Annotated in this window: 25 protein-coding genes (1 of these 25 running past the window's edge); 20 read left to right on the forward strand and 5 right to left on the reverse strand. The window is 68.2% G+C overall.

The genetic code is table 11. The features are described from left to right. The first annotated feature begins 305 nt into the window (after positions 1 to 305). Together LGY53_RS41415 and LGY53_RS41420 are read left to right on the forward strand one after the other, a co-directional pair. Positions 306 to 662, forward strand: coding sequence for a helix-turn-helix domain-containing protein (locus LGY53_RS41415; protein WP_225732151.1), 357 nt, complete (start codon positions 306 to 308; stop codon positions 660 to 662). Between the two features lie 59 nt (positions 663 to 721). Further along, positions 722 to 1,453 (forward strand): arginase family protein, encoded by a 732-nt coding sequence (locus LGY53_RS41420; protein ID WP_225732152.1) that lies wholly within the window; start codon positions 722 to 724, stop codon positions 1,451 to 1,453. 41 nt (positions 1,454 to 1,494) lie between these two features. Here the strand turns inward: LGY53_RS41420 and LGY53_RS41425 are convergent, their stop codons facing one another. Together LGY53_RS41425 and LGY53_RS41430 are read right to left on the reverse strand one after the other, a co-directional pair. Then, the gene (locus LGY53_RS41425) at positions 1,495 to 1,725 is read right to left on the reverse strand and encodes a hypothetical protein (protein WP_225732153.1); all 231 of its coding nucleotides are present in this window, start codon (positions 1,723 to 1,725) and stop codon (positions 1,495 to 1,497) included. A 123-nt stretch (positions 1,726 to 1,848) separates the two neighbouring features. Continuing rightward, the gene (locus LGY53_RS41430; RefSeq protein ID WP_225732154.1) at positions 1,849 to 2,421 is read right to left on the reverse strand and encodes a GNAT family N-acetyltransferase; all 573 of its coding nucleotides are present in this window, start codon (positions 2,419 to 2,421) and stop codon (positions 1,849 to 1,851) included. A gap of 354 nt (positions 2,422 to 2,775) precedes the next feature. Here LGY53_RS41430 and LGY53_RS41435 point away from each other — a divergent pair, with 354 nt between their 5' ends. From LGY53_RS41435 to LGY53_RS41450, 4 genes are read left to right on the forward strand one after another with little or no spacing between them, the layout of a single operon-like run. After that, the gene (locus tag LGY53_RS41435) at positions 2,776 to 24,141 is read left to right on the forward strand and encodes a type I polyketide synthase (RefSeq protein ID WP_225732155.1); all 21,366 of its coding nucleotides are present in this window, start codon (positions 2,776 to 2,778) and stop codon (positions 24,139 to 24,141) included. Beyond that, positions 24,138 to 35,807 carry a thioester reductase domain-containing protein gene (locus LGY53_RS41440; RefSeq protein WP_225732156.1) on the forward strand — a complete coding sequence of 3,890 codons (11,670 nt, stop codon included), beginning with the start codon at positions 24,138 to 24,140 and terminating at the stop codon, positions 35,805 to 35,807. Before LGY53_RS41435 ends, LGY53_RS41440 begins: the two co-directional genes overlap by 4 nt. Then, positions 35,804 to 37,495 (forward strand): alpha/beta fold hydrolase, encoded by a 1,692-nt coding sequence (locus LGY53_RS41445; RefSeq protein WP_225732157.1) that lies wholly within the window; start codon positions 35,804 to 35,806, stop codon positions 37,493 to 37,495. The genes LGY53_RS41440 and LGY53_RS41445 overlap by 4 nt, the downstream gene beginning before the upstream one ends. A 13-nt stretch (positions 37,496 to 37,508) precedes the next feature. Next, entirely contained in the window at positions 37,509 to 37,922 is a 414-nt protein-coding gene (locus LGY53_RS41450; RefSeq protein ID WP_225732158.1) for a hypothetical protein, read from the forward strand. A 45-nt stretch (positions 37,923 to 37,967) separates the two neighbouring features. Here the strand turns inward: LGY53_RS41450 and LGY53_RS41455 are convergent, their stop codons facing one another. Next, the gene (locus LGY53_RS41455; RefSeq protein ID WP_225732159.1) at positions 37,968 to 38,726 is read right to left on the reverse strand and encodes a polyprenol monophosphomannose synthase; all 759 of its coding nucleotides are present in this window, start codon (positions 38,724 to 38,726) and stop codon (positions 37,968 to 37,970) included. Positions 38,727 to 38,811: 85 nt separating this feature from the next. Between LGY53_RS41455 and gmd the strand changes: the two genes are divergently transcribed. The 9 genes from gmd to LGY53_RS41500 all read left to right on the forward strand — a co-directional run bounded on the left by gmd (position 38,812) and on the right by LGY53_RS41500 (position 49,145). Then, positions 38,812 to 39,834 (forward strand): GDP-mannose 4,6-dehydratase, encoded by a 1,023-nt coding sequence (gmd, locus tag LGY53_RS41460; protein WP_167475063.1) that lies wholly within the window; start codon positions 38,812 to 38,814, stop codon positions 39,832 to 39,834. Next, positions 39,831 to 41,099, forward strand: a complete 1,269-nt coding sequence (locus LGY53_RS41465) for a class I SAM-dependent methyltransferase (RefSeq protein WP_225732160.1) — start codon at positions 39,831 to 39,833, stop codon at positions 41,097 to 41,099. Before gmd ends, LGY53_RS41465 begins: the two co-directional genes overlap by 4 nt. 1 nt (position 41,100) lies before the next feature. Continuing rightward, entirely contained in the window at positions 41,101 to 42,048 is a 948-nt protein-coding gene (locus LGY53_RS41470; RefSeq protein ID WP_225732161.1) for a GDP-mannose 4,6-dehydratase, read from the forward strand. Continuing rightward, a complete protein-coding gene (locus LGY53_RS41475; RefSeq protein ID WP_225732162.1) occupies positions 42,049 to 43,245 on the forward strand; it encodes a class I SAM-dependent methyltransferase in 1,197 nt (398 codons plus the stop codon). It begins immediately after the preceding gene. Further along, positions 43,242 to 44,396 carry a nucleotide disphospho-sugar-binding domain-containing protein gene (locus tag LGY53_RS41480; protein WP_225732163.1) on the forward strand — a complete coding sequence of 385 codons (1,155 nt, stop codon included), beginning with the start codon at positions 43,242 to 43,244 and terminating at the stop codon, positions 44,394 to 44,396. Before LGY53_RS41475 ends, LGY53_RS41480 begins: the two co-directional genes overlap by 4 nt. Before the next feature lie 36 nt (positions 44,397 to 44,432). Beyond that, the gene (locus LGY53_RS41485; RefSeq protein WP_225732164.1) at positions 44,433 to 45,998 is read left to right on the forward strand and encodes a glycosyltransferase family 87 protein; all 1,566 of its coding nucleotides are present in this window, start codon (positions 44,433 to 44,435) and stop codon (positions 45,996 to 45,998) included. Further along, positions 45,995 to 47,272 carry an NAD(P)/FAD-dependent oxidoreductase gene (locus LGY53_RS41490; RefSeq protein WP_225732165.1) on the forward strand — a complete coding sequence of 426 codons (1,278 nt, stop codon included), beginning with the start codon at positions 45,995 to 45,997 and terminating at the stop codon, positions 47,270 to 47,272. The genes LGY53_RS41485 and LGY53_RS41490 overlap by 4 nt, the downstream gene beginning before the upstream one ends. A gap of 28 nt (positions 47,273 to 47,300) precedes the next feature. Further along, positions 47,301 to 48,632, forward strand: a complete 1,332-nt coding sequence (locus LGY53_RS41495) for a cytochrome P450 (RefSeq protein ID WP_225732166.1) — start codon at positions 47,301 to 47,303, stop codon at positions 48,630 to 48,632. A gap of 138 nt (positions 48,633 to 48,770) precedes the next feature. After that, positions 48,771 to 49,145 carry a hypothetical protein gene (locus tag LGY53_RS41500; protein ID WP_225732167.1) on the forward strand — a complete coding sequence of 125 codons (375 nt, stop codon included), beginning with the start codon at positions 48,771 to 48,773 and terminating at the stop codon, positions 49,143 to 49,145. Positions 49,146 to 49,235: 90 nt separating this feature from the next. Here the strand turns inward: LGY53_RS41500 and LGY53_RS41505 are convergent, their stop codons facing one another. Next, on the reverse strand, positions 49,236 to 51,698 hold the full coding sequence (locus tag LGY53_RS41505; RefSeq protein ID WP_225732185.1) for a beta-ketoacyl synthase N-terminal-like domain-containing protein: 2,463 nt from the start codon (positions 51,696 to 51,698) through the stop codon (positions 49,236 to 49,238). A 97-nt stretch (positions 51,699 to 51,795) separates the two neighbouring features. On the opposite strand from LGY53_RS41505, the gene LGY53_RS41510 reads away from it, so the two are divergent. The 3 genes from LGY53_RS41510 to LGY53_RS41520 all read left to right on the forward strand — a co-directional run bounded on the left by LGY53_RS41510 (position 51,796) and on the right by LGY53_RS41520 (position 54,316). Beyond that, positions 51,796 to 52,344 (forward strand): GtrA family protein, encoded by a 549-nt coding sequence (locus LGY53_RS41510; RefSeq protein WP_225732168.1) that lies wholly within the window; start codon positions 51,796 to 51,798, stop codon positions 52,342 to 52,344. A 68-nt stretch (positions 52,345 to 52,412) separates the two neighbouring features. Then, positions 52,413 to 53,768: a M20/M25/M40 family metallo-hydrolase gene (locus tag LGY53_RS41515; protein WP_225732169.1), complete on the forward strand. Its 1,356-nt coding sequence runs from the start codon at positions 52,413 to 52,415 to the stop codon at positions 53,766 to 53,768. Positions 53,769 to 53,782: 14 nt separating this feature from the next. After that, the gene (locus LGY53_RS41520) at positions 53,783 to 54,316 is read left to right on the forward strand and encodes a YbhB/YbcL family Raf kinase inhibitor-like protein (RefSeq protein ID WP_225732170.1); all 534 of its coding nucleotides are present in this window, start codon (positions 53,783 to 53,785) and stop codon (positions 54,314 to 54,316) included. Positions 54,317 to 54,366: 50 nt separating this feature from the next. Here LGY53_RS41520 and LGY53_RS41525 read toward each other — a convergent pair whose 3' ends face one another. Beyond that, complete coding sequence (locus LGY53_RS41525; protein WP_225732171.1) at positions 54,367 to 56,193, reverse strand: long-chain fatty acid--CoA ligase; 1,827 nt, start codon at positions 56,191 to 56,193, stop codon at positions 54,367 to 54,369. 457 nt (positions 56,194 to 56,650) lie between these two features. On the opposite strand from LGY53_RS41525, the gene LGY53_RS41530 reads away from it, so the two are divergent. Both LGY53_RS41530 and LGY53_RS41535 read left to right on the forward strand, forming a co-directional pair. Then, a complete protein-coding gene (locus LGY53_RS41530) occupies positions 56,651 to 57,064 on the forward strand; it encodes a hypothetical protein (protein WP_225732172.1) in 414 nt (137 codons plus the stop codon). Continuing rightward, a protein-coding gene (locus LGY53_RS41535; RefSeq protein WP_225732173.1) for a hypothetical protein crosses the window boundary here: on the forward strand, positions 57,061 to 57,671 show its 5' portion. The gene runs 241 nt beyond the window's last position; only the first 611 of its 852 coding nucleotides appear in the window; it begins with the start codon at positions 57,061 to 57,063; the stop codon falls past the right edge of the window. The genes LGY53_RS41530 and LGY53_RS41535 overlap by 4 nt, the downstream gene beginning before the upstream one ends.

Below are 57,671 nucleotides of genomic sequence, written 5' to 3' on the forward strand. Positions count from 1 at the left end.
GGCCGGGTGCGTCCCCCTTTATTCGCCCCCCGGGGGCCGCCCCCCCCCCCCGCGGGGGGGGGGGGGGGGGGGGGGGGGGGGGCGGGGGGGGGGGCGCGGCGGGGGGGGCCCCCCGCGACGGATTCGGTCAGGCGAGGGCTTCGATGGTGTGTTCGAAGGCTTTGTGGCCGTCGCCGTCGGCGATCTGACGGTCGTCGTCAGCGCGCTGGAATCCAAGGTTGGTCTTTGCCGGTCGGCCGGACAAGTACCTACTATCTGGTCTGGTACTTACCGGGTGGTTTGTGAGCAGGCAGCGAGGTCGGGCGATGGGTGCGAAGAGATCCGGGCCATATTTCTGCGGGATCGATGCGGCGATGGATGTGGTCGGCGGCAAGTGGAAGTCGCTGATTCTGTGGGAGCTGGAGCGGAACGGGGTGCGGCGCTTCGGCGAGTTGCGGCGCGGGCTGCCGGGTGTGTCGGAGAAGATGCTGATCCAGCAGCTGCGGGAGCTGGAGGAGGACGGCATCGTCGACCGCGAGGTGTATCGGGAGGTTCCGCCGCGGGTGGAGTATCGCCTCACCGAGCTCGGTGTCGCGCTGAACGCGGCGCTGGTGCCGCTGTCGGATTGGGGCAGGCGGCGAATCGAGCGGATCGGTGCGGATCGGGTTCACTTGTCCGCCTGAGCTATTCGGCGGCGAAAACCGGCTGTCCGGTAGCCGGGTGCCGAATTAGGCTGGCGCCTATGCGTTTTCTCGTGCCGTACCATCTTGACGAACCCCGGCCGGAGCTGGACGCTCCGCTCACCGCGGACGCCGTGCTGACCGTCGACCTTCCGGAGACCGAAGATCGTTGGGCCAGAATGGCGGTCGTCTACGAGTCGGTCGCAGCGCGGGTGGCGGAGTCGGCGCGTCGCGGGGAGCGCCCGGTCGTGGTGTCGGGCGATTGCACCACGTCGCTGGGCACGGTCGCCGGGTTGCAGCGCGCCGGACTCGACCCGGCGGTGGTGTGGTTCGACGCGCACGGCGACCTGCAGACGTTGGAGACGACCACATCCGGCTATCTGGGTGGGCTGCCGTTGCGGATGCTGGTCGGCTATGGGCGATCGCTGGTCGCGGACCGGATCGGGCTGCGCGATGTCCCGGAGTCGCGGGTCGTACTCACCGACGCCCGCGACCTGGACCCGGCCGAGGTCGATTACCTGAAGACGGCCGAGATCCGGCGGCGGCCGGTGACCGACCTCGGCGAGCTGCCGGACGGCCCGATCTATCTGCACATCGACTTCGACGTGATCGATCCGGAGGAACTGCCGGGGCTGATGGTGCCCGCGCCGGGAGGTCCCGGCCTGCGCTCGGTCACCGAGGCGGTCGGGCGGGTGCTGGACACCGGTCGGGTCGCGGCCGTCGGCTTGGCCTGCACATGGCACGACGGGGTCGGCGCGGCGGAGCGGGTGCGGTCGGCGGTGGAGCTGCTCTGATCGGTGGTCGCGCTGATCCGGCGGTACGGGGTACCGGCGGATCAGCGAATCGGCGTCGGGCACAGCCGATGCCGGTCGGCCTGCCGCACCTCGCACGCGCCGAGCGATACGCGTCGTCCGGCCGAAACGGCGATTTCCCAGCTGGACAATGGAATTCCGCTGTGGTCCACGGCGATCGCCGGGCTGTCGGTGCCGCGATCATCCGTATAAGTGCCGGGACGGCATGTGCGGCAGCATGACTCGTATTCGGCCTCGGGCCGGGAGCGGATCACCGCGTGGAAAATACTGCCGACGTCTGCGACAGGCCGCTCGAAATATAGCAATATGTAATGAATTTCGAGGCCTTGCCGGTACATATGAGCCCTGCCCTTTTTGGGCAAAGTGCACAAACAGGGTCAGGGTGCGACCCTGGCGTGCAGGTGCATATCGTGCCAGCCGTCGGCGTGCATGGCGGCCGCGCGCTTGACGCCCTCGAGTGCGAAACCGGTCTTCTCGGCGACGCGGCAGGAGGCCGGATTGTGTACCGAATGATTGAGTTCGATTCGGTGGAAACCGATTTCGCCGAAGGCCCAGTCGGTGACGGCGTCGACGGCCCGGGGCACTACGCCGCGCCCGCGGGCAGTCGGCATTGCCCAGTAGCCGATTTCGGCCGATGCGTCGCGAATATTGAAGCGGCGCAGGCCGATCCGTGCGGCGAAGGTGTCGCCATCGATGACCGCCCACAACGCGTCGGTACCCGCGGTCCAGCCGTGTAGCCACTCTTCGATGAGCTTGCGGGCGTCGTGCTCGGTATCGACCACGCGGTTGTGCCACTGTCGCGTCACCGGATCGGTGTAGGCGATGAGGACATCCGGCGCGTCATCGGCGTGGAACGGCCGCAGGAGGAGGCCGTCTTTCGTGCTGAGCGTGGGTTGTGCTGTGCGACTGAGCTTTTCGAAATCGACGAGGCCAGGCGCACGGACGGTCATGTTTCAGATTCTGCCCGCTCCGCGGACCGCTTGTCGATAGGTTCGCGGAATGTATTGGGACACAGCCATATACGTGACACGACCGGATGATCCCATGGTTTGCTTTTGAATAGCTGGACCGACTTCGACGGTTGATGCTCCGAACATCTTGGGCCACAATGGATATCTGTAACCCGAAGTCCGTTGCGAATCATGCAAGGACGAATCTTCCATTCCGGCAACATCATTTGATCTTGATCAAACTACCTGTAGGTAACTTTGGTTACTTTTGTGCACACGGCCTGCAATTGACGACGTCATCGCGGCGTCGTACTGTTCGCTGTCACAAAGTTGCAGATGTGATGGGCAGCACAGATGTCAGATGATGGGGTCGAGCTACGGGGGATGTTGACGCGGGCGCTGCGTCGGATTCAGGTATTGGAATCCGAGCGGCGCGCGTCGCACGAGCCGGTTGCTGTGATCGGAATCGGGTGCCGGTTACCGGGCGGCATCGATGGGCCGCGCGGATACTGGGAGCTGTTGTCTTCGGGCCGCGACGTCATCGTCGACGTACCCGAAACGCGTTGGCCTAGAACAGGTTCCGGGGACGATCGGGCGATCCGCCGGGCCGCGCTGCTGAGCGCGCCGCTGGACGAGATGGATGTCGAGTTCGCGGGCATCGCCCCGCGCGAGGCGGCGGTGATGGATCCGCAGCAACGCCTGGTGCTCGAAGTTGCCTGGGAGGCGCTGGAAGACGCGGCGCTGCCGCCCGCGCGCGCGGTGCGAACCGGTGTCTTCCTCGGGGTGAGCTGGCAGGAATACCAGCGCACCATCACCCCTGACGGCGCGCGTTCGGTGGATGCGCACACGCTGACCGGAACGATGCCGAGCATCCTCGCCGGGCGGGTCGCGCACCAGCTCGGCCTGCGCGGACCGGCCGTCGCGCTGGATACCGCGTGTTCCTCGTCGCTGGTCGCGGTGCATCAGGCGATCAACAGCCTGCGGGCGGGGGAGTGCGAGACGGCGCTGGCGGGCGGGGTGAACCTGCTGCAATCAGAGCTGACCTCGGCGGCGCTGGCCAGGATGGGCGCGCTCTCACCGGACGGCCACTGCAGGCCCTTCGACGCGCGGGCGAACGGATACGTCCGCGGCGAGGGTGCGGGAATCATTGTGCTGAAACGACTTTCGCGCGCCATCGCGGACGGCGACGAGATCAGGGCGGTGCTGCGCGGCTCGGCGGTGAACCACGACGGTCGCTCGATGGGGCTCACCGCGCCCAATCCGGTGGCGCAGCGTGAACTGCTGCGCGCCGCGCTGACCGATTCCGGTTGCGACGCCGCGGAACTGGACTACGTGGAAACCCACGGCACCGGGACGCCGCTCGGCGATCCGATCGAGATCGAAGCGCTGGCAGAGGTATTCGGCGCGGTCCGGGCCGACGGGACGCGCTGCCTGCTCGGTTCGGTGAAATCGCGGATCGGCCACCTCGAGGCGGCGGCGGGTATCGCGGGCCTGATCAAGGTGGTGTTGCAACTGCAGTACGGACGCATCCCGCGCCAGTACGGTTTCGAAACGCTGAATCCGAAGATCGCACTGGACGGTACGGCGCTGCGGGTGCCGACCGAGGACGTCGAATGGGCGTCGTCGCAGCGCCCGCGGGTGGCCGGGGTGAGCTCGTTCGGGTTCGCCGGAACCAACGCACACGTGGTGGTGGCCGCGGCGCCGGACCCGCCGGTGCGGGTGGTGTCGGAGAATCCGGCGTTGCTTGTGCTCTCGGCGCGGACGTCAACCGCGCTCGACGTCCTCACCGAACGCTATGTCTCGGAGTTATCCGACAGCAATCTGCCTGTCGCCGATATCGCGGCCACCGCGGCCCTCGGTCGCACGCATTTCGGGCACCGCCGCGCCGTCGTCGCACGGACCGCCGCCGAGGCGGCACAACTGTTGCGCGCGTCGCGGGCTGGGTCGGCGGCCTCCGCGCAACCGCGGGTGGCGATGCTGTTCACCGGGCAGGGCGCGCAGTACTCGGGTATGGGTTCGGCCTGGTACCAACGGTATTCGGCGTTCCGTGCCGCGGTGGACGAATGCGATGAGCTGCTCGGTGCGCTGCCGGGCGGGTGGCGGGTGCGGTCACTGCTGTGCGAGGCCGACGATGCGGTGCTCGCCCGGACCGAATACGCCCAACCAGCGCTTTTCGCCTTCGAACTGGCCTGTGCCCGGCTGTGGGCCGCGTGCGGGATCCGGCCCGATGTGGTACTCGGGCACAGCCTCGGCGAACTCGTGGCGGCGACCGTCGCGGGCGCGCTGACGGTCGCGGAAGGTTTGCGAATAGCCGCCGTGCGCGGGCGGATGATGCAGGTCGCGCCGCGACCGGGCGCATTGGCCGCGGTCTTCGGTGATCCGGCCGAATTCGCCGATGTGCTGGACGAATTGGCGCCGACACTGGGGGTGGCGGCGGTGAACACCCCGGGACAGTTCGTGGTCTCGGGCGCCGAGGACTCGGTGCGCCGCTTCCGGGAGGTGGCGCAGCGGCGGGAGATTCGAGCGGTCGCGCTGCCGGGTGCGACGGCATTCCATTCACCGCTGCTCGACCCGGTGCTCGACGAGTTCACCGCGGCGGTCGGGGAGCTGGCGCCCGGGGCCAGGACGGCATCGATTCCGTTGATCTCCAACGTCATCGGTGCGTTCGGCGGGCCACTCGACGCCGACTACTGGCGGGCGCACGCCCGTGGTACGGTGCGATTCGCGGAGGGGCTGCGCACGCTCGCCGAATTCGGCATCGACGCCGCGATCGAGGTGGGCCCGCATCCGGTGCTGCTGGAGTTCGGGCGGCAGGCCGGAATATCGGCGCGATGGGTGCCGAGCCTGCGCCGGTCGGTGACCGACGACTCCGTGCTCTTGTCCGGGGTGGGGGAAATGTATTGTGCCGGAGCAGATATCGAATGGTCCGCGCTGATTCCGAGTGGAGCGCGGCGGCGTAACGGGCTGCCGACCTATCCGTTCGAGCGGGAGCGTTTGGCGGTCCCGGGAGCCGCGACGGTGCAACTTTTTGCCGAGGCGCCGGCGAAGAGCACCGCATATCTCGGCGAACATCGTTACCGCGGCACCCCGGTGGTGCCAGGTGCCTATCTGGCGTTGTCGGCGTTGCGGGCGGCCGGGGGATTCGCCCGCGAACTGGTCGATTTCGTTCTCACACGCCCTGTTCCGCTCGATGAGCTGCGGGAACCGATCGCCGAGAGGGTGGGCGACAGGGTCGACATCCGTCTGGTGGTCGGATCGGATACGGCCGCCGCGGTGATGGCTTCGGTGGTGCCGCAGACCGATGGTGCGGCCGGCCCGGACGATCTGACGGAGGCGCTGCGCACCCACTCCGTCTACACCGATACCGACGACTTCTACCGCCGTTGCGCCGTAGGGGGACTGACCTTCGGGCCGCGGTTCCGCTGGATCACCGAACTGCGCGCGGGCACGGATACGCTGCTGGCCAGGCTCTCCCGGCCCGGTGAGCTGTCCGGTGCCGCCGAGGCCGCGACCGTGTGCATGGTGGATGCGGCCATCCAGACCGGGTTGGCGCTCGTCACGGCTGGCGGGCCGGTGAACCGATTGCCCGCCGGTATCGGGCGATTGCGCCTGCATCGGACGGAAAGCGTTGCGGCGGCATGGGTTCTGGCCGTCCGGACCGGTGCGACGGTGCGCGTCACCATATTCGACACCGAGGATGCGCGGATCTGTGAGGTGGAAGATCTGTGGTTCGGGCGGACCGACGCCGAGGCGACCGTTCCGATACGCGTCCAGGATTGGCGGGAGGCGCCTGCGTCCACCGCGGGGCGAGGTCCGGCAGCCTGGCTGGTGATCGGCGGACTTCCGGCGGCGGACCGGCTCGCAGCGGCGCTGCGGGCGGCGGGCGACGACGCGGTCGCCGTCGAGACGAATGCGGCCGTCGCGGCGGTGCGTGGGTCGGGTACGTCGGGTGGACTCGGTGTAGCGGGTGCATTCGGTATGTCGGCAGCGTCGGGTTTATCGGGTGCATCGGCGCGCGCGGTGGTGTACCTGAGCAGCTTCGACGCGGGTGATGACGCGGGCGCGGCGGCCGTCGAAACCGAATCGGCTTTGAAAGTGGTTCGCGCGCTTGCGGAAACGGTCGATGCCGGGCCCCTCTATCTCGTTACCGGCGGTGCCGTCGGGGTGTTGGATGACGAGCGGGTCAGGCCCGCGGCGGCCGCGCTGTGCGGGCTGGCGGCGGTGGTGCGCACCGAAGTTCCAGAACTCGGTTGCCGGTTGGTCGACCTGCCCGCGCGGGCGAATGTCGCGGACCGTCGACTCGTCGGCGAACTACGCTCCGGCGCAACCGATCCCGTTGTCGCGCTGCGCGGCAAGCGGCGATACGTGCCGGAGCTGACCGCGCCGGCGACGCAGGAAACTGCCGAATTGGACGGTGCCGGTACGTATCTGGTCACCGGCGGTCTCGGCGCGCTCGGTTCGGCGGCGGCGCAGGCGACTGTCGAATTGGACGGTGCCGGTGCGTATCTGGTGACCGGCGGTCTCGGCGCGCTTGGTTCGGCGACGGCGCGGGTGCTCGCCCAGGCGGGGGCCGGGACGCTGGTGCTGGCCGGGCGGCACGAACCCGATGCGCGGGCGACGGCGGTGATCCGCGAGATCACTGCGCTCGGGACGCGGGTGGAGACGGTGCGGTTGGATGTCGCGGACCGAGTCGCGCTGTCGGCGTTATTCGCTCGCTTCGGCGCCGACCTGCCGCGGCTCGCGGGCGTCGTGCACTGCGCCGGTGTGCTCGACGACGCGCTGCTGGTGGATCAGGGCGCGGACCGGGTACGGCGGGTGTTCACCGGGAAAGCCTCCGGCGCATGGCATCTGCACGAGCTCACTGCGGACCTCGACCTGTCGGTATTCGTGCTCTTCTCATCGGCGAGCGCCCTCGTCGGTACCGCGGGACAGGCGAATTATGCTGCAGCGAACGCATATTTGGACGGGCTCGCCCGGATGCGATCGGCGAACGGTCTCGCGGCATTGAGCATTCAGTGGGGCCCGTGGTCCGGAACCGGTATGGCCGCGGGACTCGGTGATACGGCTCGGCGTGCATGGGAACGGCACGGTGTCGCGGAACTCGCAGTCGATGCGGGGTTGCGGGCACTGCGAGCGCTGCTGGGGGCGTCGGGGGTTGTCGCGGTATTCCCAACTGCTGCTGGGGGTTTGGTGGACACCGCTGCGGCCGGTCAAGGCGGTGCCGTGGTTGGCGATGGACTTCTCGGCGGTTTGGCGCTGGGCGGTTCGGCGGTTGATGGTCTGGCGGTTGACGGTTCTGTTGCTGGCGGTGTCGAAGTCGGTGGTGGGCCGTTGAACGCAGCCGCTGGGGCCGTTCGCGCTGGTGCTGGATCGCTCGGTGGTGTGGCGCTGGGCCGTGCAGAAGTCAATGGTCTAGCGGTTGATGGTTCCGTTGCTGGCGGTGTCGAAGTCGGTGGTGGGGCGATCAACGCAGCTGCGGCTGGTAGTCGCGCGGTCGGTGGTCCTACTGCGGCTGGTGGGTCGGCGGTCGGTGATGCCGCGGCGAGCGGTGCCGCGAGCGAGGGCGTCGGGATCGGGGATTCCGCAGTCGACGGTGCGGCGCTCGATGAGATTCTTCCGGTAGTGCGCGCGCTGGCGGCGAAGGCGCTCGGTCGGACGGCACCGGTCGCCGACGGCGTGCCGCTGCGTGAGCTCGGACTGGATTCGATGCTGGCGGTGGAACTTCGGAACAGCTTGGCCGCGGATCTCGGTGTGCGGCTGCCCGCGACGCTGTTGTTCGATCATCCGACGGTGGCGGGTGTCGCGGCCGCAATCGTCCGGCTCCGGCCGGGTGCGGCGGCGAAGGTCAATTCGGGTGCTGCGCCGCGAAAGGCGGTGGCACACAATGCGACTGAGCATCGATCGCAACAAGGCTCGGATGACGCGATCGCGATCATCGGCATGGGTTGCCGGTATCCGGGCGGCGTGCGCGGACCCGCGGATCTGTGGCGGCTGCTCATCGCGGAAACCGATGCGGTGACGGAGGTTCCGGCGGAACGGTGGGATGTCGACGCCTACTTCGACGCCGATCCGGACGCCGAGGGCAAGACCTATACGCGCTGGGGTGGATTCGTCGATGGCGTGCGGGATTTCGATGCGGGCTTCTTCGACATCTCGGTCGGCGAGGCCCGGATGCTCGACCCGCAGCAGCGGCTGCTACTCGAAACCTCTTGGGAGGCATTGGAACAAGCGGGGTATCCGGCGCAGCGGCTGGCGGGCAGTCGGACCGGGGTGTTCGTCGGCATCATGTCGAACGATTACGCCGAGCGAATGGCGCGGGCCGATCTGCCGCCGAATGCCTGGTTCGGCACCGGGAATCTGGCGAGCGTCGCATCGGGCAGGCTGTCGTACTTCCTCGGCCTGAACGGGCCGAGCCTCACCGTCGACACGGCGTGTTCGTCGTCGCTGGTCACCGTGCATTTGGCGGTGCAGAGCCTGCGGCGCGGTGAATGTGATCTGGCGCTGGCCGCCGGCGCCACCGTGGTGCTGACGCCGTCGCTGGATATCTATTTCGCACGGGCGCGCGGCCTGGCCGCCGACGGCCGGTGCAAGAGCTTCGATGCGCGGGCGGACGGCGTCGTCTGGAGCGATGGTGCGGGAACGCTTGTGCTGAAACGCCTTTCGGAAGCACGCCGAGATGGTGACCGGGTGCTCGGTCTGATCCGCGGCACTGCGGTGAATTCCGACGGGCGCAGCCAGGGCCTGAGCGCGCCGAGTGGTCCCGCGCAGGAACAGGTCATCCGATCCGCCCTTGTTGACGCCGGATTGCGGCCCGAGGATATCGATTACGTGGAGGCGCACGGTACCGGCACCGCGCTCGGTGATCCGATCGAGGTGAACGCGCTCGCTCGGGTGCTGGCCACTGAGCGCACCGCCGAGCGGCCGCTGTGGATCGGTTCGGTGAAGTCGAATCTCGGGCATACCCAAGCGGCGGCTGGGATCGCGAACATCATCAAGGTCGTCGAGTCCATGCGGCACGGGCGGATTCCGGCGTCGCTGCACTACCGATCGGGTAATCCGCATCTCGACTGGGATGAGATCGGCGTGCGGGTCGTCGCGGCGGAGCGCGCGTGGCCCCGCGGGGACCGCCCGCGACGTGCCGGGGTGAGCGCCTTCGGCATCAGCGGCACCAATGCCCATGTGCTGCTGGAGGAGGCGCCCGAGGCGGATGCGCCGGGGCGCGACCAGAGCGGTCCGCACCTGCTGGCATTGTCCGCGAAAAGCGCTGCCGCGCTGCGGGAGCTCGCGGCGCGATACGCGGAAAGGGTTGGGGCGCAGGATAATAGCGGTCTCCGGGATTTGTGCGCCTCGGCGAACGTCGGACGCACCCACTTCGCCGAGCGAGTGGCCATCGTCTTCGACACCGCGCCGCAGCTGAGCGTCGCGCTCGGCCGGGTGGCGGCGGGCGATGTGGAGTCCGGCGCGGTGGTGAATTCCGCAGCTGCGCCGACCTTGATCGAGACAGCCGAGCGTTACCTGGGCGGCGGCGAAATCGACTGGGCCGCTCTGTATCCCAGAGATAGCTGGCGGCCGGTCGAGTTGCCGACCTATCCGTTCCAGCGCAAGCGGCACTGGCTGGAACTCCCGGCCCGATCCGAGATCCGGCATACGCTGCCGATCGGTCCAACGATGTTCAGCGGGCACGAATTGCAGGGTATGCCAACGGTTCCCGCTGCCTGGCTGATCAGCCGTGCGGCGCGGCTGGCGGCCGAACTGCCGGGTGCGCGGAGCTGGCTGGTGGCCGGTCTTCGGCTGTTGGAGCCGATCGCGGTGCGGGCCGACGGTGCGTTGCGGGTCCGGCTGACGGTGGACGGCGATGGCTATTCGGTGGAATTCGGCGACGGCGCAACGGTTTACGCGCGGGCGGCACTGCGCGCGGCAGCTGACTCACCCGAAGTTGCCGCACCGGCCGCGACCGTCGCCGACGGGGAGTCATGGCGGGAGTACTACGACCGCCTATCCGGGCACGGACTCCGGCTCGGTGCGGACTACCGGTGTGGGGTGGCCGCGGCGCGGATCACCGCCACCGAGTCGGAAACGCTGCTGCGGACGGCTGCGGACGGGGCCGAGGCGATTCTGCTGGACGGATGCCTGCACAGCCTGGTGTTGGCGGCGGATGGGCCGAATCGATTGTATTTGCCGGTCGCTATCGATCGTGCTCAATTGTTCGGTTCGGAGATAGTCGGCGGTGCTACTGTGCGCTGCCGGGTGCGGATCACCGAGCGGTCCGATCGCGTCATCGTCGGCGATGTCACGATGATCGACGAATCCGAGCGGGTGCTCGCCGTCCTCACCGGCGTCTGTCTGGTTGCCGCGGATACCGGCCCGGGCGATGCGCCGGTATCCGGCGCGGAGTCGGACCGGCGAGTGGACCGGTTGCTCCACCACATCTCCTGGGAGCCAACGGAATTCGGCCGCGAGTACGCGGGAGTCCAGCGGTGGGTGGTCTTTGCCGACGGGCCCGTTGGCACAGCGGTGGCCGCGGGTCTGGCGGCGCGTGCGGAAGTGGTTGTCGTGCGGCCGGACGACGTGTCCGACGAATCGCCGGTCGGCGGCGATCAGCCACCGGGAATCGTCTACGCGTGGACAGACGAACCGGCGCGGGTGCGGATCGCGGGCGCGCTCCGGTTGATCCGGATGCTCGTCGAGACCGGATGGCGCGGCGCGCCCCTGTACGTGATAACTCTTGGCGCGCAGGCTGTTTCGTCCAGCGATCGGCCGGACCCGGACCAGGCGCTGCTCTGGGGTCTCGGCCGGACCCTCGCCACCGAACATCCGGAATTGGCTTCGCGGCTGGTGGATCTGGAAGCCGGGGCGCCGATCGACGGAACGTTCGTCGCGGCCGGGATATCGGGCGGATTCGGCGCACGGGAGTTGGCGGTGCGCGACGGACGTTGGCTGGCAGCGCGATTGGCCGACGGCCTGCCTGCCGATACCGCCAATTACCGATTGCTCGCCGATCGATCCGGCGCACTCGAACTCATGCGAAACGAGCCCGCCGAACGAGTCGCGCCGGGGCCCGGCGAGGTCGAAATCGCCGTCGCCGCAACCGGACTCAATCGGCGTGATATCTGGCTCGCCCTCGGCACGCACCCCGAATCGCCCGCCCCGCTCGGCGCGGAGTGCGCGGGCCGGATCAGCGCGGTCGGCCCGGATGTCACCGGTTTGGCGGTCGGCGACCGGGTGGTCGCACTCGCGGAGGGCAGTTTCGCCCGGTACGTCACCGTCGACCGGCGGCTGGTGGCACCGCTGCCCGGCCGGCTGTCCTTCGCCGAGGGCGCGACGCTGCCGGTCGCCTTCGCCAGCGCCTGGTACGGGCTGTTCGATATCGGCGGGCTGCGGTCGGGACAGCGGGTGCTTGTTCACGCGCGTGCCGACGAAATCGGCATGGCCACAGTGCAATTGGCACGACACGCGGGTGCGGTGCTATTCGCGCCTCCCGCGCTGTGCCGATGGGCGGCGACCGCGGGTATCGATGTGACGGAACTGCCGACCGCGGTGGCCGCCTGGGCGGTCGACGGAGTGCGCAGGCATACCGGCGGGGCGGGCATGGACGTGGTCGTCGACGCGCTCGCGGGCAACCTGACCGAAAACGCCCCCGGCATACTGGCCGACGGCGGGCGGTTCGTGAATCTTGCCGATCCGACGCAGATTTCCGCCGGCCACGACGCCGACCGGCCGATTGATCCGGCTTTTATCGACCGTGAACGCTTGGGCGAGATCCTGCGGACCGTGCTGACGCTGTTCGAGCGCGGCGCGCTCGCGCCGCCGCCGCACACGCCGTGGCCGGGCGCCGCCGCGGCGGCCGCGTTCGACGCCATGCGACGATACGACGTCGCGGCACGACCGGTCCTGCTGACCGAAGCGGCCCCCGCGCCGCAGTTCGACGCGGACGGGACCTATCTCGTCACCGGCGGCTTCGGCGGACTCGGCGGCGCGGCGGCGCGCTGGCTGGTCGACCGCGGGGCACGCAGCCTGGCGCTGGTCAGCCGTCGGGGGCCGGATACGGGCGGGGACCGACTAGTGGAATCGCTCCGTGCACAAGGTGTTCGGGTGTCGGAGCACCGGGCGGATGTGGCCGATCGGGCTGCGGTCGCCGCATTGCTCAGCGATATAGCCGAGTCCGGACCACTGCGCGGTGTGATCCATTGTGCGGGTGTACTGGACGACGGGGTGCTGACCGAGCAGACGCCGTCCCGGTTCGAAACCGTGCTAGGGCCGAAATATATTGCGGCACAACACCTCGACGAGCTTACCCGCGGCCTGTCGCTGGAGCTGTTCGTCGTCTACTCCTCGGTCGCCGGTGTGCTCGGCACGCCGGGGCAGGCGAATTACGCGGCGGCGAACGCGGCGCTCGACGCGCTGGTCGCGCGGCGGCGCGCGGACGGATTGCCCGGCCTGAGCATCGCCTGGGGGCCGTTCGGGGATGTCGGAATGGCCGCGGGCCGTCCGGAACTGACGGCATACCTGGATCGGCGCGGCCTGCCCGCGCTTCGGGTGACCGACGCCGTCGCGGCGCTGGACCGGTTGGTGCCGCTCGGTGTGGCGACCGCTGGCGTATTCGATTTCGCCGAGCAGCGTTGGTACCGAGCAGGTTCCGCCGAGAACACCACGAAAGACCATTCATCGGCAAGCGTTTCGCTGTCCGATACCAGAGTGACACCGGACGAACCGGTAGTGAGCGGTACGACTATGGGGAACGGCGTAGCCGGACAAGAACATTCGACGAACGATCGGGCGGTGGAGGACACCGCGCCATGGGAGGAGCTGGTCCAGCGGGTCGCCATGCGGGTGCTGGACCGGACCGCGCCGCTGGACCCGGAACAGCCGCTGCACGACAGCGGGGTCGATTCGCTGACCGGGATGGAACTGCGGACCGCGCTGATCGCCGAGTCCGGCACGCCGCTGCCGGTGAGCCTGGTGTTCGACTATCCGACGGTGCGTGACATCGCGAAGCTGTTGCGGCGCAAGGGTGTCGAGGTGACGGTGCCCGTCGCGAATTCGCCGGTGGTGCCGTCGGTTCGTCCTGAGCCGTGGGTCCGGGCCGTTACGCCGGTGCCGTCGTCGGTTTCGCGTGAGCTGCAGGGCCGGGCCGTTATGCCGGTTGCGTCGTCGGGTTCGCTTACGGCGAAGGTCCGGGCCGTTACGCCGGTGCCGCCGTCGGGTTCGGCCGAGCCGCAGAGCCGGGCGGTTACGTCGGTGGCGTCGTCGGTTTTGCCTGAGCCGGAGGGCCGGGCGGTTACGCCGGTGCAGTCGTCGGTTTCGCCTGAGCCGCAGGACCAGGCCAATACACCGGTGGCGTCCTCGGTTTTGCCGCCGCTGCGGGTTCGGGCCGAACCCGAGGATGCCGACGATCCGATCGTCATCGTCGGTATGGCGTGCCGGTTTCCCGGCGGCGTTCGCACCCCGGAGGAGTTCTGGGAGCTGCTGTGGTCGGGTCGGGACGCGATCAGCGAGGTGCCGCCACAGCGGTGGGATGTCGACGCGTTCTATGATCCGGATCCGGCCGCGCTGGGCCGCATGTACAGCCGGTGGGGCGGATTCGTCGACGGCGTGGACGAATTCGACGCGGCGTTCTTCGGTATCGGCGACGCCGAGGCCAGGGCGATGGATCCGCAGCAGCGGTTGCTGCTGGAGGCGAGCTGGGAGGCGCTGGAGCGGTCGGGGCGCGCGCCAGGCGAGCTTGCGGGCAGCCGGACCGGGGTGTACGTCGGCCTGTGCTTCAGCGAATATCCCGGAACACCCACGCTGACAACGGATCCCACCGCGATCGGGGCCTACTCGGTGCTCGGGGCCGCGCCGAGCGTCGCGGCCGGACGGGTCGCCTACGCGCTCGGACTGCAAGGGCCCGCCGTGACTCTCGATACGGCCTGCTCGTCCTCACTGGTCGCGCTGCAGTCCGCAGAAGACGGATTACGCGCCGGGCGTTGTGATCTCGCGCTGGTCGGCGGCGTCAACCTGCAACTGGCACCGGAGACGACGATCGGCTTCAGCAGGCTGTCCGCACTGTCGCCCGACGGGCGGGTCCGGGCCTTCGCCGCCGACGCGAACGGCTATGTGCGTGCCGACGGCTGCGGTGTGCTCGTGCTGGAACGACTTTCGGCGGCGCGCCGCAACGGCGATCGGGTGCTCGCCGTGGTGCGCGGTGTCGCGGTGAACCACGACGGCAGGTCGAACGGCTTGACGGCGCCGAACGGGCCCGCGCAGCAGCGGGTGATCGGCGATGCGCTGACCCGGGCCGGAATCCGGCCGACCGATGTCGACTATGTCGAAACACATGGCACTGGAACGCCTTTGGGCGACCCGATCGAGGCGGCCGCGCTGGCGGAGGTCTACTGTGCCGGACGGCAGACGCCGCTGCTGATCGGGTCGGTGAAGACGAATATCGGGCACGCCGAGGCGGCGGCCGGGGTCGCGGGTGTGATGAAGGCCGTACTCATGCTGCGGCACGGAAAGATTCCGCCGAGCCTGCACTTCGACGCGCCGAGCCCGCACATTGACTGGGCACGAACGTCGTTGGAGGTCGTGCGCACCGGGCGGACATGGCCGCAGACCGGCAGGGCGCGCGTCGTCGGCGTCAGCTCGTTCGGGATGAGCGGCACCAATGCGCACGTGATCCTGGCGCGGGGGGATGCGGAACCGGTTCGCGCGGTGCGGGAATCCGGACCGCAGGTGCTCCCGCTGTCCGCGCGCGACACCGCGGCGCTGGCAGCGGCGGCGGGCCGGTGGGCGGATGAATTGGACAGTGCGCACACCGATTTCGGAGATCTGGCCTACACGGCGGCGGCCGGGCGAAGCCATTTCGAGGAGCGAATCGCCGTGGTCGCGCCGAATGCGGGCGATGCGGCGCGGCAATTGCGCGCCATCGCGGCGGATCCGGCGGCGCGGACCCGGGTCGAGCGGTCGGCGACCCCGAAGGTCGGTCTGTTGTTCACCGGACAGGGCTCACAGTATCCGGGGATGGCGCGCGATCTGTTCGACACCGAGCCGGTATTCCGGCGGGCGCTGGCGGAATGCGATGCGCTGCTGGGCCCGATCGCGGACGGCATCGGTCTGATCGATGCGCTCTACGGGGCACGCGCTGACGCGGAACTGTTGCACCGCACCATTTTCACGCAGCCCGCACTGTTCGCGGTCGAATGGGCGCTCTGGGAACTGTGGCGGGACCGAGGCATTACGCCCGCCGCGGTCCTCGGGCACAGCGTCGGCGAGTACGTCGCGGCATGCGCGGCCGGGGCGCTTTCGATGACTGACGGTCTGCGGCTGGTCGCCGCGCGGGGCCGGATGATGCAGCGGCTGCCCGATGGCGGCGGCATGCTGGCCGTCGACGCCGGAGCCGATTCGGTCGAGCCGTTGCTCGCACGATACGTATCGGTTGTCGTCGCCGGATCGAACGGTCCGGCGCAGATCGTCGTCGCCGGACCGGACACCGAACTGGAACGGTTACGAATAGAGCTGGCGGACACCGGTATTCGAGCAGTTCCGCTCCCCGTGTCACACGCCTTCCACTCGCCGCTGATGGAGCCGATTCTCGGCGACCTGGCCGCAGCGGCCCGCGGGATCGCGTTCACGGAACCGAGGATCCCGCTCATCTCGAATCTCACCGGCGCACCGGTGGTTCCGGGCGAGCTGAGCGCGGAGTACTGGGCGCGGCACGCGCGGCAGCCGGTCAGATTCGCGGAGGGGCTGCGCGCCCTTGCCGGGCTCGGTATCGGCACCTTCCTCGAAATCGGGCCGCAGCCGGTGCTTTCCGGGCTGGGGCGGCGGACGATCGAGACCGGCGCCCGTTTCGTCGCCACACTGCGGCGCGGCCACGACGACCGCGAAACCATGGCCGGTGCGCTGGCCGAACTGTATACGGCCGGGGTGCGGGTGAATTGGGAGCGGGTGCACGGCCCGCACGGACGGCGCCGGGTGCTCGCGCCGACGTATCCGTTCCAGCGCAAACGGTTCTGGATCGAACGAGCCGAGCGGGCAACCGATTCGGACGCAGCTGTCCGGACCGACTCCGCCGCAAGGGAATTCACCGAGACCCTCGGCCCTGGCACGCCCGCCTACCTCGCGGATCATGTGGTCGGGGATGCGGTGACGGTACCGGCGGCCTGGTACGTCAGCACGATAGCCGCGATGTCCCGGCGGGTACACCCGGCTACGCATGTGACGATCGAAGATCTCGTGATCGCGACGCCGCTACTGCTGACCGGCACCCACCGCGTCGGCATTCGATTCGAGGCGCGGCCCGATGGTTTCGCGGTGACCGTGTCCGACGGCGGTGACCAGCCCAACGTGCGCGGTCGAATCAGCAAGGGCGAGAGCATCATTCGATCGGCGGATGACCTGGACCTGTCGGCGGCGCTGCGCCGATGCCACGGTTGGATCCCCGGTCCGGAGTTCTACCAGCGGCTCGCCGCTGTCGGACTGCGCTACGGACCGGCCTTCCAACGGGTGGTCGACGTCCGGACCGGCGAGCGGGAAGCCGTGGTGACGCTGTCGGATCCGGATACCGAGACCGGCGCGGAGATGCCGCATCCGGTGCTGCTGGACGCGGCGTTCCAGGCCACCATCGCCGCGATTCCGGCGGAGTCGGCGGATGCGACGTGGGTGCCGGTGGCGATCGACCGGGCGGTGGTCCCGACCGGACGGATCAGCGCGCGCTACGGCCATGTGCGGGTGGTGACGTCGACGCCGCAGGTGTTCGTCGCCGACGTTCGACTACTCGACGAGAAGGGCGATCCCGTGCTGATCGCGGCGGGATTGCGAATCATGCGGACCGCCGCCGAACGGCGAGACCGCGGCGAACCCGACGTTGGAGCGCACCAGCACCTCTATGAAATTGCGTGGCGCGCAGCCGCTCCGGCGAGACCAGGGGTCGCGGGGGGACGCTGGCTGGTGATCGGGACGGCCGGTGGCCCGGCCGACGCCATCGCCGCCCGGTTGCGAACCGCGGGCGCGGACTGTGTGCTCGCCCGGCCCGGCCGGAAATTCGGCGCTGTCGCGGACGGTTTCGAGGTGGACCTCTCCTCGCCCGCGGACACCAGGGAACTGCTCGGCACGTTAAACGGTTTGCGCGGGATCGTTTATGCGGCAGCACTTTCCGAAGACAGCGCGGCGGTTCCCGACCGATCGATCCGCGAGGTGGTCGCGGCACTGCATCTCGTGCAGTCGGCCGCGGGCGCGGACCTGTGGCTGCTCACCCGCGATGCCCAAGCGGTCTGTCCGGTGGACCGGGTCGCGCCGGATCAGGCGGCGCTCTGGGGTTTCGCCCGTGCCGCGCAGCGCGAACTGAGTGAAAACGGCTGCCGCATTATCGATTTGGATGATCAGGCGATCAGGAATCCGGACGGCCTGGTCGCCGCCATGCTCGACGGCGATACGCCCCGCCAGCTCGCGCTCCGCGCCGGAGACCGGCTGGTGCCGAGGTTGGTGGCGGCCCGGTCGCGCCGAGCCGGGCGCGATGCCGACGCGATCGCGGCGATGAAATCCGGAACGGTGCTGATCGTCGGCGGGCTGGGCGGTATCGGGCTCGCGCTGGCGCGCCGGCTCGTCGAGCGGGGCGCGCGCCGGTTGGTGCTGGCGGGCCGGTCGGCGCCGAGCAGGGCGGCGGCCGACACTATCCAGGAGCTGCGCCGCCGTGGCGTGCACGTCGAAACCGTCGCGCTGGACGTCACCGATCGCGCCGCCGTCGCCGCCACCCTGGACCGCATCGATCGCGAACTGTCGCCGCTCGCCGGGGTGGTGCACCTCGCCGGTGTGATCGACGACGGCTCGGTGCTCGAGCAGACGGCCACGCGGACCGGGGCGGTACTCGCACCGAAAGCACACGGCGCGTGGTACTTACACGAGCTGACCACGGCGCGATCCCCACGGTTCTTCGTGCTGTTCTCCTCGGCGGCGGGTGTGCTCGGCCAGCCGGGACAGTCGAATTACGCGGCCGCCAACGCCTTCCTGGACGGCTTGGCCGAATCGCGGCGCGCCGCTGGGCTTCCGGCGCTGTCAATCGCCTGGGGTCCGTGGGCGCGGACCGGGATGATGGACCGTCTGGACGAGCGGGCCGTCGGCCACCTGGCCCGCCGCGGATATGGGCTGCTCACCACTGATCAGGCCCTCGACATCCTGGATCGGACACTGGAATCCGGATTCGACGGCGCGGTCGTCGGTGTGGCGCTGAAGCTTACGAGCCTGAGCACCCCGGGCGCGGACGTGCCCGATGTCTTGCACGACATGGTGGCACCGGGTGAGCGGCAGTATATATCCGTAATAGCCTCCGGGGACGCAAATTTCGAGTCGGAGACGATCGAGCTGGTGCGCCGGTGCGTCGGTCTGGCCCCCGATGCGGACCTGGATCGCCCGCTGCACGAGCTCGGGTTGGATTCGGTGGCCGCCATCGAGATCCGCGACGAGCTGGCGCGGCGCAGCGGTCACCGGCTGCCCGCGACACTCGCCTTCGAATATCCGACCCCGCGCGCCATCGTCGGGCTGCTGACGAAGTTGGGCAGGGCTGCCGGGCAGCAGATTTCGACGCAGGACCGGCCGGTCCGCGAGCCGAACGGGCAGGTCGTGCCGGGCGCGGCGAACCACGGCGCAGGTGCGGCCGCGGCACCGCCGCGACCGGTCGCCGGTGGCGCGACCGTGGCCGCCGAACCGCCGCGATCCGCCGTCGGCGATATCGCGATCGTCGGGGTGAGCGGGCGCTATCCCGGCGCCCGCGATCTGGACGAATACTGGCGGGTGCTGATCGAGGGACGGGACTGCATCACCGAAATCCCGCGGGAGCGTTGGGATCAGTCGCGGTATTTCGATCCGGATCGCCATCACCCGTACACCGCGTACACCAAGTGGGGCGGCTTCCTCGACGACGTCGACCGTTTCGATCCGCTGTTCTTCGCCATCTCGCCGCGCGAGGCCGAAATCCTGGACCCGCAGGAACGGCTGTTCCTGCAAACCGCTTGGGCCGCTTTGGAAGACGCCGGGCACACCAGGGCCGGTCTGGCGCGCCGCGGGTTACGTCCCGAGGAGGCGGGCGTTTTCGTCGGAGTCATGTGGGGCACGTACCAGATGTTCGGCGCCGAGGAGGCGAGGCTCGGCCGGGCCACGCTGCCCGGCTCGACGTTCTGGAGCATCGCGAACCGGGTGTCGCATGTGCTGGACTTCCAGGGGCCGAGCATGGCGATCGACACCGCGTGCTCATCCTCGCTCACCGCGCTGCACCTGGCCTGCCAGAGCCTGCGGACCGGGGAATGCCGACTGGCTGTGGTCGGCGGTGTGAATCTGTCGCTGCACCCGTACAAATTCGTCGCGCTGAGCCAGGGCCAGTTCGCGTCCAGCGACGGCCGTTGCCGCTCGTTCGGGGCGGGCGGCGACGGATATGTGGCGGGCGAAGGGGTCGGCGCGCTGGTGCTGCGTCCCCTCGCCGACGCGGAGGCCGACGGCGACACCATCCACGCGGTCATCAAGGGCACCGCCGTGAACCACGGTGGCCGGGTGAACGGTTTCACGGTGCCGAATCCGAATGTGCAGGCGGCGGTGATCCGTTCGGCGCTGCGCACCGGCGGTGTCGATCCGGGGACGATCTCCTACGTCGAGGCACACGGCACCGGGACCGCACTCGGCGATCCGATCGAAATCAACGGTCTGGCCAAGGTATTCGGTGATACCGAGCTGACGGAGCTGCCGATCGGTTCGGTGAAGTCGAATGTCGGACATCTGGAGGCGGCCGCGGGTGTCGCGGCGCTCACCAAGGTGCTGCTGCAACTGCGGCACGAGACGATCGTCGCGTCGCTGCACGCCGACCCGCCGAATCCGAATATCGATTTCGGCGCGACCCCGTTCCGCATCCCGGACCGGCCGCTGCCGTGGCCGAGCGGCGGCGCAGACCGGCGGCGGCGGGCCGCCATCAGCTCGTTCGGCGCCGGCGGCTCGAACGCGAACGTGGTGGTGGAGGAGTACATCGATCGGCGGCCGGTGTCGGAATGGTCTGGCGCGCAGGTGGTTCCGGTCTCGGCGCGCGATACGCAGCGCCTCGCCGAATACGTCGGCGCACTGGATCGTCACCTCGCCGATCACGAGCCGAACCTCGCGGATCTGGCGTACACCATGCAGGTCGGACGGCAGGCGGGTGGTTCACGGACCGTCTTCGTCGCACGTGATCTGACAGAACTGCGTGCCGCGGTGCGCGCGTGGGTTCCGGAGGCCACGATCTCGGTGACGGACAGCCGGGTCGCCGATTGGCTCGGGGGTGCGGATATCGATTGGGAAGCGGTGCGCGGCAGCGGAACACGTCGCCGCATCCCGCTGCCCACCTATCCGTTCGCGCGGGAGCGGTACTGGATTCCGGACGTACCGGAACAGATCGGCTCGGACGAAAAACGTGCGGTTGTGGCGGCTCCCGCACCGGCGGAGCCGGATATCCGCGCGCTGGTGCCTGTTTGGCGTGCGGCCGCGGCACCGGCCGGCGAATTCCCGGTCCGGCGTGCGCTGTTCGTATATGACGCCGGGACACCGAAGCCGCTGGTGCATGCTCTGTTCGCGGCGGTGGGCGATCCGGGTCGGATGGTGCGGGTCACCGATGGCGACCGTCCGGATGGACTGGGCCGCACGGACTTCGGCGCGGGCGCGGAACTCGGTCGCGCCATGCTGGCCCGCTTTCCGGACACCGAGTGTGTGGTCGACGTGTGTGATCTGAAGCGGGTCGGCATGGGCGACGTCGCGGCGGCCGATCTCGGCCGAATCGGCTTCTACCAGGGCGTGATCGATGCCCGCGGGGCCGGACTCGTGCTGCTGCACGTCAGCGCCGGGCATCCGGGCAGCGACGGTCCGGAGTTCGCCCCCCTCGGCGGTCTGGCGGCGGGTCTGGCCGCCGAAATCGGTCAGGTGCGCACCCGCGGCATCGAACTCGCCGAGGAGCGGGCGGCGGTGACGGCCGAGCGGCTGCTCGCAATACTCGGTACCGAATACGCCGCAACGGATGGCGCCCCGCGGGTGCGCTACCGGGCCGGAGTGCGCGAGCGGATCGAGCTCTCCGCCACGACGCCGGCGGGCGGGTTGACCGTCGACCCCACCCGCACCTACGTGGTGACCGGCGGAACCCGCGGTCTCGGTGCGGAATTCGCGGCCGCGCTGGCCGCCCGGGGCGCGCGGCGACTGGTGATCATGGGTCGTGAGCCGCTACCGCCCGAAGAAACGTGGGACCGGCTGGCGGCGAGCGACCGCCCGGACGCCGTCAAGGTGCGCAGGCTGCTCGCGCTGCGGGCCGATGGGGTCGCGGTGCGCACATATTCCGGCGAGCTCACCGATGTCGCAGCGCTGGACCGATTCTTCACCGAGGTGCGGCGTGAGCTCGGGCCGATCGGTGGCGTATTGCACTGTGCCGGTGCGGTTTCCACCGAGAGCCCGGCCTTCGTCCGGAAGACCGGACCGGGTGTGGCCGCGGTACTCGCCCCCAAACTCGCGGGCACCGAGGCACTGGCCGCCGTGCTCGCGGCGGACCGGCCCGACTTCTTCGTGCTGTTCTCCTCGGTCTCGGCGGTGCTGCCAGGACTTTCGGTCGGGTTGTCCGACTACGCGATGGCGAACGCGCACCTCGACCGCTTCGCCGAGGCACAGCATGCGAAGGGGCGCACCTGGTTCCGCTCGGTGAACTGGCCGTCGTTCCGGGACACCGGATTCGGTGCGGCTGACACCGCCGCCTACCTGGCCACGGGGCTGCCGACGCTGACCGCGGCCGACGGCATCCGGCTGCTCGACGGCATCCTCGGCATCTCCGACGCGCCCGTGGTGCTGCCGTATCTCGGCGCGCGGCTGGAGCTTTCGACGCGGGCGTCGTTCGAGCCCACGACAGCGCGTCCCGCGCCGGTACCGGACGACCGTGTGCCGGTGTGGGCCGCCGAATCCGGGCATGGCGCGAATGTGGCCTTCCGGGAGCTGCTACAGATCTTCTCCGACGAATTGAAGCTGGCCCCGGCCAAATTCGAGGGACACCGCCGATTCGAGGAGTACGGCGCCGATTCGGTGCTGATCGCCTCGGCGGTCCGGCGCATCGAAGAGGTGGTCGGCGAACCATTCGATCCGGCGCTGGTGCTGGAATTCCCGACGCTGGACGCGCTCGCCGGACTGCTGACCGATCGGTATCCGGCCCGCTTCGGCGCGAGCTCGCCTGAGCCCGATGAGTTTTCGGGACAGAAGGCGGGGTCCGTACCCTATACCGCGCAATACTCGAGCCGGGGCCGCGGGAGTGGTTCGGGGCGGACGGCGGAGCCGATCGCCGTGGTCGGAATCGGCTGCCGCCTGCCGGGCGGTGACGGCCCGGACGCCTTCTGGCGGCTGCTCGCCGACGGCGAATCCGGTATCCGCGAGGTGGATCCGGCGCGGTGGGATCCGTCGGTCTACTACCACCCGAGCGGCGGCCCCGGCCGCACCAACAGCAAATGGGGCGGGTTCGTCGACGGTATCGACCTGTTCGATCCGGAATACTTCGGCATCGGCGAGGCGCTGGCATGGCAGCTCGACCCGCTGCAGCGGTTGCTGCTGGAGGTGTCGGCGATGGCCACCGCCGACGCGGGCTACCGGCGAGCGGATCTGGCGGGCAAGCGAATCGGCGTGTACGCGGGTAGCAGGGCGGCCAACTACGTCAACCGGATTCCGGTGGCCGACCGCAACACCATCGTCGGGATCGGGCAGAACTTCATCGCGGCCCGCATCTCCGACTATTTCGATTGGCACGCCGGGAATCTCGTACTCGACAGCGCGTGCTCATCCTCATTGGTCTCGGTGCACCTGGCCTGCCAGGCGCTGCGCGGGGGCGAACTCGACGCGGCGCTGGCGGGCGGCGTCGAGGTGCTGCTGGACGAAATGCCGTTCGTGACGCTCGCCGCCGCGGGTGTGCTTTCCCCGAACGGCCGCTGCGCCACCTTCTCCGAACACGCCGACGGTTTCGTACCCGGCGAGGGCGCGGCGCTGCTGATGCTCAAACGCCTCGACGACGCCGTCGCCGACGGCGACCGGATATACGCGGTGCTGCGCGGTTCCGCCATCGGCAACGACGGCCACACCATGGGCATCACCACCCCGAATATGCACGCGCAGATCGAGGTCATCACGGCCGCACTGGAATCGGCGGGCATGGCGCCGGACGCGCTGTCCTATGTCGAGGCGCACGGCACCGGAACGATGATCGGCGACCCGATCGAGCTCAAGGCGCTGGCCACGGTGCTCGGCGATCGCGGCGCGCTGGAGCCGTGCGCGGTAGGCAGCGTGAAAACCAATATCGGGCATCTGCTTTCGGCGGCGGGTATCGCCGGTGCCGTGAAAGCCATTCTGGCGGTGCATCACGGCGCGCTGCCGCCGTCGCTGCACTGCGCGGCTCTCAACCCGCGCTTCGCTTTCACCGGCTCGCCGCTCTACGTCAACCGCGAATTGCGGCCGTGGCGGCCCGCCGACGGCAGGCCCCGGGCGGCGGGCGTCAGCTCGTTCGGCTTCGGCGGCACCAACGCTCACCTGATCGTCGAACAGGCGCCGACGGCGCACCGCCCGGTGCGGAACCCGCTGTCGCCGCCGGCATTCCGCAAGAGGAGCTACATGCTGCCGAAAACCGTTACGCGCGAGGCGCAACCGCCGCAGCGCCTGCTCGTCCCGGCGCCCGCCGTGCCCGTTCCGTCCTTCCTGCGCGTGGAGCCCCTGGTATGAACGAGATTCGACTGGGCAGCTTCGCGACGACGGTGCGGGCCGACGATCCCGTGGTGCGCGATCACCGGGTACACGGGGTGCGGATCCTGCCGGGCGTCGTGTACCTGGACACGATTCTGCGCGCCGCCATGGCCGCCGGACACCTGCCCACCGACCTGGTGATCCGGGAGGCGCTGTTCCACCGGCCGGTGGCGCTGGATTCGGCAGGGGCCGTGCGGATCACGTTCTTGGTGACCCGCCATACCGATGGACGGCCGGAGCGGGCGGGCACGGTGCGGATCCGCATCGATGCGCAGCGTCTCGACGCGGCGGGCACCCCGGTCGGGCCTGTCGCCCAGATCGCCGAATGTGTTGTCGCGGTTGCTGATTCGCCTACCGAACCGGCCGTCGCGGATATCGGTGCGTTGCGCGCTGAGCTCGGTGACGGTCGCGCGCTCGCCGAAATGTACGGGCAGAGCGGTGCCCGCGGCATCGAACATCGCGAATTCATGCGGGCGACAGGCATTTTCGCCCGGCGGGAGAATACCGTCGTCGCGGAGCTCGGTCTCGGTGCGGAGGCCGGGCAACACCTGCCCGGTTTCCTGCTGCATCCGACCTTCCTGGACGCGTCGACGATCGTGCCGTTCGTCGATCCGGCCCGCCTGGGCGTGGACGACGAAAGCGCCTTCATACCGATCTACTTCGGCAAGGTGCGGGCATGGCGCGCAACCCCGGAGCGGGTATATGTACGGGCTACCGTGCGCGGCGGCGGTACGGATCTGCTCCAGGCGGACGTTGCCGTGTGGGGGGCGGACGGGGCGCCGATCGCCGAATACGAATTGACCTCCAAGCGAGTTCGCGGCAGCGCCGATATCGAACGACTGGTAGCGGCGGAACCGGCGCGGGTCGCCATGGCGACGGTCGCGGATACCACCGAGGTGGCGGATACGGGCGATCCGCGGTCCGCGATCACCGCGGACCTGGTCCTGCTGGTCTCCGCCGAGTTGGGTTTGCAGGCGACATCGATCGCCACCGATGTCGGCTTCTACGAGCTCGGCCTCGATTCCGGCCGCCTGCTCCGCCTGACCGCCGAGCTGGAGGCACGGGTCGGCGAACCGCTGTATCCCACACTGCTTTTCGAATACCAGACGATCGATGCCTTGGCCGGTCATCTCGCGGAGAAGGTCGGTGGACGGTACCGGCGCGCCGAGCCGGAACCGGCACCGGGGCGCGAGGCGACAACGGTATCCGCCGAGGTTCCGGCGGCAAGGGCCTCAGCGGCAGGGATGGGAGAAGCGCCTTCGCCGACACCACCACCCGCTGCATCGCCCGACCCGAGCCGTGATGCGTTGTTCGCCTTCGGTTTCGAGTGGCGATCCGATGCGGGGACGCCTTCGGCGCAGGCGCCGGACCGCCTGCTCGTATTCGACACTGCGGAACGGCCGTATCGCGGCGAGGGTGCGGCGCTCGTCCGGGTCCGCCCCGGATTCGAATTCGCCGCCGATGCGACCGATTTCGTGATCGACCCGGCGAATCCGACTCATATCCGCCAACTGCTGGTGGAATTGTCCACCCGCCCAGACGCTTTCGATGCCGCAGTGTATCTGTGGGGTGATCGGCTCGCCGACGTCGACTACGACCCGCAGCTGCTGATCGACCAGGTCTACCTGCCGTTGCGCGAATTGGTTCGGGCGATCGGCGAACTGCCGGACGCACCGGTGCGCCGCATCCTCGCCGTATTCGACGACGGCAGGGCCGGTGAATCCGGTGCGGCCATGATCGGTGGATTCGCCCGAACGCTCCGGCTCGAGCAACCGCATCCGGTACTGCGTTCGGTGTGCTGTGACAGCACGACGGACGCCGCTACGGTCGTGCGCGCCGAACTCGCTGTGGCACAGGATGATCCGGCCACCGAAATCCGCTACCGCAATGGCGGGCGCGAGACCAGACAGATACGCGAAATCGCCGCCGCGATCGGTGATCCGTCGCTGGCCGACGGCGCGGTCGCGGTGATCACCGGCGGGTTCGGTGGGATCGGCGGGCTACTGGCCCGGAGGCTGGCGGCCCGCTATCGGGCGAGGCTGGTGCTGGTGTCGCGCCGCCCGCTCGATGCCACCGGCGCGCGCCTATTGGCCGAGATCACCGAGCTCGGCGGCGAAGCGGTGCACGTGCGAGCTGATCTCGCCGTCGCCGCGGACGTCGACCGGATCGCCGCGATCACCCGCGCGACCTACGGACGCATCGGTGTCGTCTACCACGGTGCCGGCGAACTGCGCGACGGACTGGTCGCCGGTGCCGGGGCAGAGGCGGCGAAAGTCGTTCTGGCACCGAAGGTTTGCGGTGTCGAATGGTTGGCCGCCGCGATGCCGGACGCCGGGCTGCTCGTACTGTTCTCGTCGGTATCGGCGGTACTGGGCAACCCGGGGCAGGCGGACTACGCCGCGGCGAACCGGTACCTGGACGTGACCGCCGAGCGGCCCCGGGACGGCGGGCCCCGGGTGGTCGCAATCGGATGGCCGCTGTGGGCAGAGGGCGGCATGTTGCCGCCGCGCGAACATATCGATGCGCTACGTCGCGCCGGAGTCGGCCTGCTGCCCACCGAGATCGGGTTGGATCTGCTCCTCGCGGCGGGTACGGGTGAGTACGCCCATACGGCGTATGTGTGGGGCGATCCGGCCGCCATCCGGGCCCGGTTGCGGCCGGTCGTCGAACCGGCGGCAGCGGATATGCCGGCGGCGGCGAATATTTCGCGACCGGCGACCGAAAACGCGATCGCCATAGTCGGATACAGCGGCCGGTATCCGGATGCCGACGACGTGGACGAGTTCTGGCGCAATCTACGTGACGGCCACGACGCGGTCGGGCCGGTTCCGGCGCGGCGATGGTGGCTGGCGAATACCCGCGGCAAGCCGTTTGTCGGCGGATTCCTGCGCGACGTAGCGGGTTTCGATCCGATGTTCTTCCGCATACCGCCCGCGCACGCACCGCTGCTCGACCCGCAGGAGCGGCTGTTCCTGCAGCAGGCGTACGGGGCGTTGGAGCACGCCGGATACCACCACGACGAGCCCGCCGTACGAGACCGGCGGGTCGGCGTCTACGTCGGAACCACCTGGAGCGATTACCGGCTGCTCGGCGTCGAGGCCAGCCGCAGCGGGGATCCCGTTGCGGTGGCGTCGATTCCGTCGTCGATCGCGAACCGGACCTCGTACACGCTCGGCCTGCGCGGGCCGAGCCTCACCGTGGACACCGCCTGCTCGGCCTCGCTCACCGCGCTGCATCTCGCGCGGCGCGCCCTGTTGGCGGGCGAATGTGACGCCGCGCTGGTCGGCGGGGTGAATCTGCTGCTGCACGAGGATAAATTCCGGCTGCTGAGCGGTATCGGCATGCTGTCGGAAAGTGGCCGCTGCCAACCGTTCGCGGCGGGTGCGGACGGTTATGTGCCGGGCGAGGGCGTCGGCGCGCTGTATCTCAAACCGCTGCGCAGCGCGCTCGCCGACGGCGACACCATCCACGGGTTGATCCTGGGCAGCGCGGTGAACCACGGAGGGCAGACCGCGGGTTACAGTGTGCCGCATCCGGTCGCGCAGGCCGAGGTGATCGCCGAGGCCCTCGACGAGGCGGGGCTCGCGTCGTCGGATATCGACTATCTCGAGGCGCACGGCACCGGAACCGCGCTCGGCGATCCAATCGAAATCGCCGGACTGGCAATGGTATTCGGACATTCCGTGAAGGACGCCCGGCCACGTGCGCTCGGCGCGACCAAGTCGAGCATCGGCCATCTGGAGGCAGCGGCGGGCGTCGCGGGCCTGACCAGGATTCTGCTGCAATTCCGGCATGGCAGGATCGCGCCGACACTGCATGCGGCGCAGCCGAATCCGGCGATCGCGTTCCACTCGACACCGTTCCAGCTGCCGCGGGAGCTGCAAGACTGGCCACAGCGGACGTCGGCCGGGGTGGCACAGCCGCGCCGAGCCGGTATCAGCGCTTTCGGTGCGGGCGGCGCGAACGCTCATGTGGTACTTGCGGAATTCGTAGACGACCGAGTCCGGCCGGTACCGTCCGGCGCGCCGGAGATATTCGTACTGTCGGCGCGGTCGGCGGAACGATTGCGGCACTACGCCGGGATCATGGCCGAGCACTTCCGCACCCTGGATCCGGCCGATTTCACCGATGCGGTGCGGACCCTGCGGCTGGGCCGTCCCGCGTTGGCGCATCGTCTCGCGCTGGTGGCGACGACACCCGCCGCGGTGGCCGCCGCGCTGGACGGATTCCGGGCGGGCGAGCCGGGCGCGGTGTTCACGGGGGAAGCGGAATCCGGTGTGGCGCAGCAACCGTCCGGGACATCCGATACCGATCTGGCGCGGGCGTGGGTAACCGGAGCGGCGATCGATTGGGCCCGGCACGGTGCCCCGTCTCGGCGGGTGCCGCTGCCGGGATACCCCTTCGATCAACGCGATTACTGGATCCTCGATCGGCCGCGCACCGATTTCGACAGTGCCGTCGCCGAATTCGAGCGGGTGGCGCGGCGCGGTGGCGTTATGGAACCCGGACAACCGGAACTCAACCGTTACGCGGCCGTCCGGCTCTACGGCGTGCTGTTCGAGATGGGCCTGACCATCGGGGAATGGCCGGTGTGGTCGGTGCGCGAAATGTTGGGTGTGCGAACGGAGTATCAGCGCCTGCTGACCAGTTGCCTGGACATCCTGTACCGGCACGGGCTGGTCGAGCGGGCCGACGACCGGCTGCGGGTGATCGGGCCACCGCCGGGGTCGGCCTGGATGCGGGCCGATCTGTTGGCGCGCTTCCCGGGCTGCGAAGCCTATGTCGCGCTGCTGGATTCGTGTCTCGACAGCTACCAGCGGGTGCTGCGGGGCGAAATGGCCGCGACGGAGGTGCTGTTCCCGCGCGGCGAGCTGGAACTGGTTTCCGCGATCTATCGCGGCAACACCGCATACGATTTCGCGAACGGCCTGCTGGCCGATCTGATCGGCGCGGTGGCCCGCGGCCGGACCGGCGACAGGCCGCTGCGGGTGCTGGAAATCGGTGCGGGCACCGGTGGTTCGACGCACGCGGCACTGGCCGCGCTTTCCGGCTCGGGCGTCGCGTTCGAGTACCACTACACGGATATCGCGGCGAGCTTCGTCGCGCACGGCAGGCGCACCTTCGCGGACGAGCCGCGGATGCGCTTCGGTGTTCTCGATATCGAGGCGGATGCCGCCGCACAGGGATTCCCGGCGGGTTGCGCCGATCTCATCTTGTGCGCCAACGTCTTACACGCGGTCGGTGAGATCGGCCCGACCCTCGGGCGGATCCGGCGGCTGCTCGCGCCGGGCGGGGTTCTCGCGTTCACCGAGGTGACCACCGATCTCGAGGTGCTGGCACTGACCTTCGGCCTGCTCGACGGCTGGCACGGCTACCGCGATCCGGAACTGCGCATCGTGAATTCGCCGCTGCTGTCCGAGGATCAGTGGCGGTCGGCGCTGATGCGGGCCGGATTCAGCGGCATACACGCCTGGGGTCCGGGCCTGTGCGATGACGCGGAACCGAGTTTCCGGCTGCTTGCGGCATGGCACGAAATGGCTGCGGGTGAGCTGGAACTCGACGATCCCCGACCCGCTGACGCGGCGTTCCCGGCAACGAAACCTGCTGTTGTGGACGATATTCCACGCCAAGCGGTGCCGGAGGCGTTGCAGCGCACGGTGATCGGCATCGTGGCCGCCGGGCTGGGTATCGCACCGGACGAAGTCCGCCCCGAGCAGCCGCTGTCGGAATACGGCGTCGACTCCATCCTGGCGGTGAAGATCGTGGAACGGGTCAACGACCACTTCACGCTCGCGCTGCGGCCGACGGTCGTATTCGACTATCCGACGGCGCGGGCGCTGGCCCAGCGCGTCGCGCAGGTCGGGGGCGCGGAGCAGCCGCGGGAAACATCCGAATCGTCAGGTCGCACAGCGGATATCGATCCGACACCGGCCGCACCACCGAAGCGCGCCGAGCCATCGGGACGGACCGCTGAGCCGGAAATCCGGCAGGACCGAACGGAATCCGGCATGGATATCGCGATCATCGGCATGTCCGGCCGCTTCCCGGGCGCGGCGGATCTCGACGAGTTCTGGCGCAATCTCGCCTCGGGCGTCGATTCGGTGACCGAGGTGCCGCCGAGCCGCTGGCCGATCGCGGATTATTTCCGGCCCGGCCCGGCGACCCCTGGGAAGACCTATTCGAAATGGGGCGGATTCCTCGACGACGTAGGCCTTTTCGATCCCGCATTCTTCGATCTGGTGCCCACCGAGGCCGACCACATGGATCCGCAGCAGCGGTTGTTCCTCGAACACAGTTGGCTGGCGCTGGAAGACGCGGGCATCGATCCGAGGTCGCTGCGGCGCAAGCGATGCGGCGTCTTCGCGGGCGCACCGGGTTCGGATTACGCGACGCTGCTGCGCAATCGGGCGACCTTCGGTTCGCACCACATGTTCACCGGCAACAGCCCGGCCATTCTGCCCGCGAGGGTCGCGTATCACCTCGATCTGACCGGTCCGTGCATGGGACTCGACACCGCGTGTTCGTCGGCCCTCGTCGCCGTGCATCAGGCATGTCGCAGCCTGCTATCCGGTGAATCGGAGCTCGCATTGGCCGGCGGTGTCGCGGTATTCGTCACGCCGGAGTACCACCTGCTCGCATCGTCGATGGGCATGCTGTCGGCGCAGGGCCGGTGCGCCGCCTTCGGGGCGGACGCGGACGGATTCGTGATCGCCGAGGGCGTCGGTGTCGTCGTGCTGAAGCCGCTGGCCGCCGCCGAGCGGGACGGCGATCCGATCCACGGCATCATCCGTGGCACCGGGGTGAACCACGACGGCCGCACGAACGGCATCACCGCACCGAGTGCCAGATCGCAGACCGAGCTGGAACTCGAGGTCTACCGGGCGGCGGGCATCGATCCGGCGACCATCGGCTACGTCGAGACACACGGCACCGGAACGCGACTGGGCGATCCGATCGAGATCGAGGCGTTGACCGCGGCCTTCCGCCGATACACCGATTCGGTCGCGACGATTCCGGTCGGCTCGGTGAAGTCGAATATCGGTCACGCCTCGCATGCGGCCGGAATGGCGGGCCTGTTCAAGGTGCTGCTGGCGATGCGGGCCGGAAAGCTCCCGCCGACGCTGCATGCGGATATGGTGAATCCACTACTGGAACTGGATAATTCACCGTTCTTCGTGAACACCGAAACCAGAGACTGGCCAGCAGGTACGCGCCGGGCGGCGGTGAGTTCGTTCGGATTCAGCGGTACGAACGCGCATCTCGTGGTGGACGACTATCCCGCGGCGCGAATTCCCGCACCACACGGTGAGATCGGCGGCGCACAGGTGGTCGTGCTGTCGGCGCGGACCGCGACCAGCCTGGTGGCGGCGGCGCGGACGTTGCGGCGGTCGATTGCCGCACATCCGGAATGGCGGCTCGCGGATATCGCGCACACGCTCGCATTCGGCCGCTCGGCCTTCGAACACCGGCTGGCCGTTGTCGCGGAGTCCGTCGACGGACTGGCCGCGCGCCTGGCCGATTTCGCCGACGGCGACCATCCCGCAGGGGTTTTCAGCGGTGTCGTGCCCGAGGTGGCGGCGGGATCGGTGCGGACGCTCACCGACCCCGTGGCGGCGGCGCGGGCTTGGGTCGAAGGGGCGGATGTCGAATTCGCGCCGTGGTCGCACGATTCCGCGCGGCGGTTGCACCTGCCGGGATACCGGTTCGATCGCGAACACTGCTGGGTGCCGGACGTACCGGTGACCGAGACCGTGCCCGCCGAAACCGTGCCCGAAACCACTGCCGAAGCGACACCCTCCCCGGCGAAGGAGCTGTGGCGAGTCGCCGAGGACCACCTGAAAGGTCTGCTCGCCGAGTACTGCCGTCTCGACCCGGCCCGCATCCGCACCCGGATCCCGTTGCAGGACTACGGAATCGATTCGGTGCTCATCAGCAAGCTGAACGACAGGCTGGTCGCCGAATTCGGCGAGCTGCCGAGCACCCTGTTCTTCGAGTACCAGACCCTGCGCGAGCTCGCGGGCTATTTCGCCGACATGTACGCCGACCGCCTGACGGAATTGACGGGTACGCGGCCAGCGCCCGTGGCCGTCGCGGCCGAGCCGGTCCCTGCGACGACGTCGATGGAACCGGTTGCCGCCGAGGACGATATCGCGATCGTCGGCATGGCGGGCCGCTTTCCGATGGCACACGATATCGACGAGTTCTGGGCCAACCTGGTGGCGGGCCGGGACTGCATCGTCGAGGTGCCGCCGCAGCGCTGGGATCACGGCGCATACCTTTCCGACGATCCGGACGAGCCGGGGACCACCTACGCACGCTGGGGCGGATTCCTCGACGACGTAGACAAATTCGACGCCCGCTTCTTCGGTATCACGCCGAAGGATGCCGAGGAGATGGATCCGCAGCAGCGGCTGTTCCTCGAAACATCCTGGGCCGCATTGGAGGACGCGGGATATCCGCCGGATCGCCTGCGCGCCAGCGCGGCCGCCCGCGGGCTGGTGGACGCGGGCGTATTCGTCGGCGTCGGCTACGCCGAATACCAAGCTTTCGTGAACATCCCGATCTCGGGTTATTTCGCGGTGGCGAACCGGGTTTCGTATCAGTTCGGCTTCCACGGCCCCAGCCTGGCGGTGGATACGGCGTGCTCGGCCTCGCTGACGGCACTGCATCTGGCGTGCGAGAGCCTGCGGCGCGGCGAGTCGGCCTACGCGCTCGCGGGCGGGGTGAACGTCTCGATCCATCCCGGGAAGTACCTGCTGCTCGGTTACGGCCGCTGGGCGTCCAGCGACGGCCGTTGCCGCACCTTCGGCGCCGGCGGCGACGGCTACGTCCCGGGGGAGGGCGTCGTCACACTGGTGCTGAAACCGTTGCGGCACGCGCGCGCCGACGGCGACCGGATCTACGGCGTGATCCGCGGCAGCGCCATCAACCACGGCGGCCGCACGAACGGGTTCACCGTGCCGAATCCGGCGGCGCAGGCAGAGCTGATCGAGCGCGCGCTCACCGTCGCGCGGGTCGACGCGCGCGATATCGGCTATGTCGAGGCGCACGGCACCGGAACCGCGCTGGGCGACCCGATCGAAATCGCCGCGCTGACACGGGCGTACCGCCGCACGACGCCGGACCGCGGTTACTGCGGTATCGGTTCGGCGAAATCGAGCGTCGGTCATCTGGAGGCCGCGGCGGGTGCGGCGGGGGTGGTGAAAGCGCTGCTGCAACTGCGGGAGAACACCATCGCGCCGAACCTGCACAGCGATCCGCCCAACCCGGGTATCGATTTCGCGGTCACCCCGTTCCGTGTCATCGAAACGCCAACGGAATGGCCGCGTCCCAGCGACGGATCGCCCCGGCTGACCGCAGTGAGTTCATTCGGCGCCGGCGGCGGCAACGCTCACGTCATCGTGTCCGACGCCGAACCGCCCGCGCCGCGCGAGCCCGAGGACGGCGCACGGGTGGTCGTCCTGTCGGCCCGCGATGCGGAAAGGCTGGCCGAGGCCGCCACCCGGCTGGCGCAACGCCTACGGGCACAGCCGATTCCACTGGCCGATGTGGCGTGGACGCTGGCCGTCGGCCGGGCGCCCTTCGAACACCGGCTCGCCGTGGTGGCGACCAGCACGGCGGAGCTCGTCGAACTGCTCGATGCCGCGACCGGTCCGGGCGCGCGTCCCGCGGAGGGGCTCGCGGTATTCCACGGCGTGGCGCGGACCCATCGGGACGCGGACGAGCTCGCGGGCGAATCCGATGCCGACCGTGCGGAACTGGCCGGGCTGCTGCGTTCCGGCAACCTGCCGCGGCTCGCGGAGCTCTGGGCGTCCGGGTGGACGGTGGACTGGGAACGGTTGTACGGCAACGCGTTCGGACGGATCGTGAGCCTGCCCGGATATCCGTTCGCGCGGCGCAGGCACTGGATCGTGCCGCAGGATTACCGCCGCCGCGGCGAGCCGCCGCAGATCATCGCGAAAACGGTTGTCGCGCAACCGACCGAACCGGTCGATATGACAGAGCGGCGCAACGGGCACCGGACCAATGGCGTCGGGCACCGAGATGAGCCGACGGTGCCCGAGGTGGAAGCCGCCGAGCGGCAACCCGATACGGCCCCGCAACCGACCGAGGCAGAGAACATCGAACTCCGCACCACCCTGTGCGGCGAAATCCGCGACATCTTCGCCGATCTCACCAAATCCAACCCCGCCGACCTCGACCTCGACGCCGAGTTCATCGATTTCGGCTTCGACTCGGTAGCGACGGTCCGGATGCTCAACCGGCTGATGAAGCACTACGACGTCCGCATCCCGGCGGATTCGACCGAGCGGTATCCGACGATCGCATCACTGGCGGACTACCTGGTGCGGGACGGGATCGTCACGGGCACACCCACTGCCGGGAAGTCGGCTATTGAGACATCGAATGTCGTTGCGGCAGCGGATATTCCGGTACTGACCCTGGACGCGCCCATCCCGGTGGCCACGGTATTCGTCACCGGCGTCACGGGCGTGCTCGGCGGCAAACTGCTGCACGACCTGCTCGCGCACTCCGATGTTCGCATCACCTGCCTGGTCCGCGGCACGTCACAGGTCGCCGCCGAACGCCGTATCCAACACTTCCTGCGGACCTACGATCCGGACGGTGCGCTCGACGAGGCCTACCGCGCACGGGTGACTGCGGTGCTCGGCGACGTCTCGCAGGATCGCTTCGGTCTGGACGAACCGACCTGGCAGCGGATTTCGGCGGAGACCGATCTCACCGTCCACGCCGCGGGGCGCACCACGCTGGTCACCTTCTACGACGCGCTGGCCCCGATCAATGTCGAAGGCACGAGGCGGGCGGTGGAATTCGCGCTCGGCTCGCGCGGCCGGTATCTGGTCTACGTCTCGAGTTTCAGCGCGCTCGGCGACCGGTTGAACTTCAACAACCCGCCGTTCACCGAGCGCGACCTCGAATTGGGTCAGGGCTACGACCATCTGCCGTATCAGCAGACGAAATACGAGTCGGAGAAGCTGATCCGGGCGGCGAGCGAACGCGGCCTGCGCTGGGACATCGTGCGGCCGGGAAACATCATGGGCGACAGCGTCACCGGGCAGTATCCGTTCTCGGAGGTCTCGGTGAAGGGCGCCTACTACGACATCCTCAAGACGATGATCGAGACCGGCGAGACCATGCTCACACCGGTGCACTGGGATATCACCCCGGTCGACTACGTGAGCGCCGCGATCGTGCACATCGCCCTGCACCGGCCCACGTACCGGGAGACATACCACCTCACGAATCCGGATATCAAGCGGTACTACGACGTGGTGCGCTATGTCCAGAAGGCAGGCTACGACGTGACTCTGGTCCCGCTGGAGGAATTCCACCGCCGCGCCACCGAGCGGGAGATCTACCGTCTCGGAACGGGCGAGCGCTACGACAGCCAGACGCTGGAGATGTTCAAGTACGGCATCGAACTGTTCGGCACCATCCATTACGAGGAGAGCTCCTACGCCGACTGCGCGTACACCCGGCGGGTGCTCGGCGCGGCCGGAATCGATTGCCCGCCGGTGGAAGAGCTGGTGCGGGTGTACCTGAAGCACTGCACCGAGGTGGGCTATCTGCCGGAGCCCGGCGCGGCGACCGGATCCGGCCCGAGCGTGGAGGCCGCGAGATGACCCGCACCGTGGTATTTCCGGGCCAGGGTGCCCAGCGCGTCGGGATGGGCGCGGACCTGTGCGCCGAATTCCCGGTGGCCCGGAAGACTTTCGCGACCGCGAGCGAGGTGGTCGGGGCGGATCTGCTGCGGATCTGCACCGAACGGGATCCACGGCTGCACCGCACCGAGTACACCCAGCCGTGCGTGCTCACCGTGGAGATCGCGGCGTACCGGGTATTGGAGACCGAATTGGGTTGGCGGCCGGTGGCGTTCGGCGGCCACAGCCTCGGCGAGTACACGGCGCTGGTCGCGGCCGGCGTGCTGGAGTTCCCGGACGCGGTGCGGCTGGTGCGGGCCCGCGGCGCGCTTATGCAGGGGGCGCAACCCGAGGGGGACGGCGCGATGGCCGCGCTCATCCTGCCCGATATCGCCGACAGCGGCGCCGTCGAGATCGCGATGGCCGCGGGAGCCGAAGTGGCGAACGAGAACTCGCCGGAGCAGGTGGTGATCAGCGGCGGCGCCGCCGCGGTCGCGGCGGCCAGGAGCGCACTGGCGCAACGGCTTCCGGAGCTGCGGTTCGTGCCGCTGCGAGTGAGCGCGGCCTTCCACTCGACGGCGATGCGGGGCATCGAGGCCGAATTCGCCGGACAGCTGGCCGAATGCGCGCCGCGGCTGCGCGCCGCGCGGGCGGTGGCCGTGACATCGAATTACACCGGCGATTTCCACCGTCCCGAAACCCTGGTGCAGAACCTGATCCGCCAGATCGGCGCACCCGTGCGCTGGACGGCGAATATGCGCGCGCTCACCCGCGCGAAAACCGAGCTGTACGAGGTGGGCCCGTCCGCCCCGCTGTCGAAGTTCTTCGAAACCATCGGCGCGACGGTGACCCGCGTCGCATCCGTCGCCGATCTGCGGGCACTGCCCGTCGCAAAGAAAGAGACCGCGGCACAACCGGTTACGTCCGGCATCACCATCCACCGGAAACCCGCGGGCCCGCCGCGACTGCGCCTGTTCTGCTTCCCGTTCGCGGGCGGCAAGGCCACGGCGTACGCCGATTGGCGCACCCGCCTGCCCGACTGGGCGGAACTGTGCACGGTCGAATTGCCAGCCCGGCAGCGTCACCTGAACCAGACACCGATCCGCGGTTTCACCGAACTCGTCGATGCGGCACTGGCACAGGTGATTCCGCTGACGGACCTGCCTTTCGCGTTCTTCGGCCACAGCCTCGGCGCGCTGACCGCATTCGAGGTCGCGCGCCGCCTGCCCACCGGAATCGCCCCGCAGGCTCTGTTTCTGGCGGGCGCCGCCGCACCGCACCTGCCGCGCCCGGGCCGGATATCGGCACTGCCGGACCACGAATTCACCACCGCTGTAAGGTATTACGGCGGCATACCGCCGGAGGTCCTGGAGACGCCGGAGGTGCTGGCGCTGTTTCTGCCCGCGCTGCGCACGGATTTCGAGATCTACGACGATTACCGGTTCGTACCCGCCGCACCGCCGCGCTGCCCGGTGTACCTCTTCGGCGGCCGCGCGGACCATCAGGTGGCGCCGACGCAGCTGGAGGCATGGCGCGATGTGCTGCCGGGGGTGCGCTCCACCGAATTGCTGCCCGGCGGCCACTTCTTCCTCCTCGACCAGCGCGACGCACTGGTCGAGGCCATCGCCGCGCGCATGGACGCGTCGCATCCGACCGCGGTCTCCGCCTGATGAAGGGATACCTATGAAGATCGAAGTCCTCACGCCCACTTGCAATCTGGACACCGTGCGGGACGGCCGCGGCGGCATCTTCACCTGGGTGCCGCCGGAACCGCTGCTCGAGTTCAACCTGATCTACATGCATCCGGGCAAGGTCCGCGGCCTGCACTACCACCCGCATTTTGTCGAGTATCTGCTGTTCGTCGACGGCACCGGGGTGTTGGTGACCAAGGACGACTACGAGGATCCGGACTGCCCGGAGGAATTCATCCACGTCTCCAAGGGCATCTGCACCCGCACCCCGATCGGGGTGATGCACACGGTGTATTCGATCACGCCGCTGACGTTCATCGCCATGCTGACCAAGCCGTGGGACGAGTGCGATCCGCCGATCGTGCAGGTCGCGCCGCTACCGCACACGCTCGAAGGCGACGGGTGATGTCGACGGAACGTGTTGCGGTAATCGGGCGGCCGGCAGAACGGATCAATCGTGTGCGGGCGCGCTGACGCGGTGGCGGGCGGGCCGCAGATACTTCTCCGCGCACAGCGTCAAAAGGAAGCGGACGCTGGTCGCCACGTCGCGGGTGCGCATCTTCGATTCGCCGGCGGTCCGGTTCAGCACGTGAATCGGAATCTGGGCGATGCGGAAGCCGTTCGCATTGAGGATGTAGAGGCTTTCGAAGAAGAAGGAGTAACCGGTGGACCGGACCAACTCGAACGCGCCCGCCGGAACAGTGCTCAACCGGTAGTAGCGGAATGCGCCGGTGGCGTCGTACGGCATCCGCAGCAGGGTGACGGTGAGAAAATGTCCGACCCGGGTGAGCATCTTGCGGAACGGGGTCCAGTCATCGAGGCTGTCCTCCTTCAGATACCGCGATCCGACGACCACGTCGTAACCCGCCGCGGCGGCGCGCAGCGCGGGCAGATAGGACGGCGGATGCGCGAAATCGGAATCCATCGTGATCAGATTCCGGTAGCCCTCGGAATATGCCCAGTGGATTCCCGCCTGATGCGCGGAACCGACGCCTTGACGACCGGCCCTGTGCAGCACGTGAATACGCGGCGCATGCTCTTTGGCCAGGTCGTCGAGGAGTTCGCCGGTGCCGTCGGGGGAGTTGTCGTCGACGAACAGGACATCGAAATCGGTGCCCTGTTCCAGGATCTGCGCGAGCAATGGCCCCACATTGCGCCGCTCGTTGTACGTCGGAATCATGATCAAAGTTCTTTCGGAGGCCGTGCTCATGCAACGGAATTCTAATGGCTCGGGTTGCCGAAAAACAGGTATTCCCAACAAGATCGGCAAGAGTTAGTCTCTGGTTGGAGGTTTGATGCGGAAAGCTTTGATAACCGGTATCACCGGCCAGGACGGGTCATATCTGACCGAATTTCTGTTGCAGCAGGGTTACGAGGTACACGGAATAATCCGGCGCGCCTCGAATTTCAATACCGATCGCATCGATCACCTGTATTCGGACACCCATTCGCAACGCCGGTTGATGCTGCACTACGGCGATCTCATGGATTCCAGCAGCCTGAATCGGATCCTGGAAGAGGTGCGTCCGTGTGAGATCTACAACCTCGGCGCGCAATCGCATGTGCACATCTCGTTCCAGATTCCGGAATTCACCGCCGAGACGAATGCGATCGGCACGTTGCGGATACTCGACGCGATCCGCAAGACCGGAATCGCCACCAAGTTCTACCAGGCGTCCTCATCGGAGCTGTACGGCGGGCTGAAAGACGAAATCCTCAGTGAGGCAACGCCGTTCCATCCGCGCTCGCCGTACGCGGTGGCGAAACTGTACGCCTACTGGATCACCGTGAACCATCGCGAGGCGTACGGCATGTACACCGTGAACGGCACCCTGTTCAACCATGAATCACCCAGGCGTGGTGAGGTTTTCGTCACCAGGAAGGTGACCCGCGGCGCGGTCCGGATAGCCCAGGGCAAACAGGACAAGCTCTACATCGGCAACCTGGACGCCCGCCGGGACTGGGGGTACGCCAAGGAATATGTCGAGGCGATGTGGATGATGTTGCAGCAGCCCGAACCCGACGACTACGTCATCGCCACCGGTGAGACGCACAGCGTGCGCGAACTGTGCGAGGTCGCCTTCGCCGCGACGGGCGTCGAATTGATCTGGGAGGGCACCGGACTCGACGAGAAGGGGATAGACCGGCGCACCTCGCGGGTACTGATCGAGGTCGATCCGACCTACTTCCGGCCCGCCGAGGTGCATCATTTGACCGGCGACCCGACCAAGGCGAAGGAGAAGCTCGGCTGGCAGCCCCGCACCACGTTCACCGAACTGGTGCAGCTGATGGTCGCCCACGATATGGAGAACGTGTGACGGAAGCGCTGACCATCGACCGCTGCCGGGTGTGTGGCAACACCCGGCTGGAGACGGTCGTCGATCTGGGCACGATGGCGTTGACCGGGGTGTTCCCGGCCGCCGACGCGGCGGATGTGCCGCGCTACCCGCTCGAGTTGGTGCGCTGCGTGCGCCCCGAGCCGAGCGCGGCCGACCCGGACGAGTGCGGCCTGGTGCAGCTGCGCCACACCGCGAATTTCGACGAAATGTACTCCGCCGGTTACGGATACCGCTCCGGGCTGAACCGGTCGATGATCGACCACCTCGGGCACCGGGTGGCCAGGATCCGGGCCAGGATCGACCTGAGCCCCGACGATCTCGTGATCGATATCGGCAGTAACGATGCGACGCTGTTGAAGTGGTACCCGCCGGGGGCCGCATCGGTGGTCGGCATCGATCCGCTCGCGGCGAAGTTCCGCGAGTTCTACCCGCCGCACCTGCGGGTGGTGCCCGGCTTCTTCGGCACCCCGGCGGTGGCCGACGCGCTGAACGGCAAGCGCGCCAAGGTGATCACCTCGGTGGCCATGTTCTACGACGTGCCCGATCCGCTCGGGTTCATGCGGGCGGTGCGCGATGCGCTCACCGACGACGGCATCTGGGTGCTCGAGCAGAGCTACCTGCCCGCCATGCTGGCCACCACCTCCTACGACACCATCTGCCACGAACACCTGGAGTACTACACCCTCGATCAGATCGAATGGATGGCCCGCCGCAGCGGATTCACGGTATTGGAGGTGGAGCGCAACACCGTCAACGGCGGCAGCTTCGCGCTGACGCTCGCCAAGCACGGCACGCCCGCGCACGCCGACGCCGCGGCCCTGGCCGGGATGCGCGCGGAGGAGGCCGCACTCGGGCTGCACGGGCCGCAGCTGTACGCCGACTTCGCCAAACGGGTGGACCAGCACCGGGACCGGATCCGCGACTTCTTCGACCGATCGCGACAGGCGGGCCTGTGCACGCTCGGGTACGGCGCATCGACGAAAGGCAATGTGCTGCTGCAGTATTGCGGTATCGGCCCGGCGGAGCTGCCGTGCCTGGCCGAGGTGAACCCGGACAAGTTCGGCAAGTTCACCCCCGGCACCGCCATTCCGATCGTGCCGGAGGCCGAGGCGCGGGCGCAGGCGCCGGACCAGTTCTTCGTGCTGCCATGGCATTTCCGCACGATGCTGGTGGAGCGGGAGCGCGAGTTCCTGGAATCCGGTGGGCGGCTGGTGTTCCCACTGCCGGAGTTGGGTGTGGTGTGAGATGACGGTTGTCGTCACGGGTGCGGCGGGGCAGGACGGCAGGCTGCTGTCGGAGCTGCTGGCCGCCCGTGGCCGCCGGGTGCTCGGGCTGAGCCGGGGCGGGCCGGTCGATATCACCGATCCGGACGCGGTGGATCGGCTCATCGCCGAGGAGCGGCCGGAGCAGGTGTATCTGCTTGCGGCCGTGCAGCATTCGTCGGAGGACCCGCCGGCCGAGCCGCGTACGCTCGCGGCGGCGTCGCACCGGGTGAACACCATGCAGGTGCAGCATTTCGCCGAGGCGATCGAGCGGCACCGCACCGGGACCCGGCTGTTCTACGCGGCATCCGCGCACGTATTCGGCGCCGGCGACGGCACACCGTGTACCGAGGAGACCGGGCTGCGGCCGTCCTCGATCTACGGCGTGACCAAGGCGGCAGGCCTGCTGGCCTGCCGCGCCTATCGCGCACGCGGACTGTTCGCCTCGGCCGGAATTCTTTTCAACCACGAATCACCCTTGCGGGCCGAGAAATTCGTCACCCGCAAGATCGTGCGCGCCGTGGCGCGGATAGTCAGGGGCGAGGCGGACGAGCTGGTGCTCGGGCGGCTCGACGCGGGCGCCGACTGGGGTTACGCCCCGGATTACGTCGAGGCGATGACCCGGATCCTGGCCCTGGACGAACCGGACGAGTTCGTCGTCGCGACGGGGCGACGGCACACCGTCGCCGAATTCTGCGCGGCGGCCTTCGGGCTGGCCGGGCTGGACTGGAAACATTATGTGCGCGAAAGCCCTTCGGTATTGACCAGGCAGCAGCGGCCGCTCGTCGGCGATGCCGGGCGGCTGCGCGCGCGAACGGGATGGACGCCGTCGGTGGATTTCCTGGGCATGGTCCGGGCCATGCTCGCGGCCGAGGGCGTGCGCCCACAGGCGGAATCGAGGCCGGTGCGTGCCGGCGGAACGGATGGATGAGTGAACCTGAACGACGAGAATGTCCTTGCCGCCCAGCTGATCTCGATCGCGGACGGGGTCTACGAGGAATCCGCGGCCCGGCTCGGCGAGATCGGCGCGGATGCCGTCGCCGAGGCGGTGCTGATCGAGATCGCCTGGCGCGCCCGCACCGCGAACCCGCCGACCCAACCGGTCACCGCCGTCTTCGAATTGACCTACGAGGGAAAGCAATTCGACTACCTGCTCACCCTCGGCACCGAGGATCCCGCGGTCGGGCCCGGCACGCTGGCCGATCCGTGGCTGGTGGTGCGCCAGGACCTGGTGGAGCTGCTGCGCGCGGTCTACGGCCCGCCGGACGCGGTGAGCGCCACCCGCGCGATCACGCTGAAGGATGAGCCCGGCCCGGCCAGCTTCGCACCCGACGATCCGTTCCGGGTCGCCCGCGAGGCCGCGAGCGTGGCCGCCGACCAGATCGTGACCGCCTGTAGCCCTTACCATTACGACCTCAACACGCTCTCGCTGCGGTACGGCTCGGACAAATGGGGCGGGCACTGGTACACCCAGCACTACGAGCGGCATTTCGAGCCGCTGCGCAACAGCCGGGTCCGAGTGCTCGAGCTCGGCATCGGCGGTTACACGGCGCCGAATGTCGGCGGCGCCTCGCTGCGCATGTGGAAGCAGTACTTCCGGCGCGGCCTGGTGTTCGGGCTGGACTACTTCGACAAGTCCGGCATCGCCGAACCCCGCCTACAACCGCTGCGGGGTGACCAGGGCAACGCCCCGTTCCTGAACGAATTGGGCTCGGCGCTCGGGCCTTTCGACATCATCATCGACGACGGCAGCCACATCAGCGGCGATGTGATCACCTCCTTCGAGGCGCTGTTCGCCCACCTGCGGCCCGGCGGGCTGTACGTGGTGGAGGACACCCAGACCTCGTACTGGTCCGGCTGGGGTGGCAGCAGTACCCGGCTCGACGACGCGTCGACCTCCATCGGCTACCTGAAAACCCTGGTGGACGCGCTACATCGGCAGGACTTCGAACAGGACGCCGCTCGCGAGAGCCGCCCGCACGACGAATGGATCGGCGCCGCGCACTTCTACCACAACCTGGCGGTCATCGAAAAGCGCCGCAACGGGGAACAATCCGCGCCGTCATGGGTGCCGAGACACACCAACCCGATGGAGTGGATGAAGCCGAAGGAGGGGGAGCAGGCATGAAAGTTCTTGTGGTACCGACACCGTCGACCGGACATCTGCTCGCGATGGTGCCGTTCTGCTGGGCGCTGCGGCTCGCCGGCCACGATGTGCTCGTCGCCGCCCGCCGGGACGCCACCGCCACCGCGCTGCGGTCGGGCCTGCAGGCGGCCGATCTGCCCGAGCTACAGGTGCCGATGGACGAGCTGCGAAAGGCGGTGAATCCGAGCATGTTCCCGGCGCCGGTCTTCGCCGACCGGGATCAGCCGACCGGACAGGGTATGTGGCACTTCGCCGCGCAGAGCTGGTTCGGGCAGGCGGGCCAGTACCTGGACGCGTACGTGGCGGTGGCCAAGGACTGGGGCGCCGACATGGTGCTGTCGGATCCGCTGGCGACCGTGGGGCGCGCGCTCGGCGCGGCGCTGGAACTTCCGGTGCTGGTGCATCGGTGGGGTGTCGACCCGACCGGCGGACCCTTCGCCGAGCGCACCGCGGCCTTGGCGGCGGAATCCGGTACGGCCCTGGCTGATCCGGCGGCGATATTGGATATCTGCCCGGCATCGTTGCAGGCGCCCGATGCGCCCGCCGGGACGGCGCTGCGCTTCATCCCGTTCAACGGCACCGGCCTACTGCCCGAATGGCACCGGAATACCGAGGGGCGCAAGCGGATCGCGGTCTGCCTCGGCGGCAGCACGCTGAGCTTGACCGGACCGAGGCCGCTGCTCGCCATCCTCGACGCGGTGCGCCGGGTGGACGCCGAGGTGATCGTCACGCTCTCGGCGGCCGACCGGGCGTCGGTCGGCGCGCTGCCGGACGGTGTTCGGGTGGTGGAAGACGTTCCGCTGCAATTGTTCCTGCCCGACTGCGACCTGCTGATCCACCACGGCGGTTCGACCACCGGGTTCACCGCCTGCCGCTACGGCGTACCGCAGCTGGTGCTGCCGCAGATGTTCGACCAGTTCGACTACGCCCGCGGCATCACCAGGACCGGGGCCGGGCTGGCCGCGGTGGACGCCGCGGCGCAGGCGGATATCGACGCGTTGACCGACAGCATCGCGAATCTGCTGCGCGACAGCGCGTTCCGCGACGGAGCCGAGCAGGTGGGCCGCGACATCCTGGCCGCGCCCAGCCCGCATGAGGTGGTGGCGCGGATCGTCGCGCCGCGCGCCGGATAACACCCAGAAAGCGTTGGAAGACAGCAGGTTTTGCAGATGATATCCAGGACATGGACCCGGTTCCGCGGGTCACTCGACTATTACGCGGCGATGTATGCCGTCTTCATCGTCGGCATCCTCACCCCGCTGGTGATGATCCTGCTGGCCATCGCGGGATCGCCGGGCCCGCTTACCGGGGTGCTCGGACTGCTGTGTGCGGCAGTGCTTTTCCTGGTCATGGTGCCGTGGATTCCCGCGGAGTGGCGCGAGGTGGTGCGTGCGCGGCCGATCCTGGTGAAGGTGCTGTGGACGGTGGTGATCCTGATCGTGGTGGTGATGCTGGCCCGGGTCACCCAGTTCATCCTGGACGCGAACAATGTGAGCTCCTCGCTGTCGCCCAACGACGACTTCCTGGTGAAGAAGAGCCACCTGACCGGCTACATCAGCGGCGCCCTCGTGGCGGAGCACGATCCGGCGAACCTGTACAACATCCACCGCTACGATTCGGCCGCCGCGGACAGCGTGCTGCCGAGCGTGGTACCGCAGGATCGCGACGCCTACCTGTACCCGCCGCCGTTCCTGCTGCTGCCCCGCTTCCTGCTGCTGTTCAGCCATGATTTCGCGACGCTGCGCGCGCTCTACTACGCGCTCTACGTGGGGCTGGTGCTGATCGGGATGCTGGCCATCGCCCGCTGGGTCGGCGGCAAGCAGGGCGGTGTGATCGCGGCGCTCACACCGGTGGTGTGGCTGAGCCTGCCGACGCTGGCGACCCTGCAGATCGGCAATATCCACGTGCTGGTGCTGTACGTCGGCGCGGCGGCCGCGATGGCGCTGTTCCACCTGCGGCGCAACATATTCGGCGGCGCGGCATTGGCTTTCGCGATCGTCGCGAAGGTGTCGCCGGTGATCCTGCTCGCCTATCTCGTCGTGCAGCGGCGCTGGCGGCCCGCGATCTGGACCGCGGTGTGGTGCGGTATCTACTCGCTGCTCACGCTGGCCATCTTCGGCTGGGAGCCGTGGAAACTGTTCCTGTCCGACGGCACCTGGTCGAAGCTGGCCAGCGGCGAATTCCACGAATTCGTGCTGGTGCAGCGGGCCAACCAGTTGGTGAACTACTCGCCGTTCGGGCTGCCGTACAAGGCGAACATCATGGGCTGGAATATCGGTGACCCGCACGGCCCGGCCCGGCTGATCACCAACATCTACACCCTGCTGCTACTCGTGCTGATCGTGGTCACCGCGGTGCGGATCCAGCGGCGGCTGCGCGCCGGCGCGGACGGATCCCGTTTCCGCGCCGAACTTCTCGCGGTCTGGCTCGGCGTGCTGACGCTGGCCTCCTTCCGTGCCCCGTTCGGTCCTTGGGTGTATATCGCGGTGGGCGCGGTGTGGTTGTTCGCCGTGTACGCCGGGCTGATGCGGACCAGTAAGCGGAATATCGCGGTACTTTCGGTGGCCTGGTTGATCGTCGCGCTCTACACGCCGAACGTCTACTTCACGCTGATCGGCCAATTCATCATCTACATAGCGTGTTTCGCGCTTTCGCTGCGCGCGAGCAAGGGGACCGGCGCGGTCGAGGCGCCGAACACCGACGCACCGAAACCGGCTCCGGTGGGCGCCGCATGAGTAAATACTGCGTAATCGGCGCCGGCGCAGCGGGTTTGGTGACCGCGCGGGCATTCGCCGCGCGCGGCATCGACTTCGAGGTGCTGGAGGCGGCCGACGGAATCGGCGGCATCTGGGACGCGCGGCGCGCGGGCTCACCGGTCAGCCGCAACACCCACCTGATCGCTTCCAAAGGGGTGCAGGCATTTCCGGGGTTCCCGATGCCCGCGGACTACCCGGACTATCCGGGGCACGAACTGGTGCTGCGCTATCTGCACGCGTTCGCCGACGAATACGAGCTGTGGCCGCGGATCCGGCTGCACACCGAGGTGCGCCGCATCGAACCCGGCGACGACGGCTGGACGGTGACACTCGGCGACGGCACCAGCACCAGCTACGCGGGTGTGGTCATCGCCACCGGCGTCGACCACACCGCCCGCAGCATCGACATCCCCGGCAACAGCTCTGTGCCCGTACTGCATTCGAGCGAGTACCGAGGTCCGGATCAGATCCTGGGTAAGCGGGTGCTGGTGGTCGGCGCGGGCCAGTCGGCGGCCGATATCCTGTCCGACTGCGCGGTGAACGCGGCGCAGACCCTGCACAGCAGCAGGCGCGGCTTCTACTGCATGCCGAAATATCTGCTCGGCCGTCCGACCGACACCCTGCTGCAGGGGCGGATGTGGCGACCGCTGCGCAGGCGCGCGTTCCAGGCGCTGTTCGGCTATCTGCGGCGGCGGTCCATGGCGGTGGGCCTGCCGGTGCCGGATTTCACCGACGGCATCGTCATCCCGATGCTGGGCGATCAACTGCACCACTACTACTCGCACGGCGACATCACCGCGAGACCGGATATCGCCGCCCTGGAAGACGATCGGGTGACCTTCGCCGACGGCAGCGAGGAGAAGGTCGACATGGTGATCCTGGCAACGGGTTTCGTCCCGTCGTACCCGGTGGTCGACCGCGCGCACCTGCGCTGGGCGGCGGACAGTCCGCGACCGGGCTTGTACCTCAACATCTTTCCGCCGGGCACACCCGGCCTGTTCGTGGTCGGGATGGTGCGGCCGATCGGATCGCACTGGGATATCTACTCGCAGCAGGCCGATCTGGTCGCCGAGTATCTGGTGACCAAGGCGGAGAACCCCGCCCGGGCCACCCGGTTCGACCACGTGACGCACAACCCGCAGCCGAATCTCCATGCGGGACTGCGCCTCTACAACGCCGACGGCTACCCGCTGGTGGTGGAGAAGCAGGACTACACCAACCAGTTGCGCGCGCACGCGAAATTGCTGCGGTGACCGCACCTTTCAGAAAGAAGACAACTCGATGAAGGCACCTGGGCCCGGCCTGGTCGAAACCGGCCGCATGCTACCGAAACTCGGCAAGGATCCGCTGGGCACCGTCGGCGCGCTGCTCGGCGGCTACGGGGACGTGGTCCGGGTGAAGGCGGGACCCATGCTGGTCTACCTGATCGCCGATCCGGCTATGGCGGAATACGTCCTGAAGGACAACTACACCAACTATCGCAAGAGCCCGATCTACGACGAGTTCAGCATCCTGCTCGGTGACGGCCAGCTCACCACCAACAACCTGGAGTACTGGCGCAAACAGCGCAAGCTGATCCATCCGGCGTTCTCCCATTCGCATGTCAAGGGTTTCGCCGACAGCATCACCGACAGCGCGGCAGCCCTGCTGGACCGCTGGGACGGTGCGGCGGGCGAATTCCGGGACATCTACGCCGATTACGTGGAACTGCTGCTCGCCGTGACCGGGCGCATCCTGTTCAGCATCGACTTGTCCACGGACACAACGCAGGTCACCGAGGCGATGCGGGCGGCGTTCGCGTTCATCATGAAACGGGTGAACGCGCCGTTGAAGCTGCCGCAATCGTTCCCGACGCCGCAGGCCCGCCAGGTGGCGCGCAAGGTCGGCGAACTCGACGCCGTGGTGCGCCATCTCATCGACGAGCGCAGGCACGGCGGTGAAACCGCCGATGTGCTGACCGCGCTGGTGCGCGCCCGCGACGAGGACGGCAACAGCATGCGGGAGGAGGATCTGCTCAACGAGATCAAGACGCTGCTCGTGGCCGGGCACGAATCCCCGGCCAACGCGCTGTCCTGGGCCTGCTACCTGTTGGCGCTGCATCCGGAGATCCAGGAGCGCTTGGCGAGTGAGGTGCGCGATGTGCTCGATACGCGCACACCGAATTTCGCCGACCTCGGCCGACTCGACTCCTGCCGCATGGTGATCGAGGAGACGATGCGGCTGTACCCGCCCGCCTGGATCGTCGAGCGCACCCCCATCGCCGACGACGTGATCGGCGGTTACGAGGTCCCCGCAGGCGCGCGAGTCACCTTGTGCATGTACTACATTCACCGCGACAAGCGACTCTGGGACGATCCGTCGGCCTTCCGCCCCGAGCGCTTCGCCGACGCCGAGGTGGCCGACCGCCACAAATTCGCCTACTTCCCGTTCTCCGGCGGCCCACGCATCTGCCTCGGCAAGGATCTGTCGATGACGGAAATGGTGCTCATCCTCGCCATGACCGTGCAACGGTTCCGCTTGGAGCTGGACCCGGCCCACCAGGTGGTACCGCTGGCCTCGGTGAACCTGCGGCCGGAGCACGGAATCCGGATCCGCCCGGTGCGTCGAGACTGAAAGGAGTGCGGCCCTATGCGGCTGCGGAATGATCGGAAGATGATGTGTCCTTGACGGATTCGCCTTGCCGTCCGCCGCGGCCGCTGATAGGAATACTCTCCGCTCGGGGCGCCGCTCCGTGGAGAGGGAGAATATCGGATGCGCAGAACGATTCTCACCGCGATGACGCTGGCGGCAGTGGTCGGCGGGTGCACCGCCGTTGCCGGGCCCGCGAGCGCGGTGAGCGATGAGGTGACCTGCAAGGCGGTCTGGGATGCGGCCATCAAGGCTCATAAGCTCGGTCGTGGCATCGACAACATGGCGGATTTCAAGGCGCTGCTCGCCGACGAGGCAACGAAATTCGCCGAGGCCGCCGCCAACGCGGACGAAGGCGCGGTGAAGAGCGCGCTCTATGCCGCTGTGGCACAACTGAATCGGGTGGCTGCCGCGTCGGATTCGGATCTGGACAGGGTGTTCGAGGATCCGGCCTTCCAGAGTTCGCTCGACGCTGTTCCTAAGGCGTGCGGATTGTAGACGGTGTTACCGCGGCGGCAGGCTCGTGCCGCCGGGCAACACCCGGCCTATCAGCATATGTCTGAACGCGGCATCGATATGCGGACCGCATCAGCCCAGGAGTTCTCGGCCGAGTGTGCGGAGCTCTTCGATCGAGAGCGGATCCTCTTCCGCTGGCTCGACGGTCGTTCGCGGTGCGGGCTCGGCGGCCGCCGAGCCCGAGCCGGTGGGGTCGGTGGCGGTTCCCGGCAGGGGCTTGGTGACGGTCTGGTCAGCCGGTGTCGCAAGCAGTCGCCGCGCGAGCTCGGCAGCGAGCAGTTCGACGGTCGGACATCCCCAGATGATGGCCGCGGGTACGGTCGTATCGAGTTCCGCGGAGAGTCTGCCGCTGAGCTCGACGGCATGGACCGACCCGACGCCGAGCCGGTCGAAGTTCTGCCGCCTGTCGATCGCGGCGGCCTGCACACCGATCACCGCGGCGAGTTCCGCGGCGACGAGGTCACGCAGTGCACGTTCGTCGACTATGTCGACGGAACCAGCTGGGGGAGAAGAACTTCCGATCCGAATCCGTTCAGCCGCAGCGGTGGAGACCGGCTCGTCCGCAACGGAATCGAGGGCGTCGGTGGCCCAATACCGTTGCCGCTGGAACGGATACGTCGGCAGCGAGACGACGCGGCCTTCCGGATTCACGGCAGCCCAATCGGGTTCGATACCACGCCGGAACAGCGCGCCGACGGCGGCGAGCACATCGCGGCGCGACACGCTCCCCGGTCGCAGTGCCGCAGCGGCGAGCGGGGCCAACTCGGCGTCGCCGGGTTCCGTCGCGTCGGCGGCGAGCTGTTCGCCCAGTAACTGGACGAAGGCCGCCGTGCTGTCCGCGACGAACGAAAGACGTTGAGCAAAAGGCGTTCTCGTACAAAGGGTGTGCGCGATATCGTCGAGCGGGATATCGGGGCGATCCGCCAGGTATTCATGCAACCGCCGCACCTGCGCCCGCAGCGCCGCTTCGGTACGGGCGGACACCACCAGCAGCCGATCCGCGGACCCGAGTGGGCTCGTTCGATGCGCGGCAGCGCCATCCGCGTGCTGGACTAATTCGCCGCCCGCAGATGCGGCCCCACCGGCGATCCACTCACCGAGTCCGCCGGTCTGTCCGGCAGCGCCCTCGCTACGCGCGTGCTGGACTGCTCCGCTGTCCGCGGATGCGGCCCTATCGTCGATCTCCTCGCTGAGGTCTCCGGTCCGTCCGGTAGGGCCCTCGCAACGCGCGTGCTGGCCTACTCCGCTGTCCGCAGACTCGGTCCTACCGTCGATCCGCTCGCCGAGGCTGCCGGACCGTCCGTCAGCACCCACCGGTGCCTGCTCCAACACCACATGCGCATTCGACCCCCCGAATCCGAACGCGCTCACCGCGGCTCGCGCGGGCCGCCCGGTTTCCGGCCACGCCAGCGCCGTATCGGCCACCCGCAACCCCAACGCGCCGAGATCGCTTGCCGCACGGTCGAAATGAAGGCTGCGCGGAATTCGCCGATGCCACAGCGCCAATGCCGCCTTCACCAGCCCGGCGAGTCCGGCGGCGGCCTCGGTGTGGCCGATATTCGCCTTCACCGATCCGATGATCAGCGGCGAGTCGGCCTCCCTGCCGACGCCGTAAACCGCACCGAGCGCAACGATTTCGGCTCGATCGCCGACCGCGGTGCCGGTGCCGTGCGCCTCCAGGTAATCCACCCGAGCCGGATCGACGCCCGCTGCCGCGCATGCCCGGCGCAGCAACTGCTCCTGTCCGGTCGAACTGCTGGCGGGCATGGTGTGGTGGTGGCCGTTGTTGTTGGTGGCGCTGCCGAGCAGCGTGCAGTAGATCCGGTCACCGTCTCGCAACGCGTCGGCGAGGAGTTTCAGCACGACGACCGCGCCGCCCTCACCGCGCGCGTATCCGTCGGCGGTCGCGTCGAAGGTGTGTGAGCGTCCGCGTGGCGACAGCACGCCGAGCCGGGCCAGGCCGTCCGTCGTCTCGGAGATCAGATTCAACTGCACCCCACCGGCCAGCGCGAGCGAGGATTCACCGGCGCGCAGGGCCTGGCACGCCAGATGGACGGCAACGAGCGAGCCAGCGCACGAGGCGTTCACCGTCGTACTCGGCCCGTCGAAGCCGAGGAAATACGAAATCCGGTTGGCGATAACGCCTTCCACGTCGCCGGTGCTGGTGAACGGATTGGGCGGCACGCCGCGGGCGATTTTCAGCGCCCGATAGTCGTTGAACTTGTTGGCGAAGAACACCGCCGTATCGGGTGCGGCGCCGGGCCGGATTCCGGCGTCCTCCAATGCCTCCCAGGCGAGTTCGAGGGCGAGGCGCTGCTGCGGATCCATCTCGGTGGCCTCGCGCGGGGTGATACCGAAGAATTCGGCGTCGAATCCGGCGACATCGGGCAGATAGGCGCCGGGCTGTGTGCCGCGGCCGGGTGGTGGCGCGCCCACCGCGTCGACCTCGTCGATCAGCATGCGCCACAGCGCTTCCGGTGAATCGGCCGCCCCGGCGAAGCGGCAGCTCATGCCGATCACGGCAACGGGTTGCATCACTGTCTCACCTGCCCCGATCGGGCCGCGACTGTGATTTCGCGGTGAATCGATCGATCTTGTTGTGGGGTAACCGAATCCGGATGACACTGTACCTGTGCAGTTTCACAAACGCCCTGTTTTCGCCCGGCTGACGTCCGCGCTGCGGAGCGAAACGCGGCGGCGTGAGCTCATCCGCTTCGCCGCGGTGGGCGCCGCGGCGTTCAGCCTGGACACGGCGGTCTTCCTGACTCTGAAGAGCAGTGTGCTGCAAGCGCATCCGATTACCGCGAAGGTGATCGCGGTGCTGGCGGCGATCACGCTTTCCTACATATTGAACAAACTGTGGTCCTTCGACGCGCGGGGCGGGCGGCGCACCCACCACGAGGCTGCGCTGTTCTATCTGGTGAGTTTCCTGGCCATCGCGATCAACACCGCACCGCTGTGGGTGTCGCGGTACGTGTTACATCTCGAGGTGCCGCAGGTGTCGCCGTTCGTCCAGAACGTGGCCGATTTCGTCGCCGCGCAGCTCGTCGGAACGGCGCTGGGCATGGTCTTCCGCTTCTGGGCGTTCGTCCGATTCGTCTTCCCGGCCGCGCGACCGGCCGTCGTGATTTCCGCTCAGCCAGATCTGGACTCGGGCCTGCCCGCCACGCAGCCGGACTGAGTGCCGGAGCGGCCCCGCGTGCCGGGATCGGCGCGTCGCGCGACACGCCAGATGGTAGGAAAGGGTACGTGTCCGCAACCGTCGAAGATCCGAACCGAAACTCGCGCGCCGTCGGCGAGGTGGTGGAACTGGTCAGCAAACTGATCCAGTTCGACACCTCCAACACCGGCGAGCTGGCCACCACCAAGGGCGAGCGCGAATGCGCCCAGTGGGTGGCCGACCAGCTGCACCAGGCGGGTTACACCACCGAATACGTGGAATCCGGCGCGCCCGGACGCGGCAATGTATTCGCCCGGCTGGCGGGCGCCGACCCGAATCGCGGTGCATTGCTGATGCACGGCCACCTGGACGTGGTGCCCGCCCAGGCCGCCGATTGGAGCGTGCACCCCTTCTCCGGCGCGGTCCGCGACGGCTACGTGTGGGGCCGCGGCGCCATCGATATGAAGGATATGGTCGGCATGATGCTGGCCGTGGCCAGGCAGTTCAAGCTGGAAGGCACGGTGCCGCCGCGCGATATCGTATTCGCCTTCCTCGCCGACGAGGAGAACGGCGGCAAATGGGGTTCGCACTGGCTGGTGGACAACCGGCCCGACCTGTTCGCCGGTGTCACCGAGGCGGTCGGCGAGGTCGGCGGTTTCTCGCTGACGGTGCCGCGCCGCGACGGCACCGAGAGCAGGTTCTATCTGGTCGAGACCGCCGAGAAGGGGCTCGGCTGGATGCGGCTGCGCGCCAAGGCCAGGGCCGGGCACGGCTCGTTCCTGCACGAGGACAATGCGGTGACCATCCTGGCCGACGCGGTCGCCCGGCTCGGGAAACACACCTTCCCCCTTGTGATTTCGGATTCGGTGGCGGAATTCCTGGCCGCGGTGGCCGAGGAGAGCGGCCTGGAATTCGATCCGGCGAGCCCGGATCTGGACGGGCAGCTGGCCAAGCTGGGCACCATATCCCGGATCATCGGCGCCACCCTGCGCGATACCGCGAACCCGACCATGCTGCAGGCCGGCTACAAGGCCAACGTCATCCCGCAGACCGCCGAGGCGGTGGTGGACTGCCGCGTGGTACCCGGCCGGTTGGCGGCCTTCCTGCGCGAGGTGGACGAGCTGATCGGCCCGGACGTCGAGCGCGAGTGGATCACCAACCTGGAATCCTACGAGACCACCTTCGACGGTGATCTGGTCGACGCGATGAACGACGCCATCCTCGCCCACGACCCGGACGGCCGCACCGTGCCCTATATGCTTTCTGGCGGTACCGATGCGAAGGCGTTCGCGCGCTTGGGAATTCGCTGCTTCGGCTTCGCGCCGCTGCGGTTGCCGCCGGAGCTGGACTTCTCCGCGCTGTTCCACGGGGTGGACGAGCGGGTTCCGGTGGCGTCGCTCGAATTCGGAACCCGCGTACTGGAACACTTCCTACTGAACAGCTAGCGAAAGGACCTGTCGTGCCCGACTATTCGTACAACCCCTACGCGGCGTTGCCGCAGGTACCGTCCTTCACGGTGACCTCGGAGGACGTCACCGACGGTCAGCCGCTATCGAACGATCAGGTGAGCGGCGTATTCGGCGCGGGCGGCAAGGATGTGTCGCCGCAGCTGTCCTGGTCCGGATTCCCGGCGGAGACAAAGAGTTTCGTTGTCACCGTCTTCGATCCGGACGCCCCGACCGCATCCGGATTCTGGCACTGGGAGGTGGCGAACATCCCGGCAAGCGTCTCCTCGCTGGCGCGCGGTGCGGGCAGCGAGGGCGGCGTGCTGCCCGAGGGCGCGGTGCAGCTGCGAAACGACGGCGGCTTCAACGGATTCGTCGGCGCGGCCCCGCCGCCCGGCCACGGCTACCACCGCTACTTCTTCGTGGTGCACGCGGTGGATGTGGAGCGGCTGGAGGTCGACGCGAACGCCAGCCCGGCCTTCCTCGGCTTCAACCTGTTCTCGCACACCCTGGCGCGAGCCACCCTCATCGGCACCTACGAGCAGTGAAACCAGCTGCGGCCCTGAGCTTTCGGCTCGGGGCCGCAGCTGCGCCACGGCTAGACGTTGACCACGTGTTCCGGCGGTTCCTTCGCGTAGAGCACATCGATCTCGGCGGCGTATTTGGCGGCGATCGGGCTGCGCTTGAGTGACATCTTCGGGGTGAGTTCGTCGCCGCCCGGCTCCCAGACCGCGGCGAGCACCGTGAACCGCTTGATCTGCTCCACCCGCGACAGTTTGGCGTTGCCCGCGCGCACCGCGGCGGCCACCTCGTCGACGAGTTCGCGGTGCCGGGCCATGGCGGCGATATCGGCGTCGGTGATGCCGAGTTCCTTGGCGCGCAACGCGACAACGTCGGGGTCGAGCACGATCAACGCCGCGATATACGGTTTGGCATCGCCCACCGCGACCACCTGGCCGACCAGCGACGACACGGCCTTCACCGCGTTCTCGATATTGGAGGGGGCGATGTTCTTGCCCGCCTCGTTGATGATCAGCTCCTTCTTGCGGTCGACGATGCGCAGGTAGCCGTCGGGATCGAGCGTCCCGACATCGCCGGTGTGCAGCCAGCCCTCGGAATCGATTGCCTCCGCGGTCTTTTCGGGCATCTTGCGGTATCCGCGGGTGACGATCGGGCCGCGCACCAGCACCTCGCCGTCGTCGGCGAGGCGCAGCTCCATCCCATCGACGGCTCGGCCGACCGAGCCGGGCCGGGGTTTGTCCAGTTCGGTGTAGGTGCCGACGCCGGTGGTCTCGGACATGCCCCACACCTCGGTGACGGTGAAGCCGAGCCCGAGGAAGTACTCGAGGGTTTCCGGCGGGATCGGCGCGGCGCCCGAGGCGGCGACCTTCAGCTGGTCGAGCCCCATGGCGTGGCGCAGCTTGGACAGCACCAGGGCCTCGGCCACCTTGTGCCGCAGCGCCAGCAACCGACCGCGGCCGCCCGCGAGATCGGCTCGGGCCGCGGCGATTCCGGTGTCGATCGCCCACCCGGCCAGCGCCTTCTTGACCGGGCTCGGCTCCTGCGCGAGCCTGCCCTCCAGGCCCGCTTTGATCTTCTGCCACACCCGCGGCACACCGAAGAAAGTGGTGGGGCGGGCGTCGGGCAGCGCGGCCGCGACCTCGCGCGGATCCGGGACAGTGGTGATTTGCATGCCGGTGAGCAGGTTGGTGGCGTGCGCGGAGATGCGGTCGGCCACATGCGCTGCGGGAAGGTACGACACGGCTCGGTCGTCGAAGCCGACCCGCAACGGCCCGTTCATGAGCGCGGCGACCTGGGCCAGCACATTGCGGTGGGTGACCTCGACCCCCTTGGACGGGCCGGTGGTGCCGGAGGTGTAGATCAGCGTGGCCAGATCATCGGGCCGCACCGCGGTCCATGCGGCGGTGAAATCGAAGTCCGGCAACGGATTCGCCTCGAGATCGGCCAGCGTCGACGCGCCTTCGGCCGGTCCGTCGACGACGATGATGTGATCGAGTTCCACTCCGGCCGAACGGATTACATCGAGGAAGCGCTGCTCGGTGACCACCACCCGGTTCGCCGCGTTGGTGAACAGGTGGTTGATCTGTTCGGGGGAGCTGGTGTTGTACACCGAGAACGGAGTGGCGCCCAGATGCAGTGCGGCCGTATCGATCAGGTTGAACTCGGGCCGGTTGGTGAGCATGATGCCCACCGTGTCGCCGTGCCCGACGCCGAGCGCCGCCAGCCCGGCCGCCAGTGCCTCGACCCGCTCGCCGTACTCCCGCCAGGTGATCTGCTGGGTCCCGCCGACCGTCCGTAGCGCGACCTGCCCAGGCCGCAACTTCGTGGTCTCCTGAAACGCCTCGGGCACGGTATAGACCGTTTTACCCGATTCGTGCACGTAACCGATATCTGCTGTCGTCATATCCTTGTCCCGGTATCTGAGGTGAACCGAACCTCGGCACCCCGCACCACACGACGACCTACGAGGGACAACCAGGTGCCGAGTGGCGCGGCTCACTCAGAATAGCCAGGCCACCCCGGTTGTGGTCGGCATTACCGGCCAGGTGGCGAGGGGTCTGCGCGGTCCGGACGAACGGTCCGAGCGGGCGGTCGACGGAGTTCGTCCCGGCTGTGGTCGGAGATTCCCGCCAAGAAATCAAACTACTCCTTCGGCGGCCGTTGAATGCATTCGGCGCGGTTGAATCAGGAAAATCAGGTAATCACGACTCGCCGTTGATGTGAGTCGGTCGGCAGCGCCGGTCATTGGTAGCCGAGGGTTGGTTCGTTGAGCGGAACTGTGATTGCGCCGGCACCTATTTTTGACGAAACCTTGGATATGGGCCGTTTCACACGGTTCGAGAGCAAGGAGAGGGAGGGACATGACAGACGTCATGAATAATGGTGAGCCGCAGCAGGGCGGCTTCGACGCGGCACGGGGACCGGAGACCGTCGGAATTGTGGCAGTCGAACGTAACGAGAGTTTTGCCGGTGGCGTGCGGGGTGGGCGTGCCGCTCCGCTGGAAGCGACAATGTCGACAGCGCGCGAATTCGTGCCCGAAGAGGGATTTTGGCTACCGCAGTGGGTGCGAGCTCTCGTCGGAAATCAGGTGCCGATAGAGGACATCGTCAACCGGGCCATCGAGCGAGTGACCGAACAGCCGACTCATGATCGGTTGGTGGAAACGATGCAGCTGTTCAACGAACTCAGCCGGAATCCGGCGCATGCGCAAGTCATCCGGTCGCTTTATCCGACCGAATTCGTTACGGATCTGACGCGGGGGAACCAGCGATGAGCGGCGGCATTCTCGGCTCGGCCTATCTGTACAGCGGACCGAACCTGACCGGTACTTCACTGCTCGCCGGGCTCGGCATCGGTGACCGGTATCACCAGATCAAATATGCCGATCTGGCGAGCAACGGTCTGCTCGATTCGATCTCCTCCGGCACGGAGTCCTGCAGTAACGCGGACTTCAATTTGATAATTTTCGACACCGCCCGCTACGATGGTGGTTATTTTCAGATAAGTAAGGATCGTGAGGACGGCAATGCCACCTTCTGGCACACCGGCCCCGCGCAGAGCGCATTGTTGATCGCATCGCGGAATCGCGGACGCAACGAATTCCGTGTTTCTTTCGTGGAGCAGATGCGCGACCAGTGGAACACTTTCCTGGATCAGCGTCTGAGTGGCAGCCGGGCATCCAGGGACGGTAATCCGCTGCTCACGTGGAATATGTTTCCGACGGATAATCAGTGGCTCGACAAGGAAAAGACGTATCTACGGATCTATCAGCCGCTGTTGGTGGATCTGCCGTGGCCGTGGTCGACTTATCACGCGTCGATGACCTACAACGTGCAGCTGTACGTGGACGGTGCCAATCATATTCGCGCTTGGGTGGCCGA

Source organism: Nocardia sp. JCM 34519.1 (assembly GCF_020361265.1).
Classification (GTDB): domain Bacteria; phylum Actinomycetota; class Actinomycetes; order Mycobacteriales; family Mycobacteriaceae; genus Nocardia; species Nocardia arthritidis_A.

What these genes read in the sequence shown, in the direction of transcription:
- LGY53_RS41470 (WP_225732161.1), top strand. Translation starts at nt 41,101, where the DNA reads ATGACGGTTGTCGTCACGGGTGCGGCGGGGCAGGACGGCAGGCTGCTG.
- LGY53_RS41530 (WP_225732172.1), top strand. Translation starts at nt 56,651, where the DNA reads ATGACAGACGTCATGAATAATGGTGAGCCGCAGCAGGGCGGCTTCGAC.
- LGY53_RS41525 (WP_225732171.1), bottom strand. Translation starts at nt 56,193, where the DNA reads ATGACGACAGCAGATATCGGTTACGTGCACGAATCGGGTAAAACGGTC.
- LGY53_RS41420 (WP_225732152.1), top strand. Translation starts at nt 722, where the DNA reads ATGCGTTTTCTCGTGCCGTACCATCTTGACGAACCCCGGCCGGAGCTG.
- LGY53_RS41490 (WP_225732165.1), top strand. Translation starts at nt 45,995, where the DNA reads ATGAGTAAATACTGCGTAATCGGCGCCGGCGCAGCGGGTTTGGTGACC.
- LGY53_RS41485 (WP_225732164.1), top strand. Translation starts at nt 44,433, where the DNA reads ATGATATCCAGGACATGGACCCGGTTCCGCGGGTCACTCGACTATTAC.
- LGY53_RS41455 (WP_225732159.1), bottom strand. Translation starts at nt 38,726, where the DNA reads ATGAGCACGGCCTCCGAAAGAACTTTGATCATGATTCCGACGTACAAC.
- gmd (WP_167475063.1), top strand. Translation starts at nt 38,812, where the DNA reads ATGCGGAAAGCTTTGATAACCGGTATCACCGGCCAGGACGGGTCATAT.
- LGY53_RS41415 (WP_225732151.1), top strand. Translation starts at nt 306, where the DNA reads ATGGGTGCGAAGAGATCCGGGCCATATTTCTGCGGGATCGATGCGGCG.
- LGY53_RS41435 (WP_225732155.1), top strand. Translation starts at nt 2,776, where the DNA reads ATGTCAGATGATGGGGTCGAGCTACGGGGGATGTTGACGCGGGCGCTG.
- LGY53_RS41445 (WP_225732157.1), top strand. Translation starts at nt 35,804, where the DNA reads ATGACCCGCACCGTGGTATTTCCGGGCCAGGGTGCCCAGCGCGTCGGG.
- LGY53_RS41430 (WP_225732154.1), bottom strand. Translation starts at nt 2,421, where the DNA reads ATGACCGTCCGTGCGCCTGGCCTCGTCGATTTCGAAAAGCTCAGTCGC.
- LGY53_RS41480 (WP_225732163.1), top strand. Translation starts at nt 43,242, where the DNA reads ATGAAAGTTCTTGTGGTACCGACACCGTCGACCGGACATCTGCTCGCG.
- LGY53_RS41505 (WP_225732185.1), bottom strand. Translation starts at nt 51,698, where the DNA reads ATGCAACCCGTTGCCGTGATCGGCATGAGCTGCCGCTTCGCCGGGGCG.
- LGY53_RS41440 (WP_225732156.1), top strand. Translation starts at nt 24,138, where the DNA reads ATGAACGAGATTCGACTGGGCAGCTTCGCGACGACGGTGCGGGCCGAC.
- LGY53_RS41495 (WP_225732166.1), top strand. Translation starts at nt 47,301, where the DNA reads ATGAAGGCACCTGGGCCCGGCCTGGTCGAAACCGGCCGCATGCTACCG.
- LGY53_RS41450 (WP_225732158.1), top strand. Translation starts at nt 37,509, where the DNA reads ATGAAGATCGAAGTCCTCACGCCCACTTGCAATCTGGACACCGTGCGG.
- LGY53_RS41500 (WP_225732167.1), top strand. Translation starts at nt 48,771, where the DNA reads ATGCGCAGAACGATTCTCACCGCGATGACGCTGGCGGCAGTGGTCGGC.